Here is a 51,873-nt window from a genome sequence, read left to right on the forward strand (position 1 = left end):
GACGTGACCTGACCGGGAAACCCGACCCTTGCGTAAAAGACGAACCCTTCCCCAAAAACGATGAACTACTTACTGCTGCTGATTCCATGGGTGCTGCAACTCCCGATTAGTCGGGGGTGTTGCAACGTTCGCTAGAACTCGCCCAGATTGATTTTCTGCCCACTGTTCACGTTGACTGCTGGGCACAGTGGCCAGACGGATGGCAAAAACCCCGCCTTCGGAACCGAATGGTTCCCAAAGCGGGGTTTTCTCTGGTCGGGCTGACAGGATTTGAACCTGCGACCCCTTGACCCCCAGTCAAGTGCGCTACCAAGCTGCGCTACAGCCCGAAAATGCATCGCGACCCTTAAAGGGACCAGCGGAAGCACCTGAAAAAGCTTATCGTAAAAACCAGATGTTTATGACCAGTCCAGCGGCGCAGGGAGTCCACATCCGCCGACCGGACGTGTCCAGTTATGCTCGCGCTGCCGAACGACGACGGTGACCCTGCCTCCGCTTACGCTCCCGCTGACCAACGACGACGGTGACCCTGCAGCCGCTTATGCTCTTACTGCGGAACGAGGACGGCGTGATTCTACCGCCGCCGTCGGCCCCCGGCAGGACCTACCTCTTCTTGCCGCGCTTTTCCCGCACCCGCATGCTGACCTCGATGGGGGTGCCCTCAAAGCCGAAGGTTTCGCGCAGCCGGCGGGTGATGAAGCGGCGGTAGCCCGGATCCAGGAAGCCGGTGGTGAAGAGCACAAACTTCGGCGGCCGGCTGGAAGCTTGGGTGCCGAACAAGATGCGGGGCTGCTTGCCGCCGCGGACCGGGTGTGGATGGGCGGCGACCAGCTCGCCCAGGAAGGCGTTCAGGCGGCCGGTCGGAATGCGCCGGTCCCAGTTGTCCAAAGCCAGATCCAGCGCCGGCACCAAGCGGTCCTTGTGCCAGCCGGTCTTGGCCGAGATGTTAACCCGCGGTGCCCACTCGACATGTGCCAAGTCCTGCTCAATTTCGCGTTCCAAATAACGCCGGCGTTCGTCGTCGAGCAAGTCCCACTTATTGAAGGCCAGCACCAGCGCCCGGCCGGATTCGACGGCGAGCTGCAGAATGCGCACGTCCTGCTCGCTGAGCACCTCGTCCACGGCCAGCAGCACGACGGCTACCTCCGCCTTCTCGAGCGCGGACTGGGTGCGCAGGGAGGCGTAAAAGTCCGCGCCCTGGGCCATGTGCACCCGGCGGCGGATGCCGGCGGTGTCCACGAAGCGCCAGGTGCGCTCCCCCAGTTCAATAAACTCATCCACTGGGTCTCGGGTGGTGCCGGCCATCGGATCCACGACCACGCGCTCGCTGCCGGCCAGCTTGTTCAGCAGCGAGGACTTGCCGACATTAGGCCTGCCGATCAGGGCCACCCGCCGAGGTCCACCCGTGCGGTCAAGACCTTCGACCGCGGAGAACTCCGGCAGCGTTTCCATGACCTTGTCCAGCATGTCCGCGACGCCTCGACCATGCACGGCGGAAACCGGCCACGGCTCGCCCAGACCCAGGCCCCACAGTGCGGCGGCGTCGGATTCGAGCTGAATGTCGTCCACCTTGTTGCCAACCAGGATCACTGGCTTCTTGGCCCGGCGCAGCATCTTCACCACGGCCTCGTCGGTGGCGGTAATGCCCACCGTGGCGTCCACCACCAGCAGCACGGCGTCCGCCATGTCCACGGCAATTTCTGCCTGGTCCGCGACCCTGGCATGAATGCCCTTGGCATCAAACTCCCAGCCGCCGGTATCCACCACGGTGAAATTACGGCCGTTCCAGTGCGCGGCATAGGTCACCCGGTCACGCGTCACCCCCGGGGTGTCCTCCACTACGGCCTCGCGGCGGCCGAGGATTCGGTTCACCAGCGTGGACTTGCCCACGTTCGGGCGTCCCACAATGGCCAACACCGGATCCTGACGAAGCTGGCCGGCGCTGTCGCCGTCGTCGAACCTGCCCTCAAGCAGGGCAGCGTCCTCCTCGTCCAGCTCGTAGTCGGCCAGACCTGCCCGCAGCGAGGCGGCACGGACCTCGGCGTCGGCATCGTCCAAGGTTGCCAGGCGTTCGGCAATCTTATCCGTCCCCGTGGGAGTGTACTCGGCATCGTTGGAATCGAAGTCACCTTCGTTCAAACGGCCGGCGGACTGAGAGTCGCTCATGGTCACTTTCCTTCATGCTGTTCTGTGGGGTCCCCGTCAGCGGTGGATGGCTGATGTGCAGGATCGTCCCCACTAATTGTTCTTTCCCCGGATGCGGGGGATTCGTCTGCGGGCAACTGCTGCCCGGTCGTTGCAATGGCGGCCTGGACATGGGCGGCCAGCCGGAGCCGGATTTGTTCGGCTGCCCTGTCCATTGAAACACGCCCGCTCACCGCGGGTTCGCGGCCGATGGTCAGCGGTGTCCCGAAGACCACCTGGAGCCGACGTCCCGGAGCCGGGATTTTGTTGCGGTGGTCCCCGGTGATCCGGGTTCCCAAGATGGCGACAGGAACGACGGCGGCACCGGAGTTAAGCGCAAGCCATGCCACCCCACTGTTGACGCTTTCGGCGTTTCCGGAGCCGCGCTTTCCTTCCGGAAGGATCCCCACGCAGCCGCCGCGCTTCAGCACGGCCATGGCGCGCAGGAGCGCGCGCCGGTCGCCGCTGCGGTCCACCGGGATTTGCCCTGAGGCACGCAGCACGCGGCCCAGGAATCCGACAAACATTTCCCGTTTGACCAGCACATGCATATAGCGCGGCGCCGCCCCAACCATCACCGGACCATCCAGATAACTGAGGTGGTTGGCGGCAAAAATCAATGGCCCGTAGGCGGGGACATTCCGCCGGCCCCCCACGGTCGTCCGGTAAACAATGTGATCGAGCACTCTGCCCACCGGCCGGCTCCACCAGGTCCGCCAGCGAGCGGGAGCCAGTTCCACCTCAGCCATTCTTACGATGACCTCCCACCGCGTCCAGAACGGCATGGACAACGGCCATTACGGTCTGCTCGAAATCCATATGTGAGGAGTCCACCGTGAGCACACCGTCGGCCGCCCGCTGGAACTCCACGACAGTTGAATCCTTCGCATCGCGGTGCAGCACCTGCACCGCGAGCTGTTCCTGACTCTGGCTGCCTCCGAGCTGGATTCCGCGCCGGGCCATGCGCGCCTCTTCGCTGGCGGTCAGCAACAGCCGCACCTCCGCGGCAGGCGCGACGACGGTGGTGATGTCCCGCCCCTCCACCACAATGCGCCGACCGGCGCGGACAATCGTTTCCTGCTGCCGGCGGACCAATTGGGTGCGGGCACCCAGCGTGGTGGCTACCGCACTGACGGCGGAGGAGATTGCCGGTTCCCGGATGTCGTCGGTGACGTCCTGGCCGGCTACCCGGACATATTCCTGGTCCGGGCTCAAACTCAGCTCCAAATCCAGCGCCCGCGACGCCGCTTCCACGGCAACCGCGTCGTCCAAAGCGATCCGGTGCGATACGCAGTGCCAGGTCAAGGCGCGATACATGGCGCCGGTATCAAGGTAGGCAAGGCCCAGCCTGCGGGCAACCTCACGGCTGACGCTGGACTTCCCCGACCCGGAGGGCCCATCGATTGCCACCACCAGGGGTTTACCCAGGTGCAGCATTTTCAAGTTCGTTTCCGTCACAAGATGACCTTCCAGCCGCGGTCCGTCAGTTCCTCCACCAGCCCCACCCGCCTGTTGGGCATCACGGAAAGCTCCACCCGGCCCATTTCCTTCCCTGCCGAGTGGTCCAGCCGCAGATCTTCAATATTGACACCTATCTGACCGATTTCGGTCAACAGCCGTGCAATCTGACCGGGCTTGTCATCCACCAGCACTGTCAGCCAGGCGTACTGCTGGGCCGGTCCCCCGTGCTTGCCCGGAATTCGTCCTTGCCCGGCATTGCCCTCACTGATCAGCTGCGCCAGGTCCAGCCTGGCGCCGGGCGCTGCGGGTGCGTGAAGCGTGTTGATCAACCGATCCAAGTCATGGCGAACCTGCTCCAGGATCGCCACCAGGGGCGCGGCGTTGGCGCCCAGTATCTGCACCCACAGAGAAGGATCACTGGCCGCGATTCGGGTCACATCGCGCAGTCCGTTTCCGGCCAGCGACAGGGCATGGGCCGGGGCGTCCTGCAGTCGACCGGCCACCAGCGAGGACATGATCTGCGGCAGGTGCGACACCAGCGCCACCGCCGCATCGTGCTCCGCGGGGGCGAAACGGAAAACCACAGCGCCCAGATCGATGGCCAGCGACTGCGCGGTTTTGATGGCAGCCGCGCTGCTGTCCCCGGAAGGACACAATACCCAGGGCATGGAGGTGAAAAGCTCACCGCGGGCAGCGACCGGGCCGGAACGCTCCCGGCCCGCCATCGGGTGTGTTCCCACGTAACGCGTCAATTCCACGCCGGGCGGAACCGGAATTGACGCGGCAGGCAGCTCCGGTTCCGCGGTTCCGGACAGCAGCAAGGCCTGCAATTCAGCCAGCACGGAGGCCTTGACGCTGGCAACATCGACGACGACGGCGGCCGGGTAGTTTCGCAGCGCAGCCGCCACCACGGCCGCTGTGACGTCCGGCGGCACGGCGACCACAACCAGCTCCGGCTCCAAGTCGGTTCCCGGCTGCAGTGGCCTGCCCGCGCCGATATCGACGGCGACGGCCTGGGCGGACGGCGAACTGTCGGCCAGCACCACGTCAATGCCGCGGCTGCGCAGGCCAAGTCCGATGCTTGCCCCAAGGAGACCGGTGCCCAGAATCAGTACGGGACCGTTCAGATGCGAGGGATTCATCACCCTTACATTCCGACGCTTGCGAGCAAGTGGCCCACTTCCTGCCGGCCCAGGACGCGGATGCTGCCCTGGCGCTGGTCGTTCATCCGGATCGGGCCAATCTGGGTGCGGACAAGGCGCTCCACCGGGTAACCGACGGCCTCAAACATGCGCCGCACAATGCGGTTCTTACCCGAATGCAGCACAACCTCGGCCAGGATGTGACCCGGTGTGGAGTCAACCAATTTAAAGGAGTCCACGCGTGCCATGCCGTCTTCAAGCTCGATGCCTTCACGCATCTGTGCTCCCACGCCGGCGGCCATCGGTCCGCGAACCTGGGCCAAATACGTTTTGGGCACCTCGTATTTGGGGTGGGTCAGGCGGTTAGCCAGTTCGCCGTCGTTGGTCAGCAGCAGCAAACCTTCGGTCGCTGTGTCCAGCCGTCCGACATGGAAAAGCCGCTCATTGCCCTGCCGATTCTTCAGGTAGTCCCCGACGCAGCGACGCCCCTCCGGATCATCCATCGTGGACACGACTCCCTTGGGCTTGTTGAACACCATGTACAACAGCGATTCATCCAGCTGAAGCCGCATGCCGTCCACTGAAATCGTGACCTGCTTGGGATCCACGCGCAGACCCAATTCCTGCACAACGTGCCCGTCGACTTCGACCCGGCCCTCGGCGATCATGTCCTCGCAAACCCGGCGGGAGGCTACCCCGGCCGAAGCCATCACTTTCTGCAGGCGAACACCGGCTGGATCGTGGAGATCCTCGCCGCGGCCTTGATTGACCGGCCTGCGGTTCTGCTCGGTGGGACGGTTCTTGACCGGTCCAAGACTGCGTCCGAACCGCTCACCATTGAAAGCGCGGGGGCCTTTTGGCGCGCCGGCTCTGGTGCCGCCCGCCGGCGTGGCGGACTTGTTGTGGCCGGCGGCAAATTTCGGTGCGCCCGACTGAGCTGAACCTGATCGGGGCGAACCGGATCGGGCGGAACCGGCCTGCGCTGAGCCCGACCTTGCTGACCCAGTCTCTGGTGAGCCGGATCTGGCGCGCCAGGCTTTAGCCGCAGCATCCTGCTGCGCTCCCTCGCGCGGCGCACTGCCACTCCTCGGAGCAGCGTTACCTCGCGGCGCACCGCCACTCCTGCGGTCGTTACCCGCAGCACCATCGCGCGGGGCATCAGTGAACCCCGCACGGCCACGAGGGGCTCCGTCGCGCGGGGCACCGGCATTCCTGGGCGCACCGCTGCGCGGCGCAGCACCGCGCGGTGCCCCGCCCCGCGGCTGGTTCCGATCCTGGCCGAATTGGCTTCGCCCCGAGTTTTCTGGGCGGCGGGACGGTGTCATGGTGAGTCCTTATAAGTAGTACGTTCAGTAGGGCGAATCTTCAAAGTCATGGAGGTTTTCCAGTCCCGGCAAGTGGGGTGCCAGCCGCGGAAGTTCATCCACGCTGCCAACACCTATCCGTTCAAGAAAAAATTGCGTGGTCCGATACAGAAAGGCGCCCGATTCCGGATCTGTCCCCGCTTCTTCGATCAAACCACGTTGAATAAGCGTGCGCACCACCGAGTCGACGTTGACGCCACGGATCGCCGAAACCCTGGCCCGCGAAACCGGCTGGCGATAAGCGATGACCGCCATAGTTTCCAGTGCCGCCTGCGTCAGCCGGGCCGATTGGCCGTCCATTATGAAGCGGGAAACCAAGGCAGAAAACTCCGGCCTTGAGTAAATCCGCCACCCACCTGCAACGTTCCGCAGTTCATAACCGCGGGGGGCAGTGACAAAGTCGGCGGAATCATCCTGATTTCCGGCGGGCACGCCATCGTGACCTATACGAGTATAGCCGTCATATTCGCGCTGCAGCCCCGCCAGCAACTGGCGGACGTCATCCAATGGGCGTCCGAGGGCCGCGGCAAGCGCGCTTTCCTCAACGGGCTCGTCCACCACCATCAGCACGGCTTCCAACGCGGCCCGGGCACCACCGGGCAGGTGATCCATATTCAGCGGGTCGCCAAAGGAGCCGTCCAAAGAACTGGCCAAGGGCTCATCCACAGATTCGCCCAAAGCCGCGGCCTCGTCGTCGTCCGCCGGCCGGGACCGTGCCCCCGATTCCTTATCCATCACCGTCTGCCTCCATCTTCGCCACTGGTAAGGGGGCGGCGCTGGGCGTGCCGCGGCCGCCGCCGGCGTATTCCTCGCTTAGATCTCCGCTGCTCCAGCCACGATTGGACCCGGTCCATCGGACTGTCAGTTCGCCCAGCGGGCCCGCCTGCTCGAAGGCGATTACGGCATCGCGGAACATCTCCAGCAGGGCAAGAAACCGCGCCACGACCACCAGCGTGGTTCCGGCATCGGATGTCAGCATGCGGAAGGACAAAGATCCCGCCGCCTTCAACCGGGTGCCAATTATCTCCGCCTGTTCCCTGATGCTGACGGCGGGGGCGTGTAAGTGGGCCAAACCGACCTCGGTGGGGGCGGCCGCTTTGGGCTTCATCGCTTGCTCGGCCAGCGCTGCAAATTGTTCCGGAGTGTGCCGCCAGACCAATTCCGGAAGCAGCGCGGCAAAATGCGCTTCCAGCGGGGCCATGCGGGGAAAGCGGCTCGATTCCTGAGCCAACCGGGCAGCAAGGATCGCCGCCATTTCCTTGAAGGCTTTGTACTGAAGCAGTCGGGCGAAGAGCAGGTCCCGGGCCTCCAGCAGTGCGATGTCTTCGTCGTCCTCCACCGACCCGGAGGGCAGCAGCCGGGCCGCTTTCAAATCCAGCAAGGTAGCGGCAACCACCAGGAATTCGCTGGCCTCATCCAGCGCCCACTCCTGGCCAAGCTGCTGGAGCCGCCGGATGTGGGAGATAAATTCATCCGTGACCCGGGACAGCGAAACCTCGGTGATATCCATCTCGTGCTTGGAAATCAGGCCCAGCAGCAGATCGAAGGGACCGGTGAAGTTGTCGAGCCGGACCTCGAATGTCTTACCGGCCTGCTTCGCTCCGGAAGGAGGCGGCCCGGCCTCAGCGTGGACTGAGTTAGGGCGCTCCACCGCGGGCCACAAGCTCTTTGGCGAGACGCCGGTAAGCATCCGCCCCCTGATGGTTCCCGGCGAAAGTAGTTATCGGCTCCGCTGCCACCGTCGCATCGGCAAATTTAATGGCCCGCTTAATCACGGTCTCGAAGACTTTGTCACCGAACGCCTCCACCAGGCGGGAAATGACTTCCCGGCTGTGCAGCGTGCGGGCGTCATACATCGTCGCAAGGACTCCATCGACCTGCAGGCGCGGATTGAGCCGGTCCTGGACTTTCTCGATCGTTTCCACCAGCAGTGCGACGGCGCGCAGGGCGAAGAATTCGCAGATCAGCGGAATGATGACGCCATGGGCCGCGGTCAGTGCGTTGACGGTCAGCAGGCCGAGGGACGGTTGACAGTCGATCAGCACCACATCGTAATCGTCCTCGACCTTTTTCAGCGCCCGGTCCAGCACCTGCTCGCGGGCCACCTCGTTGACCAACTGCACCTCCGCGGCCGAAAGGTCGATGTTCGCCGGCAGGAGATCGATATTCTCGATTTCGGTGTGCCGGATCACGTCGCGGATATCCACCTTGCGGTCCATCAGCACGTTGTACACGGTCAGATCAAGTTCATGCGGGTTCGTCCCGAGGCCCGCCGACAAGGCACCCTGTGGGTCGAAGTCCACCAGCAGCACCTTGCGGCCCGCCTCGGCCAGCGCAGCGCCGAGGTTGATCGTGGAGGTGGTCTTGCCCACGCCGCCCTTCTGGTTCACCATCGCTATGACGCGGGCCGGACCGTGCGAGGAGAGCACAGGAGGCTCCGGGAACTCGGTCAGCGGCCGTCCGGTGGGACCCATGACGACGTCGTCAAAGTCCAGGTCTGCGCCTTCCAGAGTTATTGAACCCTGCTCGTTGCTCACGTATCAGTCCACACTTTCGCTTCTATCGGGTTTCACCGGTCCTCCCCCAAGGTTACCGCCCCGTGGGTGCGTTCCCGGAAACATTCGGACGCACCGGGTCTTGAGCCTTGACTTTCAACTGGAACCTGAGTGTTCGCCGGATGCGGACCACGATCAGGGAGCGCGCCTATACTTTCAGGTGATGAGCAAGTCGCGAAAGCCCCAGAAACCGGCCACCAGCGGCTCCCCCGAACGGATTCCAGCCGATCCCGCGCGGCCGGAGCTAATCCGTGCGGAGCGCCTTCAGGTCGGCTACGGCAACAAGGCGGTCTGCGGCGAAATCGCCTTCAGCCTGCGCCAGGGTGAAGCCCTGGCGCTCGTCGGTCCCAACGGGGCCGGGAAATCCACCGTGCTCAAAACGGTGGTGGGCCAGCAGGAGGCCATCAGCGGACAGACCCGGGTCAACGGCGAGGAAGCCGACGACCGCAGCCTCGCCTTCCGCCGCGAGGTGGCGATGGTGTTCGACGACGACGCATTCTTTCCCGCTCTGACGGTTCAGGAACATCTGGCCATTGTCGCTGCCGGGCACGGAGCCACGGATGTGGAAGCGATGATCGACGCCGAGCTCGATTTTTTCGGACTCTCCGCCCAGCGCCCTTCGCTACCGCATAACCTGTCCTCCGGCCAACGCCGCCGGATGCTGTTGGCGGCCGCCTTTGTGCGGCCCCGGTCCCTGCTGGTGCTGGACGAACCGGAGCAACGCCTTGATACCGCCATGCGTGCCAAGCTGGCCACCCGCCTGCGGGCAGAGGTCGACGGCGGTCTGGGGTTGCTGCTGGTCACCCACGATCCGGCGTTCCTGAGCACGGTGGCTACCCGAGCCATCTTCGTGGCCGACGAGGTGCGCCGGATGACCCCAACCCAGGCAGCGCTGGCCATCGCCAGCGAGAACCCGCACGCGGGCTGAACGGCAGCCATGACCTCACACCCCGCTGAATCCGAACGGACGCTGCTCAGCGCCCGGGAAATCCGCCGCTATACCTTCAAGGTGGGACTCGCCCGATCTGAAGGCGGCATCGGCGAACTCATCTCCGAGGCTTACACCTATGTCTTTGCCGCCATCGTTCTGGTGGTCATGTCGGGCGCCATCGTTTTGGGGTTGCGCCATTCGCTCGGATTGGGCTCCACCCCCGTGTGGAGCGCGTCAGCGCTTTCCCCCGGATTCCAGAGTCTCGCCCCGCTGCAGGCCAGCGCCACCTTGATGCTGACGCTGGCCGCGGCGTTGCTCAATGTTCAGTTGAACCTCGGCCCCATTGCCATGACCGTTCCACAGACTTTTTGGTGGCTGGGGCTGCCGGTACGCCGGCGCGGCTTTATTTCCCCCGGCTTCCTGCGCTCCATGATCTGGCCCGTCGCCGGTGGCATTGCCGTCGTGGTGCCGCTGTCCTTGGGCATCGGGTCTCAGTCCTCCCCCGGACTGGTGGCGCTGGCCACCCTCTGCGGGGCGGCCCTGGCCCTGTTCCTGTACGGAACGGCCGGTTGGGTCCAAATCACCGGACGGGGCCGCTGGCTGGGGACCTTGGCGGCGGCCGTGACCCTGGTGGCCCCGCTCTCACTTGTCGGTACGGCCCTGTACAACAATGTCTCCGGCACCCGGGTAGACATGTCCTGGCTGCTGTATCTGCCCACCAGTTGGCCACTGCTCGTGGCCAATGGCGCGCTCTGGCCGCTGCTGCTGGTCGCCGTCGCCCTGGCCGTGCTGGTCCTCGTCTATGCAAATCTGGAGCGCGTCAGCTCCGCCAGCCTGAGGGCCAGTGCCGTCGCCAGCGCCTACGTCGCGGGGTCGGTCCTGTCGATGGACGCCAGCGAGCTGTCCAAGTCGCTCAGCAGCGGCACCCGCAGCGGTACCTCATGGATTCGGCTGCCCCTGGTCTTCCGCAGCGGGAGCCAGACGCGCCGCAGCGTGCTGACGATGCTCAGCGCCCATCTGACCATGCAGTTGCGCCAGCCCACGCGGCTGATACGGGTGCTGGTGCTGGCGGCCATTCCCGCCAGTCTGGCATCGGTCCAGTTCTTGGGGAACGCGACGCTGATCGCGGTGGTGCTGTATTTCTGTGCGCATTTTGCTGTCACAGGTCTGGGCGCGGTGGCGCGATTCGCGGCTGGAAACCCCAGCGTCGATGCGTTGATGCCGCTCCCCGCGAAGCTCGTGCGCCAGGTCCATTATGTGCTGCCCGCGGCGGGCATGACGCTGTGGATGATCCTGTGCTTCGTGCTCCTGCACGTGCTGGGCGTCGGTTCTTGGACGCTGATCATTCTGGCACTGCTGGCGGGGCCCGGGTTGGGCGGTGCCACGCTCCGGGCCGCCTTCCGGCCCACCCCGGACTGGAATATGCCGGCCGTCTCCACCGCGATGGGGCCCGTCCCCACTGGTGCCATCCGCAGCTTCCTGGTGGGCCCTGACCTGACCCTGATTGCACTTCTTCCCACCCTCATCTGCCTTATCTCCGGCGGAGTCCCGCTGCTGGCTTATCCGGTGCAGCTGGGCCTAAGCCTGATTGGCTTTGGCTGGGGCTGTCGGCTGCGCAAACCAAAGCGCAGCAAGGGCGCAGGCGGTGGCATCCAGCTGGCGGCCGGTGGTCGCTGATATGTGGTCAGCTGATGGCTGGATGCGGGCGGCCGCTGGAAGCTGCAGACGTCCAGGATGATCTTGCCGCGCACATGGCCTTGCATGCTCGGCCTGCAGGCGTCGCAGCTTCCCGACCTGGGCTAAGGGCTCTGTACCGTTGCGCAGCCCGGGCATAGACTGTCGCTACTTCCCGACCATCACCATTCGTTTCCATACTGACGGACACCTTGGGGACAACGTGCAAAGATTCAGGACCGGCTCATGAATGAGGCGGAACGCGTCGTCACCTCTCGAATGGGCAGAATCCGGAACACGCTGACGCTGCGCGAGTGGCTCTCCCTTTCGGGGATGGCTGCGTTCGTAGCCTTTTTGCATGTGCTCGGTTGGGGTGTCCTGCTGGCAATTGTTGCGCCCAGGAATTACCAGGTTGGCTCCACGGCGGTGTTCGGGGTGGGACTTGGTGTCACCGCCTACACGCTGGGACTGCGCCATGCCTTCGATGCCGATCACATTGCCGCCATTGACAGTACAACCCGAAAACTGATGAACGATGGAAAGCGGCCGCTCTCCGTGGGTTTCTGGTTTTCTCTGGGCCACTCCAGCATTGTGTTCGCCCTTTGTGCGTTGCTGGCGCTGGGGGTGCGGGCCTTTGCGGCCGAGGTCGACTCGGACTCCTCCGCCCTGCACGCCCTGCTGGGGCTGATCGGAACCGGAGTCTCCGGCGTGTTCCTCTACATTCTGGGCATTCTCAATCTGGTTATTCTGCTTGGCATCGTCAAGGTCTTCCGCCGGATGCGGCAGGGCGAGTTCGACGAATCGGCACTGGAGCGGCAGCTCAACAGGCGGGGCCTGATGAACCGCATCTTTGGCGGCGCCACCCGAATCGTCAGCCGGCCGTGGCAGATGTACATCGTGGGCCTGATGTTCGGTTTCGGCTTTGACACCGCCACGGAAGTCAGCCTGCTCGTGCTGGCCGGTGGTGCAGCAGCCTTTTCGCTCCCCTGGTATGCCATTTTGACCCTGCCCGTGCTCTTCGCCGCTGGAATGAGTCTGCTCGATGCCATCGACGGCTGCTTCATGAACTTCGCCTACGGCTGGGCATTCTCCAAACCGGTCCGCAAAATTTACTACAACCTGGTCATTACTGGTCTCTCCGTTGCCGTGGCGCTGGTCATCGGATCCATCGAGCTCACCTCCATCCTGGTGGACAAGGCGGGCATTCACTCCGGACCGCTGGCCGCGATCGGCCGAATGGACCTGAACAGCGTCGGCTACGCCATTCTTGCCATCTTTATCCTGGCTTGGGTCATCGCCGCCGGAGTTTGGAAATTCGGGCACATCGAGGACAAGTGGACCCTCGCTTTAAAGCGGCCCAGCACCGTGGACAGTCCTGACCTCTGAAGCTATTGCGGTTTGCGGTGGAGAAGCCTACATTAAGGGCACGAGGTGGCAAAGCCAATGCATGAACTCTCCATCACACAGAGCCTGGTCGATACGGTTCTGGGACGAACAGGCAAGCGCGCAGTCAAGGGTGTCAATCTGCGAATTGGGCGCTTGAGTGGAGTTTTGCCGGATGCCGTACGCTTTTGTTTTGAACTGGTATCTGTAGATACTCCGCTGGCCGGTGCCGTCCTGCGGATAGACGAGCCGCAGGGACGCATCCGCTGCCGCAGCTGCCATCGCGATGTAGTGCTGCCGGACACGCTCCTCTTATGCACCTGCGGCAGCGCTGACGTCGAAGTTACCAGCGGCCGCGAGCTGATGGTCATGTCCGTGGAGGTGGGTTCGTAGATGTGTTCCACGTGCGGATGCAGCGATGACGCAGGTGTAAGAATTTCCAGCTTCGATGTGGCCGGGGAGCCGGGCCACTCCCACCCGCACGACGACGGGCACAGCCACCCGCACGACGACGGGCACAGCCACCCGCACGATGGAGCCACTTCGCAGGCCGCCGGCGCAGCCCAGACACTGCTGCTGGAGGCGAACCTGCTCGCCAAGAACGACCTGCTGGCTGCGCGCAACCGTGGCTGGCTTGAGGGCCGTGGCATCCGGGCCTTCAACGTGATGAGTTCACCAGGCGCCGGAAAGACCACGCTGCTGGTCCGCACCATCCGCGAGCTCGGCGGCGAACTGAACATCGCCGTCGTCGAAGGCGACCAGGAGACCTCCCTCGATGCCGAGCGGATCCGCACCACCGGAAGTCCGGTGGTGCAGATCAACACCGGAGCCGGTTGTCACTTGGACGCGGACATGCTGCATCGCGGTCTTGACGCGCTGAATCCGGAGCCGAACTCGACGGTCTTCATCGAAAATGTTGGAAATCTGGTGTGTCCGGCCCTGTTCGACCTGGGTGAGGCAGCCAAAGTCGTTGTTATTTCTGTTACGGAAGGCGATGGTAAACCGCAAAAGTATCCGCATATGTTCCTGGCAGCCGATTTGGTGATCATTAACAAGTCGGATCTGCTTCCCTATGTCGATTTCGACGTCGATAAGTGCATTCTTCAGGCACGGCAGTTGAACCCGCACGTCGACACGCTCGTCGTTTCAGCCACCACCGGACAAGGTCTGGAGGGCTGGTACGACTGGCTCAGGAAAAATCAGGATGCGCTGGAAACCCGGCCCGCGGCAGCGACCCTGCCGCTTGGAGCACCGGCCTGAGTTTCCGCACGCAAGCCAACGGAGCCCGTTCCGAACGGACGGCTCGCAAAGGAGGCAACGATGCCTACCGCCACTTCAGCAAAGGCCGAAGAGACGCTCATCCACGTGCTGTGGATTAATGCCGGGCTCAGTTGCGACGGCGACTCCGTAGCCCTGACCGCCGCCACACAGCCGAGTGTGGAGGAGATTGCCCTTGGTGCACTCCCCGGGCTGCCCAAGGTCGCTATGCACTGGCCACTGATTGACTTTGAATGCGGCCCGCAGGAGGGTGCCGACGATTTCCTCGAGTGGTTCCGCAAAGCCGACCGGGGCGAATTGGAACCGTTCGTGCTGGTGGTGGAGGGCTCCATACCGAACGAAAAGCTGCACGCGGAGGGCGGCTATTGGTCCGGCTTCGGCAACAACCTTGAAACCGGGCAGCCAATCACCACCAGCGAGTGGCTGGACCGGCTCGCGCCCAAGGCAACTGCGATCATTGCCGCCGGAACATGTGCCACCTACGGCGGAATTCACGCGATGGCAGGCAACCCCACCGGTGCCATGGGAGTTCCCGACTATTTGGGCTACGACTGGAAATCCAAGGCCGGCATTCCGATTGTCTGTGTGCCCGGCTGCCCCATCCAACCGGACAACCTCTCCGAGACCATCACCTACCTGCTGTATCAGGCGACAGGCCAATCGCCGATGATTCCCCTCGACGAGGCGTTGCGGCCCACCTGGCTTTTCGGCAACACCGTCCATGAGGGCTGCGATCGCGCCGGTTACTACGAGCAGGGGGATTTTGCCACCGAGTACGGTTCGCCCAAGTGCATAGTCAAGCTTGGCTGCTGGGGGCCGGTGGTTAAATGCAATGTGCCCAAACGCGGCTGGATGAACGGAATCGGCGGCTGCCCCAATGTCGGCGGAATCTGCATCGGCTGCACCATGCCGGGCTTCCCCGACAAATTTATGCCCTTCATGGATGAACCTCCCGGTGGCAAACTTTCCACCACCGCCGTCATGCCCTACGGGTCCACGATCCGCAATCTGCGCCGGATCACCACCAAAACGCTGGACAAAGAACCGCGCTGGCGCAAGCCCGGACGCGAGCTGCTGACCGGCGCGAAGCGAACCTGGTAGTACACCAAGTGAGAGAGGCAATGAAATGACTTCGACGATTCCGATGCCTGCCAAGGGCGGGACCACCGACGATGGCCTTGTGGAGATGGCGTGGGATCCGATCACGAGAATCGTCGGCAGCCTGGGCATCTACACAAAGATCGACTTCAAAAACAAGGAAGTGGTGGAGTGCAAGAGCACCTCCTCGATCTTCCGCGGCTACTCCATTTTCATGAAGGGCAAGGACCCGCGGGATGCCCACTTCATCACCAGCCGGATCTGCGGGATCTGTGGCGATAACCACGCCACCTGCTCGTGCTATGCGCAGAACATGGCCTATGGGGTTAAGCCTCCGCACCTGGGCGAATGGATCGTGAACCTGGGTGAGGCCGCCGAGTACATGTTCGACCACAACATCTTCCAGGAAAATCTGGTGGGCGTGGACTACTGCGAAAAGATGGTCTCCGAAACGAATCCGGCGGTCCTGGCCAAGGCTGAAAACACCCGTGCCCCGCACGAGGGCGAGCACGGCTACCGCACCATCGCTGACATCATGCGCTCACTGAATCCCTTCACCGGTGAGTTCTACCGCGAGGCCCTGCAGGTGAGCCGGTTGACGCGGGAGATGTTCTGCCTGATGGAGGGCCGGCATGTGCACCCGTCCACCTTGTATCCCGGCGGCGTTGGCACCGTCGCCACCATCCAGCTGATGACGGATTACATCACCCGGCTGATGCGGTACGTGGAGTTCATGAAGAAGGTCGTGCCAATGCATGATGACCTCTTCGACTTCTTCTACGACGCCCTGCCGGGGTACGAACAGGTGGGGCTGCGCCGGACACTGCTGGGCTGCTGGGGGTCCTTCCAGGATCCCGAATTCTGCAATTTCGCCTACAAGGACATGACGGAGTGGGGCCGGAAGATGTTCGTGACCCCCGGCGTCGTGGTCGATGGAAAGCTGGTGACCACGGATCTGGTTCGGATCAATCTGGGCATCCGGATCATGCTCGGCTCCTCGTACTACGAGGACTGGAATGACCAGGAGATGTTCGTAACCAATGATCCGCTAGGCAATCCGGTGGACCGTCGCCATCCTTGGAACCAGCACACCAACCCGAAGCCGCAGCGCCGTGATCTGGAGGATAAATACAGTTGGGTGATGTCGCCGCGCTGGTTTGACGGCACCGACAACCTGGCACTGGATACCGGCGGCGGACCACTGGCCCGGCTCTGGTCGACGGCGCTGGCCGGGCTGGTCGACATCGGCTACATCAAGTCCACCGGCCAGAGCGTGCAGATCAACCTGCCCAAGACCGCTCTAAAGGGGCCGGTGGAACTGGAGTGGAAAATCCCGCAGTGGAGCAACACGCTGGAGCGCAACCGGGCGCGTACCTACTTCCAGGCCTACGCCGCCGCCGCCGCCCTGCACTTCGCGGAAAAGGCGCTGGAGGAAATCCGGGCCGGGCGAACCAAAACCTGGGAGTCTTTTGAAGTCCCGGACGAGGCCGTCAGCTGCGGCTTCACCGAGGCCGTCCGCGGGGTGCTTTCCCACCACATGGTGATCCGGGACGGCAAAATCGCCAATTACCATCCCTACCCGCCGACGCCGTGGAACGCCAGTCCCCGCGATGCATCGGGAACTCCCGGGCCATACGAGGACGCGGTGCAGGGCCAGCCCATATTCGAGGAAAACGACCGGGAGCACTTCAAGGGGATTGACATTATGCGCACGGTCCGCAGCTTCGATCCCTGCCTGCCGTGCGGGGTTCACATGTACATGGGCGACGGCAAGTCCCTGGACCTGCTGCACTCACCCACGCAGTCACTCACCGGAGAATAGCGGTGGCCGGCCAAGGCGCGGTGGTTGCTGCCGGGGAAGCGCAGTTCCGGGCCGCCGGGGAGCGGATCAGCACCCTGCTGGATGGGCTGTCGGCCGGTGGCGCCGTAGCCCACGAACGAGCCGAAGAGCTGGTGCGGCAGGTAACGGACCTGTACGGCGCGGGGCTGGAACGCATCTTGGGCGTGCTCAGTGAGCGGGGAGCCCTCGACGACGACACGCTGGAAGCCCTCTGCGCCGATGAGCTGATCTGCGGTCTTCTGCTGGTCCACGGCCTGCACCCGCAGGACGTTCCGGCCCGGGTGTCGGCCGCGCTGGAGAGCGTGCGCCCGTATCTGGGATCACACGGCGGGGACGTCGAACTGCTGGGCATCGACGACGACGGCGTGGTGCGCCTGCGTCTGCTCGGCAGCTGCCACGGCTGCCCGTCGTCGTCAGTCACACTGAAGCTGGCCGTCGAGGACGCCATCCTCTCCGCCGCGCCGGAGGTGACATCCATCCAAGTCCAGGCGGAGGAGCAACCGGCCGCGTCCCCGGCCCTGATCCCCCTCGAAGCGCTGCGGCTCCGCCTGGACCAGCCTGGGAGCGGGCACGGCACCGGCTCGCCGGCCGGTGCTTGGGAGTCCGCTCCGGAACTGGCCGGGCTGGAACCCGGTGAAGTGGCAGGCTTCCTGATCGGCTCCGTGCCGGTGCTCGCCTGCCGGTCCGGCCAAGATATCTATGCGTACCGGGACTATTGCCCGCGCTGCACGGGTTCGCTGGCGGGAGCCGTGCTGCAGCGCGCCCTGGCCGCCGCCGCCGGCGGTGGTTTGCTGCGCTGTCCCACCTGCCGCAGCCACTTCGACGTCCGCAAGGCGGGGATCTGTCTGGAGGAGACGGACCTGCACCTTGACCCACTGCCGCTGTTGGTGCGCAGCGGCGTTCTGTCCGTGGCCGTGCCCGTTTCGGTGCCCGTGGCCGGGGGCACGGCGTAATGAGCCTGGACACTTCGCCGGACGCCGGCAGTGGTGTCCGGCCCAGGGGCGGTGCACTGTCCCAACCCACGCTGTCCGTGCTGCGCCGGATTGCCAGTTCCCGGCCGCAGCCTACCGTCGGCGAGCGCTGTGACATGTGCGCGGAGCCGATCCCGGCAACCCATCAGCATGTCGTGGACGTGGACAGCCGCGCGATGATGTGCACCTGCCGGCCGTGCTACCTCCTGTTCACCGACAGCACCGCCCATCTGCGCTACCGCTCTGTCCCCGACCGTTACCTGTCCTTTCCCTCCTTTGAGCTGGGCCAGGGGCAATGGGACGAACTGGAGATACCCGTGGGACTGGCGTTCTTCTTCGCCAACTCCCAGCTGGGGCGCGTGGTGGCGTTCTATCCCGGCCCCGCCGGGGCCACCGAATCCGAATTGCCGCTTGGCGCCTGGGACGGCGTTCGGGCCGCGAACCCGGAGCTGGAAACCGCCCGCCCGGACACCGAGGCGCTGCTGATCCGCGCACCGGGACCGGAACGGCAGGTAGCGGACTGCCATCTGGTGCCCATCGACGCCTGCTATGAGCTGGTGGGTCAACTGCGCCGGGTCTGGCGGGGGTTCGACGGCGGCCAGCAGGCCCGCGCCCAGCTGGCGGAGTTCTTCGACAAAGTCTGCAGCCGCAGCAAGGACGCACCCGCCTGCCTGCCCGACGTCACTTCCGGGGGGCGGCGGCCATGACTGATCTGGAGTTCGCGGTTCGGGACATCGTGCCAGAGCCCTACGCCGCCGCGCCCCAGCTCACCGCGCGGCTGCACATTACCGAATCGAGCGGTGCCGCCGTCCATGCCATCGCGCTGCGCTGCCAGGTCCGCATCCAACCCCAACGCCGCGCTTACGATGCGGAGGAGGAGGCTGGTTTGACGGATCTCTTCGGCCCGCGCGTCCGCTGGCCGTCCACCCTGAAGCCGTTCCTGTGGATGCAGTGCGGCACCATGGTGCAGGGTTTCAGCTCAGGCACCGAAGTGGATCTTCCGCTCCCCTGCACGTACGACTTCGACGTCGCAGCTGCCAAATACCTTCATGCACTGCGGGACAGGAATATTGCTTTGGACTTCCTTTTTTCCGGCACGGTCTTCACCAAGGGCAGCAACGGCTTTGGTGTGGAGCAGGTGCCGTGGGACCGGGAAGCGTCCTACCAACTGCCGGTTTCCGTCTGGCGGGAGCTGATGGACAGTTTCTTCCCCAACTCCGGCTGGATCCGGCTGGACCGCGACATGCTCTCTGCGCTGGCGCAGTACAAATCCGCCCGCGGGCTGATCTCCTGGGACGCCGCCGTGGAGAGCCTGCTGGCCAAGGCGGGTGAGCCCGTCCAATGAGTACCAGCCTAAGTCTGGCCCGCGTCATCGCCGACGCGGTGCTCTATGAGGGATATCTGCTCTACCCCTACCGCGCCTCCTCCCAAAAGAATCAGTCACGCTGGCAGTTCGGCATCCTTGGGCCACCGGGGGCCTCGGCGGCCGGCGTGGGCGAAGAGTCATCAATGTTTGCGGATTGTCTGCTGCAGGCCGGTCCCGCGGCCGGCATCGAAGTGCGGATCCGCTTCCTTGCGCTGCAGACCCGCACGGCGGAAAAGGCCAACGACGACGACGGCTTCACCGAGGTGCCGGAACTGCGGATTGGCGCCCTGCGTTGGTTGAGCTGGGACGAAGCGACCGAGCACGAGGTGGCGTTGGGCCCTTTCAACACGGCCGAACTGATGGCCGGGTGCAGCATTCCTGTGCAGATCCCCGCCAGCCGCGAAATCGAGCCGCTGATCGATGCCAGCGGAAACGTCGCCGGCAGACTGGTGCGAAGCCGCCGCGCGCTGCAGGGAACGGTAACGCTGCAGGCGGCCGAAGTTCGCGGCAGCTTCGCGGGTACCGGCCGGCTGCTGCGGGTTCGCGTGACGGCCGAGAATACAGCCGCAGGGGTGGCGTCGGACAAGCAGGTTGCGATCGCCACGTCGTTTATCGGCACGCACCTGCTCCTGAGCGTCGAGGACTCGGACTTCCTCTCCCTGCTCGATCCGCCGGAGGCCGCCCGGGAGGCTGCCGCTTCCTGCTCCCAGCACCGATGCTGGCCAGTGCTGGCCGGCCCCGAAGGCCAGACCGATGTCCTGCTGCTCTCCCCCATCATTTTGTATGACCACCCGGCAGTGGCCCCGGAAAGCTCCGTGGCCCTGTTCGATGCAACCGAAATCGACGAGATCCTCACGCTGCGGATACTGACGCTCACGGAGGAGGAAAAGTCCGAAGCGCGGGCCACGGACCCGCGGGCCGGCGCAATCATCGATAAGTGTGAGGCGATGAGTGCAGACGAACTCGCACAGTTGCACGGCGCACTGCGGAACCCGCATGCCCTCGATGATACCGCCGGCACGGCCGCAGTGCCCACGGCTGGAGGACCCCCCATGGGGGCGGATGTCTTCCCCGGACTTTCCGGGTTGTCCTCAACGGAGGCTCCCTGGTGGGATCCGGCCGAAGATGCCAGCGTTCGCCCGGAAACCGACGCGGTGATGATCGATGGAATTCCGGTGGCCCGGGGCAGCCGGGTGACAATCACCCCGCGGCGCCGGGCGGACGCGCAGGATCTCTTCTCCGCCGGGCAGATCGCCCGCGTGACGGGTGTCCACTTCGACGTCGACGGCAGCACCCATGTCGCCGTCGTCATCGAAGCAGACCCGGCGGCGGAACTACAGGAATGGTATGGCCGGTACCTTTATTTTGCGCCGGACGAGCTGGAGCCGCTGGTGCCCGAGCCGCGGAACAACCGATGAAAGGAAAGCCATCATGAAAATTATTGGAATGGCCGCCACGGCCATGGCACTGGCGGCCGCCGGGCTGGCGGTCGTGGTCGGGCTGCGTTCTGTTCCCGACGTCCAGCGATATTTGAAAATACGTCAGATGTGAACTATTTCCTGCAGCATCCCGAAGCACCGGCGCTACAGACGCCGGGGACTCAGACGCGGGTCCTGGTGGCAGGCATCGGCAACATATTCCGGGGCGACGACGGTTTTGGACCCGAGGTGATTACGCGCCTCATCGACACTGCCGGCGGCGTCGGGAATCCGGGAGTGCGGCTGGTGGACTATGGCATCCGCGGACTGCATCTGGCTCTGGACCTGCTGGACGGCGTGGACGCCCTGATACTCGTGGATGCGCTGCCCGCGCCGGAGGCCACCGGCGCCGGCCGCGATGAGAAGGTAACGGGCGCCATGGTGCCCGGCAGCATCCGCATCCTGGCGATTGGGCCCGAAGACATCCGCAGTGCTGGGCTGCCCTTCGGTCCAGCCCTGGATCCGCACGGTATGGACCCGTTCACCGTGCTGAAACGCCTGAGTGCCATGGGCGGTTTCCTGCCGTTGACCTATCTGGTGGGCTGCACCGTGGCCTCAATCGAGGACGGCATTGGCCTGTCCCGGGAAGTATCCCGTTCCGTGCCCGCAGCTGTGGCCGCGGTCAGGAACCTTATCGCGACCACCATCCCGGCCCGGCTGCCGGCGGTGGCGGCACCCGCAGCGAATGTTCAAGGCCGCCAGCAACTGTAACTGAACCACAGACCGTAAGGAGAACGCCGATGTGCTTAGGAATTCCCGGCCGGGTGCTGGAACGCCTTCCCGGCTACGGTGATCAGCTGGCTCTGGTGGATGTGGCTGGCGTCCAGCGGAAAATCAACATTGGACTGTTGGATGAGGGTCCTCTGGAGCCGGGAACCTGGGTCATTATCCACATGGGATTTGCGCTGGAGCGGGTGGACCAGGCGGGCGCCGATCATGCCATGGACTCACTGGAGCTGATGGGCAGCGGCCCGCTCGGGGAGGACGAAACGCCCTGATCAGCCTTCGAGCGCCACGGCCGTTCCCCGGTGCTCCACCGAGCCGTTGGCAATTTTCAGGTGCCGGGCGGTGAAGTACCGCAACCGCTGGAGCTGACCCACGCTCAGCCTGTCGCAGATCCAATCCCAATGCAGCGAGACCGCGTCGCCTGCCGCAAGGCCAGCGACGAAGCCGCTCCCGTTGATCGCAAACCTCGCCGTCTCCACCTTGGCCTCGCCCAGCGAAAGCATCCGTCCGTCCCAAGCCAGCGGCCTGGAGCGAACCACTGCTTCATCACCCGTGATCGCCAACACCTCGCCCCAGCGGATACGGCACTGGTCCAGCACGTTTAAGGCGGTGGCAAAGCGCCGGTCATCGCGGAGCAGGCCCAGCCAGGGATAAATCTCCAAAACATGGAAACTATGGTGTGGAACGCCGCCGGCCAGGACTCCCTCCACCAGATGCGAAAACTGGGTCCCGGTGCGGGCACGGAAACGGTCCTCCATGGAGTTGCCAATGTTTCGCACACCGACCCGCTCCAGCAGCGGATTGCCGACCCAATATGCCTCGACCACCCGGTAATCGAGCGGATCCGCGATGCCGGTGGCGCCGGCGATCAGCTCGAGATAGGGCCAGGCTCCGGCAAACCCCTTGGCTAGTTCGCGCAACCCGGAATCGGTGACGCCGGCCTGGCCATAATGCAGCAGCGCGTCGCTGTCCGCGGGTCCACAGCTGCCACGGGAATTGGGCGGATAGGCATAACGGACAAACAATTGGGCGCCGTTGACAACACTGCTGATTCCGCCGTCGACCACCGTGCCGGAATTTATCACGTCTGGGCCTCGTTCCGCAAGGGTAAAGCTTTCACACAAGCTAGTCGGAACGCTAGCACCACGGCCCCACCGCCACAAGGAGCCGGATCATACCATTGACACCCCCGCTGTTCAGGCGGATGCTCTAAGCAACAGAGCCCGAGCAGCTCCGACTGCTCTTTCGCCGCTAGGAGGCCAGCCTGTGGAGCGTTCCGCGCTGAATCGCCGGTCGGTTCTGACCATGGGATTGCTCGGCGGCGGCGCGGCCCTGCTGTCCTCCTGCGGCTCGGCAGGGGCGGGAGCGCCCGTGTCCGCACCCGCAGCAGGAAAGAGCATCCAGCTGACCGATCAGCGTGGAAAGGTCCTGACCTTTGATCGGCCCCTTACCCGCGTGGTGACCATCCCAATGCCCACGGCATCACTGCTGATCGCCGTGGATCGGCGGGCGGATCACCTGGTCGGCATGCATAACGCCTCCTGGCAGGCCATCCGGTCCGGAACCATGGGCAGGATGTTTCCCGACGCACTCAAGATTCCGCACGGCATCGCCACAGCGGACTTCACTCCCAATGTGGAGAGCATCCGCGCACTGAACCCTGAGGCTGTGGTTCAATGGAGTGATTCCCAATTGACCGACCCACTGGAAAACGCCGGTCTGAAGGTAATCGGGCTGGCCAACACCGGTCAACAGTCAGATGTTGACGCGTGGATAAGCCTCTTCGCGGCCATGCTGGGCAAGCCTGACCGGGCCATGGAAATGAAGGCACGCAGCGACGACGAGCTGCACACCATCCTGGCCCTGGCCTCCGGCCGGTCCGGCCCAGGTCCGGGCGTGCTGTACTTCAACCGCTTCAGCGGTGGCCTCAAGGTGGCCGGCAACGGCAGCTACAACGATTTCTACATTAAGGCCGTTGGCGCCCGCAATCCCGCCACCGGCGATGCCGGCGTCAAGGGCTCGGGCATGGTCGGGGTGGACATCGAACAGGTGTTGGCCTGGAACCCGGACATCATGCTGCTGGGCAATTTCGATGACGCCCTTCCCCCGGATCTTTATTCCGATTCCGTCTGGCAGAACGTGGCGGCCGTCCGCAACCGCCGAGTCTACAAAGTACCGCTGGGCGGTTATCGTTGGGATCCCCCGGGGCAGGAATCGCCACTGATGTGGCGATGGCTCACGGATATCTGTTTTCCGCGCTCGGGTGCCTCGACGCTGCGCGGCGTCATTCCGGGCTACTTTGATTTCCTGTACGGCCGCAAGCCGGATCAGGAGGAGATTGACACCATGTTGTGGATGAACGCGAACAGCCGGTCGGCCAATTACCAGCAATTCCATGGCAAGTGAGCTCCGCGGGCACCAATCGGGACGCCTCCGCGCGCACCAATCGGCACGTCTCCTCCAGCGCCAACCGCCACGCCTGCTCCAGCACCAGTCGGGAGGCCCGCGGCAGGACCAACCGGGGCTCCTCCGGAGGTCCGCGGCTGGCCCCGGGCCCAGGATTAGAGGTCCCATCGCAGGCACCGCGCTCCTGTTGCTGGTCATCTCTTTGCTGGCGCTGGCGTTGGGACGCTTTGACGTTTCTTTCTGGCATGTGCCCCAGATCCTGATTTCCCGCGTTCTGCCGCTGCAGGTGCCGGTGGATGCGTCCGAGGAAACCGTGGTGCTGCTGGTGCGGCTGCCCCGCGTTCTGCTGGCCCTGCTGGTGGGCGGCGGACTGGCCATCGGCGGCGCCGCTCTGCAGGCCATCTTCCGCAACCCCCTGGTCAGCCCGGAGATCATCGGCGTTTCGGCCGGAGCGTCCTTTGGCGGTGCGCTGGCGCTGCTGTTCGGCCTGGGATCCCTGGTGTTGGTGGGTGGTTCCTTCACCTTCGGACTCGCTGCGTTGTGCCTGCTCTTCCTCATCACCGCCGGCAGGGGCGGCACTCCACTGCTGATGATCGTGCTGGGCGGAGTGGTGGTGGGTTCGTTTTTCTCCGCCCTCGTGGCGCTCATCACCTACCTTGCCGATCCGTTCACCACTCTGCCGGCGATTGTCTTCTGGCTGTTGGGCAGCGTCGCGAGCGCCAATTACGCAAAAGTGCTTACCGCCGTCGTGCCGATCCTGGTCGGGACCGGTACCCTGCTTGCCCTGCGCTGGCGGATCAACGTCCTCTCGCTCGGCGATGAAGATGCCGCGGCGCTGGGGCTGCGGCCACGCATCCTGCGCTGGGTGGTGCTGATCGCCGTGGCGCTGATCGTGGCGGGCGCGGTGGCCGTCAGTGGCGTGATCAGCTGGGTGGGACTGGTCATTCCCCATCTGGCGCGAATGTGGGTTGGCCCGGATCACCGGGTGTTGCTGCCCGTCAGCTTTTTCCTGGGTGGAGCCTACATCGTTGCCGTGGACACCGTGGCGCGCACGCTTACAGCCGGGGAAATTCCACTGGGTGTGCTGACCGCCCTGATTGGTGCTCCCGTGTTTTTCCTGCTGCTGCGCCGCCATCGCGACAGGATCTGGGACAGTGCTTGAGTTCGACGACGTCGGCTATGGCTATGGCGCAAAGGCGTGGGTCTTCCGCCACGTGGGTTTCCGGCTGCCGGCAGCTACCGTGACGGCCGTGCTGGGCCCCAACGGCAGCGGCAAAACCACGCTGATCCGCTGCGCAGCCGGTCTGCTGGCGCCGGCGGAGGGCACCGTAAAAAGGCTGGACAGCGTGGGATACGTCCAGCAGGCCCACGGCAACGCCTTTGCGTACCGATCGCTGGAGATGGTGCTGATGGGACGCGCCCGGCAGATACGCCTCTTCCACTCACCCGGGGAGGCCGATCGGCGGGCCGCCCATGCGGCGATGGAGCGGGTCGGAATCGCGGAACTGGCGGACCGGCTGTTTCCAACGCTCAGCGGCGGGGAGCAGCAGCTGGTCCTGATTGCCCGCGCCATCGCCACCGAGTGCCCCCTCCTGGTGCTGGATGAACCATCCACAGGATTGGATCTGAAGAACCAAGGCAGGGTGCTGACGCTGCTGCGGGATCTGGTGGCGGACGGCATGACCCTGCTGCTGAGCACGCATGATCCGGCCCATGCCCTGTACCTGGCCGATGCCGTTGTCCTGATGTACCCGGATGGCGTCCGGGTAGGCCCGGCCATAGAGCTGCTGACCGCGGCCGAACTCAGCGCCCTGTACGGAGTTGGACTGAGCATGCCCGCGTACCGGGAAGGCAGCGGAGTGCTGCGGCGGGCCGTGGCCATACAGTATGACGCGCGGTCGGAGCTGCGATCGGAAACATCGCCGGGGCCTGTGCAGGGGCCTGTGCCGGATATGACGGCGGGGGCGCGGCCGGCCGCCGAACCGCCGTCCGCCGAACCGCCGTCCGCCGAACCGCCGTCCGCCGATCCGCCGTCCGCCGATCCGCCGTCGACCGGGTCCTCCGACCCACAACCCCAAGCCTGGGCCACCCCCGCCAAACACAGCTGAGGCCCATGTTTATCCCCAAACATGGGCCCTCAGCGCGGCGATGATGGTCCGGTTAGACTCCGACCTTCTCGCCCTGAGCCAACGGCCCAGCTACGACGGGTTCCTCCAACTCATCCTGGCTCCCGGTTGTCTCGCCGTGGGCCAGCATGGTGGACTCGTCGAACGGTTCCAGCCGGTCCAGCACGCGGTCAACACGGGCCCGGTCAATTTCCTTGACCCAGGTCCCCATCAGGACGGTGGCAACGGCGTTGCCGGTGAAGTTGGTCAGCGCCCGTGCCTCGGACATAAACCGGTCGATGCCGACAATGAAGGACACGCCGCCCACCAGGTCCGGGCGGTGGGAGGCAAGGCCGCCCGCAAGGGTCGCCAGACCCGCGCCGCTGACCCCGGCAGCTCCCTTGGAGGCCAGGATCATGAAGACCAGCAGGCCAATCTGCGATCCGAGATCCAACGGCTTGCCGAGCGCGGAGGCCACAAAGAGCGCTGCCATGGTCAGGTAAATGGCCGTGCCGTCCAGGTTGAACGAGTACCCGGTGGGAACGGTTATGCCCACCACCGGCTTGGACACGCCGAGGTGTTCCATCTTGGCGATCAGGCGGGGCAGCGCCACCTCGGAGGATGAGGTGGAGACGATCAGCAAATATTCGCGGCCCAGGTAGCGCATCAGTTTGAAGATATTAACCCCGGTGACCAGCTTCAGCAGGCTGCCCAGAATCACCACGATGAAGATGACGCAGGTGAGGTAGAAGGCTCCCATCAGGGACAGCAGGCTCAGCACGGCCTGCCAGCCGGTCAGGCCGACGACGGCGGCGATCGCACCAAACGCTCCCACCGGAGCCAGCCACATGACCATGATCAGGATGCGGAACACCAGCGCCTGGATGTAGCTGATGCCGGTCAACACCGCCTTGCCGGTTTTGCCCATCCGCTGCAGCGCAAAGCCTGTCAGCAGCGCCACCAGCAGGGTCTGCAGGATGTTGCCGGCCGTGAGCGAGGAAACCAGGGACGTTGGAATGATGCCAAGCACGAACTCCGTGGCCGAGGAACTCTCCGCCGGGGCCTTGTAGACCGCGTCCTTGAGGTGCAGGCCCGCACCGGGATGGATGATGTTACCCACCACCAGTCCGATGGCCAGGGCAAAAGTGGACATCACCATGAAGTACGCCAGCGCCATCCCGCCCACCTTGCCCACCGTGGCAGCCTTGGTGATGGAACCGATGCCCAGCACGATGGTGCAGAAAATGATGGGCGCGATCATCATTTTGATTAGACCGATGAAACCGTCGCCAAGCGGCTTCAACTGTGCGGCGAAGCCGTCCTTGCCCGGGAAGGACAACCCGACGATGACGCCAAGAATTACCGCCACAACGACGGCGATGTATAACCAATGAGACTTATCCAGCTGCTTACGGCGGACCGGTGCGGTTGACTCTCTTCGCTGAGAGGTCATGGGGGGGCACTCCTTGAATGTTGGATGGAATTGAAACGAAGGGAATGGAGCAGGAATCGAAGACGGGTGGAATTGTGAACGGAAGGAATTGAGTACGGAGGGAATTGAACGTACGGCTTGGTGGTCAAGTGGCTAGGCTGGAAAGAGCGGAACTCTCTTGGGCACTTGAACCAGCATGGCGCCAACTGTGACTATGCTCACCCTTGCGGTCATATTGTTCACAGCCAGGAGAGCCGGCGCCCGCTGTCCCTCTTTTATCCCGATTGTTCACGAAAGGAGCCGGAGATGATTTTCCAGAACTGGAGTATTGCCCGCCGGCTTTTCGTTGGACAGTTGGTGTTCCTGCTGGCCTTGACGGCGGTCGTGGGAACGGCGGCCGTGCTCGACTCCCGCGACAGGCTATACGGCCAGGCGGAGGAACGGATGGCCGCAATTGCAACCACCATTGCGGACAGTCCGCTGGTCCTGCAGGCCGCCGGATCGTCCGATCCGAGTGCCCTGCTGCAGCCCTACGCCCGAGCGGTGATGGCCGGTGCCCGGGTGGACTTCATCACCATTATGGCGACGGACCGGACCCGGTGGACGCACCCAACACCATCGGAGATCGGCAAAAAATACATCGGCTCCATCGACCAGGCACTTGCCGGTCGGACGTACACCGAAATTACCGCCGGCACGCTGGGTCCGTCCGTACGTGCGATAGTTCCCGTGCGGGACGCCGCCGGCAAGGTCCAGGCCCTCGTTGCGGTGGGCATGGCCGTAACAAATCTCCAAGTGGCTCTCAATGGCAGGCTGCCGGCCATTCTCGAGCTGGCCCTCGCACTGCTGTTGGGTGGTTCGCTGGCTTCGTGGCTGCTGGGCAGGTATTTGGCCCGGGTAACTCTGGGGTGGGGACCGGAACGCTTGGGCCAGCTGTTTGTCTATTACGAATCTGTGCTGCACTCGGTCCGCGACGGGCTGGTCCTGGTGGACCGCAATGGGGAGCTGGTGATGTACAACGACCAGGCTGCCGAGCTGCTCGGAATAGCCGCACCCGTGGAAAACCAGTCTTCCCCCCGGCTGGAAGCGCTGAATCTACCCGACAGCCTGGATGCGCTGCTGCGCAGCGGCCGCACCGCCCGGGATGAAATTCACCTGACCGACACGCGGCTGCTGGTGGTCAGCCAGGAACCGGCGCGCTCCCCCGAAGCCATGCCCGCGGGCTCCCGTGCCGCCTTCAGCCCGGCGGACGAGGCGTCCACACCGCCGGAGGGGAAGTTCCGCAAGGCCCGCCGGCCCAGGATCGGCACGGTGACTATGCTGCAGGATCACACCGCGCTGATGGAACTGGCTGACGAGCTGCGCTCGACCAGAACCCTGACGGACGCGCTTAGGGCCCAAACACACGAACATGCCAACCGGATCCATACACTGGTGTCGCTGCTGGAGCTGGGCCGCACCGCCCAGGCCCTGGAATTTGCAACGGCGGATCTGCAGCTGAGCCAACAATTGGCCGACGAGGTGGTGAGCTCGGTCGATGAGCCTGTGGTTGGCGCACTGCTGATGGGCAAAATGTCGCAGGCCAGCGAACGCGGAATTGAGCTGCGGGTCAACACGGAAGCGGTTCCCTCACCGGCGGTGCTGAGCGCCCATGACGCCGTAACCATCCTGGGAAACCTGATTGACAACGCAATGGACGCCGCAGCCGAAGGCCAGGAGCCGCGGTGGGTGGAGGTAGCCATCCGCAGCACGGCGGATTCGCTGGTCCTGGAGGTTTCCGACAGCGGCTCCGGTATTGACCTTGACGAGGCGCAGAAAGTACTCGCACACGGTTACAGCACGAAGAAAGGCGAACGCCACGGGCGCGGAATCGGCCTGGCTTTGGTCAGGCAGTCCGTTCAGAGGCTTGGCGGAGAACTGCGGATCAGCCAGCGGCAGGGCGCGGTTTTCACCATCACCCTTCCGCGGGAGCGTGCCGCCAGCCCGACCGGCAGCGGCACCCCTAACGGCGACCCTGCCGGCGGCCCGGCCGAAAAGAAGACTCTGGATGGGAGCCGAAGATGGTGAGGGATGCTGCGAAGAGTCCTTCACCGCAGCCCGCCGACCACCCCATCCGGGTGCTCGTGGTCGATGATGAACCGATCTCCGCCGATGCCCACGCGGTCTACGTGCAGCGGTTGGAAGGCTTCGCTCTTGCGGGCGTGGCGCACGATGGACAAGGCGCGCTGCGCAGCCTGCAGGATGCGGCTGCTGCCGGGACACCTGTTGATCTGATCCTGCTCGACATGAACCTCCCGGATCTCCATGGCCTGGACGTCAGCCGGCGCATTCGTTCCGCCGGGAACGCGGTGGACATTATTGCCATCACGGCGGTCCGGGAACTGACGATAGTGCGCGGAGCCATTTCCGCGGGGATCGTCCAATACCTGATCAAACCCTTTACGTACGCCACCTTCGCGGAGAAACTGGCCAATTATCGGGCGTTCCGGCGCCAATTGGAGACACAGTCCGCGTCCGCTTCACAAACCGGTGTCGATCAGGCTTTCGCCAGTCTCCGCAGCCCCGTGGACGTGCCCTTGCCCAAGGGGCTCTCGGACGGAACGCTGGCCGCCGTCGTCGTGCTGCTCAAATCCCGCCAAGGACCCGTCTCCGCGGCCGAGGTGATGGAGCAGTTGGGCATGTCCCGGGTGACGGCACGGCGTTATCTGGAGTATTTGGCCGAGCAAGGGTCGGTTCGCCGTGATGCCCGCTACGGGACCCCCGGGCGGCCGGAAAATGAATATCGCTGGCTTCGTTAGCCCGGTCGGGCGGTTGATGAAGCCACGTCCGTGGAAGGCACGACGTTCAGCGAGGTCATCATTCGTTTCAGGAACAGGTACTCCTCGGAGTGCATGAAGACGCGCGCCCCATCGAGGGAATCAAAAACGTGGACGGCTCCGTTGTGCCGGCCGGACCCGACGCTGTCCGGATATTTTTCGCTCTGCTCCGCGAACGAAACCGTCACCGGGACGGCACCAACGGGCCGCACCGCGACATTGGGATGTGTGCAGGGATCGGGCACATCGATTTCACCGCTGATGGCAATGGACGAGATGGTCACCGGCCCAGCGGCCAGCCCGCTCACGCGGTAGACAAACTGCACCGCGCTGTTCCCCCCTGCGCCAACGCCGGGAACGGGGGCGCGGTCCAAGGTCGAGACCATTTTGGAGCCGACACAGGGAGGTCCGATCGGAAAGCCAGCCACCGCGTAGCTCAGTGCGGCCACGATGGCGCCGTGCCCATTGAAGACCAGGGCGGAAAAGTTCGGTTCCGGTCCCAGCGCGCTGCCGACTGTATCAATCAGCCAGCCGGGCGGCAGGTCAAAAGAGAGGGCCTTACCGGCGGAGCCGAACACGGTCCAGCCCTTGAAGGGCCCGACGACCGTGTGTGCTGCGGTGCCGGGACCCGCCGTGTCCGAGGGTAGCCCAAAGGCCGTTACGGCACCGCCCTCGCCAACCGGACCAGCCGGTTTCAGCAGAAAAAGCCCCGTGGCTATCAGCACCACGATCACGGCCACGCTCACGGCGGCGGCCGTGGCCGGAAGCCGCCGTTTCCGCGGCTCCCGCAACGGCACTTGGGCCACTGCGTGCAGATTATCGCCGCCGGCATCGCTGCCCCGGACTCGATCCAGGATTTCCGCGGCCAGCAGGTCATCGTGCAAGATGCCGCACGCCGGATCCAGGGCCGCGAACTCCTCGGTCACGACGACGGTGCTCCAGCTCCGGGCGCCCTTCCGTTCCGGCTCCAGCACTTCCGCCGCGGCCGCGAGCGCAGCAAGCGCGCCCCGCCGGTCCCGCCGCACCGTCCGTTCGCTTTCCTCCAGGACGGCTGCGGTCCAATTCGGCGCCAAGGCGTCCCAACAGCTCAAGATGAGGTGCTCCCGGTGTCGCTGCGCCAGCCCCGACCAGGCCATCGAGAGCACGGAGTCGTTGTCCGGGTCCAGCGGTGAGGCGGTGCCCGATACGGCGCGCCATATTCCTTCGGCTTGAAACAGGAGCCAGGGCAGGGCCGCGGTGTCCGCCGTCGCCTGCCGTTGCCAGGCGAGCTCATAAACGCGCTGCGCCGCGGCCACGGCCTCGGCCTCGATAAGCCGGCGGCGGAAGAATGCCAGCACGCGGGGAAAATTGTCCGTTTGAGCGGCCGTGAAGTCGAAATCCACTTCCCTGAGCATCGGCACCCCTCAGTCGGGCCGTTCCGGTCCTTTGACTTCAGCATAGCAATGGGGGCCAGCGGCAACGCTGTGTTTTTCCTGTTCCCCCGGTTAGGAGCGGCTGCACCAGGCCGAATCGAGAGCGCGTCGGTGCCGAGCTGACTGTATACATGGATACAGTCGATTCCCGGATCTCCCGCATCCGTTTCTGCTGAAGGAGTCTTAGTTGTATACACTGGAAGTCTCCAGCTGATCGAGCCCGGAAGGAGAAAGCATGCGGGCCAGCGACCGCGCTTACGCGACCCTGCGCAACGACATTGTGCAATGGCGGCTGCCGCCCGGCTCCGTCCTGGCGGAAGTGGACCAGGCGCTGCGGCTGGGCGTTTCGCGCACGCCCCTTCGGGAAGCGCTGGCACGGCTGGCCGCCGACGGATTGGCGGCACCGCACTCCGGACGTTCCATGGTGGTGACGGATATTTCGCTGGACCATGTATCGGAGCTTTTTGAGCTCCGCGGCGCGTTGGAGTGCCGAGCCGCGGAACTTGCCGCTGAACGAGGAGACCGGCACGTCTTCGCCACGCTGGCACAGGAATTTTCCGCGGCTGCCACGGCCTTGGAAGGACCCGCAGCGGCACCCGGTAGTGCCGCCGTGGCTGCCGGGCCGGAAGGTTCCGGGGATCCGGAGGATCCGGGCCGGAGCGAGTACTACGCGCTGGTCGACCGGCTGGATTCAGCCATTGACGCAGCGGCCGGAAATGCCTACCTGGCACAGGCACTGCGCAATCTTCGGGTCCACTTGGTCCGGGTCCGCCGCCTGTCCCGCGATAACCCTCCCCGCCTCATCGAAGCGGCCCGCGAACATGCCACCATCGCCGAGGCCATCGCAGCCGGACAGCGCTCCCTCGCGGCCGCAGCCACCACCGTCCATCTATCCAAAAGCCTGAAACATCTACTCTGCACGCACTGAAAGGAATCCCATGGTTGTCCAACACCACGTCCGTGTCCATAAGAGCGGGGAAAACCTGGCCCGCACCGATCAGCTGGCCTACAAAATTGCCCGGGTTGCGACCGATCCGGTGGCGGTGCTGCCGGAGATCACCGAGATGGTGATCAACCGCATCATCGACAATGCCTCCGTAGCCATCGCCTCACTGAACCGGGCACCGATCACCGCGGCGCGGGCCCAGGCCCTCGCACATGCTCCCAGTTCCGGCGGCCGAGGCGCCGGAATCTTCGGCATCTCAGAGCGGGTTTCCCCCGAATGGGCAGCCTGGGCCAATGGTGTGGCGGTCCGCGAACTGGACTACCACGACACCTTCCTGGCAGCCGAGTATTCGCACCCAGGAGATAACATTCCACCCATCCTGGCCGTCGGCCAGCACGTTGGCAGCACCGGCGCCGACCTGATCCGCGGCATCGCCACGGGCTACGAGATCCAGGTGGACCTGGTGAAAGCCATCTCACTGCACAAGCACAAGATCGATCATGTGGCCCACCTGGGCCCGTCTGCCGCCGCAGGGATCGGCACCCTGCTGGGCTTGGATGCGGACACCATCTTCCAGGCCGTTGGCCAGGCTCTGCATACGACGACGGCGACGCGGCAGTCACGCAAGGGCGAAATCTCCACTTGGAAGGCCCATGCACCGGCCTTTGCCGGGAAAATGGCGGTGGAAGCGGTGGATCGGGCAATGCGCGGCCAGACCTCTCCAACGCCGATTTATGAGGGCGAGGACGGCGTCATTGCCTGGCTGCTGGACGGACCCGACGCTTCCTACCAAGTGCCGCTGCCGGCCGAGGGTGAAGCGAAGCGCGCCATCCTGGATACCTACACCAAGGAACACTCCGCCGAATACCAGGCGCAGGCGTGGATCGACCTGGCCCGTAAGCTGCACCGCGAACATCCCGAACTGGCGGACTCTGCCAAGGTGGCGGGCATCGTCATTTCCACCAGTCACCACACGCACTTCGTGATCGGCTCCGGGGCCAACGATCCGCAGAAGTACGACCCCACCGCCTCGCGCGAGACGCTGGACCACTCCATCCCGTACATCTTCACTGTGGCTCTGCAGGACGGCGCCTGGCACCATGTCGCCTCCTACGCCCCGGAGCGCGCCGCGCGGCCGGACACCGTTGACCTGTGGCACAAGGTGAGCACGCAGGAGGACCCGGAATGGACCCGGCGCTATCATTCGCTGGATCCCCAGGAGAAGGCGTTTGGTGGCAGTGTGGAAATCACGCTGACGGACGGGAGCATCATCACCGACGAGATCGCCGTGGCGGACGCCCATCCGCTCGGCGCCCACCCGTTTGCCCGCGCGCAATACATCAACAAGCTGCGAACCCTGGCGACGGGCGAGGGCGGGAAGCCGCTGGTCGAGGAGGCCGAAATCAATCGATTCCTGGCCCTGGTGCAGCGCCTGCCGGAACTGGGTCCGGGGGAACTGGACGGGCTGAATATTTCCGCTGCCGCCGGAGTTCTCAACCTTTCTGACGCACCGAAGGGACTGTTCTGATGCTGTACTCCGCCACCACACCCGCGCAGAAACGGGAAGCGTTCCGCACCGGTCTGGCCTCGGCCGAACTTCAGCAGTTCCCGGGGGCGTTCAATCCACTCTCCGCCCGGCTGATCCAGGAGAAGGGTTTTGACGGGGTCGATATTTCCGGTGCTGTGCTGGCCAACGATCTGGGTTTGCCTGACATTGGGCTGACCACGCTGACCGAGGTGGCCACCCGGGCTGGCCAGATTGCGCGGATGACGGATCTGCCCTGCATCGTTGATGCCGACACCGGCTTCGGCGAACCGATGAACGTGGCCCGGAGCATCCAGGAACTGGAGGACGCCGGACTGGCCGGCTGCCATATCGAGGACCAGTTCAACCCGAAACGGTGCGGCCATCTGGACGGCAAGAACGTCGTCGACCTGGAAACGGCCACCAAACGCATCCGCGCCGCGGCGGACGCCCGGCGGGATCCCAACTTCCTGATTATGGCCCGCACGGACATCCGCGCCGTGGAGGGGCTGCAGGCCGCCCAGGACCGGGCACGGGCCCTGGTGGACGCCGGAGCGGACGCCATTTTTCCCGAAGCGATGAAGAGCCTGGCCGAGTTCCAGGCCATTCGGGACGCCGTGGAAGTCCCGATTCTGGCGAATATGACGGAGTTCGGTCAGAGCGGACTGTTCACCACCGCACAGCTGTCCTCGGTGGGAGTGAATATGGTCATCTATCCGGTGACACTGCTGCGCAGCGCGATGGGAGCCGCCGAGCGGACTCTGGACGCCATCCGGGCGGAGGGAACGCAGGAATCCGCGGTCCCGCAGATGCTGACCCGTGCACGTTTATATGAATTGGTGGATTATGAGGCGTACAACCATTTTGATACATCCGTTTTCAATTTTCCGGTCCCCGGCAAGCACTGAAGGAGCGTCATGACACCAACATCCGAAGCCACAGGAACCGAAATCCACAAGGGGCTCGACGGCGTTGTCGTTGACAGCACCGCGGTTTCAAAGGTGAATCCGGAGACAAATTCACTGCTGTACCGGGGCTATCCGGTGCAGCAGCTGGCGGCCAAGTGCAGCTTTGAGGAGGTCGCCTATCTGCTCTGGCACGGCGAACTGCCGACGACGGAGCAGCTGGCCGGGTTCGAAAAGGCCGAGCGTGACGGCCGTGGGCTCGAGCGCGCCGTCAAGGCAACGATCGACCTGCTGCCCATCACCACCCACCCGATGGATGTCTGCCGGACGGCGGCCTCGGTGCTCGGCGCCACCCACCCCCAGGCGGAGGAGAACTCCCGCGAAGCCAACCTGAAAAAGTCCATTGACCTGCTGGCCGCGATGCCCGCCGTCGTCGCTTACGACCAGCGCCGGCGCCGCGGCGAAGAGGAGGTCCCGGCCCGCGATGACCTGGGCTACAGCGCGAATTTCCTTTACATGACCTTCGGCCAGGAGGCGGCACCGGAGGTGGTGGAGGCATTCAACGTCTCGATGATCCTCTATGCCGAGCACTCCTTCAACGCCTCCACCTTCACCGCCCGGGTGATCACCTCGACCCTGGCGGATCTGCACTCGGCCGTCACAGGCGCGATCGGCGCCCTGAAGGGTGCCCTGCACGGCGGCGCCAACGAGGCCGTGATGCACACCTTCGAACAGATCACCAGGGACGCCAAGGGTGCGGATCCGGCCGAATCGGCCAAGTCCTGGCTGGATGCAGCGCTCGCCGCGAAGAAGAAGATCATGGGCTTTGGCCACCGGGTTTACAAGAACGGTGACTCCCGCGTTCCGACCATGAAGGCGTCGCTGGACAAGATGGTGGAACACTACAACCGACCCGATCTGGGCCATTTGTATGACGCGCTGGAATCCGCAATGGGCGAAGCCAAGAACATCAAGCCCAACCTGGACTATCCCACCGGGCCGCTGTATCACCTGATGGGTTTCGACACCCAGATGTTCACTCCGCTCTTTGTGGCGAGCCGGATCACCGGCTGGACGGCGCACATCATGGAGCAGTTGGAAGCCAATTCGCTGATCCGGCCACTGAGCGTGTATAACGGTGCTCCCGAGCGGGACGTGCCGTAACAGACGCCGGAGCTGAATGCGGCCCGGCCTGTCCGCCGGACCGCATTCAGCTCCTAAGTCAGTGCAGCGGGTGACCACACCGCCGCAATGGAGTCCGCCACGGTTTCGTTGTCATCATTGAGCACCACCCGTACGGCCAATCGTTCCCCGGTCAGCATGGCCGGGAGCCAGTGCTGAGCATCGGCCCACATCCGCTGGTGCGGCAGGACCGCCACCGGGTGCCATTCGGGCGCAATCTCGTCGCTCTCGGTGGCTTCCCCGTTGAAGGTCCGGGCTAGGAAGATCGTGGCGAACATGTTCCATTCGGTCTTCGCCGGAAAAACGAACTCCACCGTCCCCGCGGGAATTAGATCCGCCGGGAGTACCAGCACGCCCACTTCTTCGGCCACCTCGCGGCAAACCGCCTGCTCCGGGCTCTCCCCCAGCTCCAGGTGGCCACCAATGCCCACGATCTTTCCGGTGCCAAATCCCGCTTTCTTCAGGCCCAGCAGGACCTCCGGACCCTGAGTGGAATCCCGGACCAGGAAGCACAGTGTCACAGCGGCTGCTCTCATTCCCCCAGCCTACGGTCCCTGGCCGATCAGCAGCCCGCGCAGCAACTAAAAGTGCCATGGCCGCATTGGCTGACCGGGCTTCCCCAAAAGCTCGGTTTCCATCGTGCAAACGCTCTCGACTGCACAGCCGCTGGTCGGTATCCCATCGCTGATGGGGCGTGCGCCACCGTGCGCGGCTATGGCTCCACTGCGCAGGGTCCCCGGTGGGGGCATCCGCAGGGTCAGGGGCGTGGGCATCCGCAGGGTCAGGGGCGCGGAGGAAAAACCCTCGGCGTCCCGGGAAAATTGTTCCTGGCCATCCAGGGGCCAGACGCTCTTCAGGTCCGAGGCTCCCAAAACCAGCAGGGCGGCAGTTTCGGCCATGGCAAGCACCGGCCATGCGCTCCGGTGCGCGCTGGCGGGAGGGACTCCTCCTCCCGCTCCAGAGGCGTGCTCGTCGGTAAAGATAGTGGCATTGTCCGCAATTTTTTTCAAGATCCGGCGTCCGAGCAGGACGTCCTCGGCCGCCGCAGCGGCGCCGCAACCGTGCGCCGGGTCGATGGCCTGCAGTTCAGAGACTGTCGGAAAGCCGCAACCAACCGCAGAGTCCGCCGCTGTGCTGCCACCCGCACGGGCCACCGCGTAGGCCCGCCGGGCCAGCCGAAGCCGCCACTGGACGCGCCACCGGTTCTGATCGAGAAGGCCGGATATTTCGGGGATGCGCAGCCCGTCCCAAAGTGCCAGCATCAATATCTCGCGGTCGCTGCCCCGCAACGAGGCAAAAGCCACGGCGGCCGCAGAACCACCAAATGCTGTCCGCTCCGGTCCCGCAGCCCCGCTGAGCAGCAGCGACCGGGCCCATTTGAGCTGCGGCACTAACCGATAGGAGTCCGGCTGCCAGCCAATTTGCTGAGCGAGCCGGCAAATGGTCTCGGCTGCCCGCCGCGACTGCGATTCCGTGGCCAAACGCCGCCGGAAAAAACCGAGCACAGGCAGGAAGTTCGCCAGTTCCCTGACGGAAAAATCATTCTCCAGTTCTGCCAGCATGATTCCTGCTTCCGAGCCGACACCCTACCTATAGGGTAGCGCCGTCAGGGACCGTTGCCCACAAGCTTTTCGCGCAGTGCCACCGGTATCCCGGCGGCTTCGAAGTTGCGGTCCATCCATTGGCCGGAAGTCTGGCCGGCGGCCGCGGTACGGTCCATCAGCTCAGCCCAGCCCAGTACCTGCGCGGACGGTAACTCCGGGTCGTACATGTAGCCGACGCCATCTTGTTTCGCGAAATAAATCAGCTTGGGCCGTGCTGGGGCGGATTGATACGTGGCCCGGAAGGCCATCCATTCATCGGCGCACCCCAACACCACAAAATAATCCGGATGGTCCTCGTAGGTTGTGTCATTGTTCGGCCCGCGCACATTGGAAATCTCGCAGGCTGGTTTACCCGTTGAAGGATTCATAACGATGGTGCGCACTGGCGTTGGTACGGATTTGATCCGCAGGGAGGTCATCATGCGTTTGGTGTTGGCGTAGTCCGTGGTGGCCTGATAAGCGCGAGCCTGCGCCATATTGTGGAAAAAGAGTCCGGCGGGCGACCCCCCGCCACTGCTGGCCCGTCCCGGATAGGGCAGCTCCTCCTGCCCACCGAAGGCAACGTAGAGCAGGCCTCCCGCGCCCTGCTGCTGGACAATGTCCGGCTCGGTGCAGCCGGCAGAGTGTAGGGCAAACGATCCGTCGCTTATTCCGAGTGTGGAGCGTACTGGAGTTCCGTCCAGCACCTGGTAACGGAAGGTGGGAACGTTGCCGGGCCGCGCCGGGTTCAGTCCAGGGACGGGGATCGAGTCCAGACTGACCGACCGCCCCTGTTCCTTGGGATCCAGGGAACAGGTACTCGGGACGTCAGCCCGGCTGCCAAGATTCAGAACACCCTTGACGGCGCCATTCCGGTCCATTACCTGCGCATACAACGTGGATCGGTTTCCCCGCGTGGTCGACACCGAGTTGACCGTCCACGTGGGCGCCAGCTCAAAGGACACCGATGTGTTTAGTGCCTCAAACCGGGACCAGTGCTCAAACGGGCCGTAGGTCCTGGAGGTTGTCGGTTCCGTAAATGACGGCGGGCTGCCGCCGGACAACCGCACCGTGGGTTGCGGCGGCGTGGTCGGTGGCGGGGAATTGAGGCTGACGCCGGCCACCAGCGCGGTCGCGGCGGCGGCGACAAGCACCAACCCGGCCACCGCAGGCCGGGAACTGCGGCGGCGCCGGGAACCGGGCCTGCCGGTGCGTGTGCTGGGCTTCCGGAAGCGGGCTTGAACGCCGGCACCGCCGCTGACGCTGACACTGTCGCCGTCACTGACACTGCCACCGTCGCTGTCGCTTTCGCTGTCGCTGATAAGCAAGCCTTCGTCGCTGATCCGGCGCAGGACTCGAAGGCACAGTGCCTCCTCCGCTCGGTGCTCCCGGTGCAGCGGGTCCAACCTGGACATTGCGGCGGGGTCCAGCCCCAGCGCTGCCGCCAGTGTGGTGGTGGCAGCGCGCAGCCGCCGGTTTATCCGGCGGGAGGCACTTCCTGTTACCTCTGCAATCTCCTGGCAGCTGAGCCCATCCCAGTAGGCCAGCACAAGCAGTTCGCGATCACCAGGACTGAGACCACGCCAGCGGCGGTCCTGGTCCGTGCCGCCGGGAAAAGGAAGGATATCGGCGTGATGGGCACCCGGTTCCAGCTCCTCCTTCCAGAGCAGGTGGCTGTGGCGCAGAAGCAACAGGTCATTGACTTCTGCAGTTCCATCCTGGAACCAGTCGGCGAATGCCGCCCGGAAGACGGTCTTTGTGGCGTCCTCCGGCGGGGCGCCCGGAGCCAATCGCCGGCTGAAATAGCCGTTGACCTTATGAAAACTGGCTTGGTGCAGGCCTGCGAAGTCCACCGGAGTTGCCATCTCGCCAACTGGCTCCGCGCGCATGCTCAACCCCGATCGTCGTCGAACCTTTCTCCATCATTGTCACGCACCCGGCTGCGGTTTGGTTCCCACCAACGCCTGGGACCGCGCAGGGGATACACCGAAAGCATGAACTCAGCGATGGCCGGTTCCGGCGGCTAACCCCGCGGAGCCGGTGGACTGTGGAACGAGCTTCAGCGACACCAGCATCCGTTTAAAGTCCTGGTATTCAGCGCTTTGCATATACCACTCGGCCTGGTCCACGGTGTCGAACGTGTGCAGCGACGGACCAAGTCCCTGGGCCGCAGCCGCGGCGGGGACAGGTTGCAGGATCTGCTGGTCGGCGAACGAGAAATAGGAAGCCCGGTCCCCTCCCGCGGGCAAGGCCGCCAAGTTTAACTGAATGCAGGATCCGGCTCCGGAAGGGAAGCTGTTGGTCACGATTCCCAGCGAGGCGGTGACCGCACCGCTGTGCTTGTCCTGCACAATTCGGTAGACGAACCCGGCCGGATTTCCCAGCTCGCTGGAGGGAACACCGGGCACCGGCGCAGAGTCGAGGGTGGAGAGTTCGTATCCGCCCTTTTTGCAATCCACCGGCGGCCCGAAAGCGCTGTAGCCGGAATCCAAAACGGCCACCTGGACGCTGCTGGAATTGGAGACGGCGGCGCGGATCCTGCCGGAATCCCCGAAGGTTGAGCCGCTGCTCAGGGCGTCCACCGTCCAGCCGGGCGGCAGATCAAAGGACACGGTCTTGTTCAGCGCCGTGAACGTGCTCCACCGCTTGAACGGACCGTACGAGGTCTTGGCCACAAGTTGGCGCAGGTATTGGGTATCGGCGGGCGTGCCCACGGCGGTGGAAGTCCCCGAAGACGGATCCGGCAGGATCAGCAGCGCGCCGGCTCCTAACGTAATCGCCGCAGCGGACGCAACGAGGACGACGGCGATCAGTGGCTTTTGGTTGCGGCGCTCCTTTGACGTCCGCTGGGACCGGGAGGACATCGCGCGAGTCTTCGACCCCGGCGCAATAACGTTCTGCAAGACGGAGCGCGCCAGAGAAATATCTTCCGTTCCTCCGGCCAGAGGGTCCAGCTCCAACAGCTCCTGGGCCAACGGTCCACTGCCATGCCGCAGATACTCGCCGGGAGCATCCGAATCCGGCGTTCCCGGTTGTCCCGCCGCCCCGGGCGGATCAGACTTCTCCTCCAGTTCTCTGTGGGGGAGCTGCTCCAGCTGCTCCACCAGCCGGGTTCTGGCCCCGCCGGCGGCCTTAACCGCCTGCCGGTTGGTGCTGGCCAGGACCTGGGCCAGTTCGGCACCGCTGAGACCATCCCAATGGATGAGGATGAGCAGTTCCCTGTCCGTCTCCGGCAACCTTCTCAAGGCCTGCGCCAGCGCTGAATCCTGTGCCGGCAGCGGGAGTGTTGGTCGAATTGTTGCGTTGGCGCGATTTCCGGCCCGGCGCAGCAGCCAGCCCAGCTGGGCCGATTCGCGGCCGCCGTCCAGCCAGAACTCAAAGGCCAGCCGAAACAGCTCTTCGGTGCTGCCCAAAGCGCCTTCGGAATTAGCCCCCCGACGGCCGAAGTACTGCAGAACTCTGGGGAAATTTGCCTCCTGCGCGGCCACAAAATCCTTGATCTGCTTCGTCACTGCAATCCCCCTTGCGCTCCAGCCACCGAGCTTACAGCCTCCCCGCGGAGCGCCTAGCCCAGAGCCCTGGGATGCGCAGCGGCGTAAACCTCCCGGAGGGTATCCGCCGTGACCAGGGTCTAGACCTGGGTCGTGGTGACGGAGGCGTGGCCGAGCAGCTCCTGGACCACGCGCACATCGGCGCCGCCCTCCAGCAGGTGGGTGGCAAACGAGTGCCGCAGGGTGTGCGGAGAAACGTCTTTCTTGATGTTGGCACGCTCAGCCGCGGCTTTGAGGATGGTCCAAGCACTCTGCCGGCTGATCCTGCCGCCGCGGGCATTGAGGAACAACGCCGGCGTGCCGGTCCCCTTGGCCACCAGCAGCGGGCGGCCGCGAACCAGATAGGCCTCGATGGCTCGTGCGCCGTAGGACCCCAGCGGCACCAGGCGCTCCTTGGAACCCTTGCCGAAGAGCCGGACGACGGCAGGGCCCACTCCTGCGGGTTGGGCGGCGACATCGTCCACTTCCAGGCCGACGGCTTCGCTGATGCGGGCTCCGGTGGAGTACAGGAATTCCAGTAGTGCCCGATCCCGCAGTCCGGTCGCGGTGTCGGTACCCGCTGCCTCAAGGATTCGGGTAACTTCTTCCACGCTGATCGCCTTGGGCAATCTTCGGCCAGGCATCGGCGGATGGACGTCGGCGGCTGGATCGGTGGTGGTGACACCCTCCAAGGCCCAGAACTTGTGCAGCCCCCGCACAGCCACGACGGTCCGCGCGGACGAGCGCACGGCAAGGCTGGCCGATCCATCCGAGCCTTCTGCCAGCGCCTTAGCGAAGCCCGTGACATGGTGGCGGGTGATATTTTCCGGCGAGGTCACCCCGGCCTGGAGCAGGAATCGCTGATAGCGGTTGAGGTCCCGCCGGTAGGCCGCCAGTGTGTTGACGGCCAATCCGCGCTCCACACCCACGTGCTGCAGATAGTCCAGCACGGCACGGGCCAGGGCGGACGTACCGGTTCCCGAACCCGTGGTCACCGCTGGCTGGGGTGTGCGGGCCATGGCGCGTCGGCGCCGCGCAAGGACGCGAAGCCGTTGCCACGGGCGGCGGCGGCCGCCAGAATCCCGACGACGGCGGAGGGGTTATGCAGCGAACCGTTCAGCACCGCCGTCACCGCGTCGTCCAGCTCCATCCAGTGGAATTCGATTTCGGCTTCTTCCTCGGTCCGGGTATGCCGCTGGTCTTGGGGGACGTCGTTGAGTCCGCGCGCCAGGTAGATCCGGATCGCCTCAGAGGAGGACCCGGGCGAATTGAAGACGTCCGCCAGGACCTTCCATTCCGAGGCCACCAAATCCGCTTCCTCGGCCAGTTCCCGTTGGGCACCGGCCACGAAGCCCTCACCGTCCACGTCGAGCAGCCCCGCAGGGATTTCCCAGAGCGTCATTTTCACCGGGTGCCGGTACTGGCGCAGCAGCAGCACTTTTCCGTCGTCGTCCAGCACCAGCACGGCCACTGCCCCGGGATGCGAGATATAGTCCCGGGTCAGCTCCCCGCCACCGTCCTGCAGCGTGAAGGTATCGCTGAGGACGTTCCAGATCCGGCCCCGGTACAGAATTTCGGAGGAGACCAACGGGCGTTCGCTCTCTTGGTCCGCGAGCCGTTCGGCCGGATGTACCGCGGCGGCGATTCCGGAGTCGTTGGTCATCGGCTAGACCTCAAGGAGCCGAGTGGAGCGCTGGCGTGCCAGCGCGGCGGTGACCAGTCCAGCGAACAGCGGATGCGGACGGGTCGGCCGGGAACTCAGTTCAGGATGCGCCTGCGTGGAGACGTAGTACGGATGCACGTCCCGGGGCAGCTCGACATATTCCACCAGTTTGCCGTCCGGGGAGGTTCCGGAGAACACCAGGCCCTCGGCGGCGATCTGGTCCCGGAACTTGTTGTTTACCTCGTAACGGTGCCTGTGACGTTCGCTCACCGTCGTCGTGCCATAGGTCTCCGCCACCACTGAGCCTTCGTCCAGCTTCGCTTCATACAGACCCAGCCGCATGGTGCCGCCCAGGTCGCCGTTGCCCTGGACGATTTCGAGTTGCTCTTCCATCGTGGCGATCACCGGGTACGGCGAACCGGGCTCGAATTCGCTGGAGGAGGCCCCCTCCAGTCCCACCACGTTGCGGGCGTACTCGATCACCATGCACTGAAGTCCAAGGCACAGCCCCAGGGTGGGCAACTGCGCCTCGCGGGCGAACTTGAGCGCACCCAATTTGCCCTCCAGCCCGCGGATGCCAAAGCCGCCGGGGACGCAGATGGCGTCGACGCCGTCGAGCGATTTAGCCGCTCCGGCCTCAGTGGCACAGTCGTCGGAGGGAACCCAGCGGATCTGCACCCGGGCGTTATTGGCAAAACCGCCGGCGCGCAGGGCCTCGGTGACGGAAAGGTAGGCGTCGGGCAGGTCGATGTACTTCCCGACCAGCGCCACTTCCACGTTGTGGGCGGGGTTATGCACCGCCTCCAGGAGCTGGTCCCACTTCGTCCAGTCGACGTCCTTGAAAGGCAGGTCCAGGGCGCGGACGATGTAGGAATCCAGACCTTGGGCGTGCAGCGTTTTGGGGATGTCATAAATGCTGGGCGCATCGGCGGCGTTGACGACGGCGTCAATGTCCACGTCGCAGGCGCGGCCGATCTTCTCCCGCATGGAGTCCGGAACCTCGCGGTCCGAGCGCAGGATGATGGCGTCCGGCTGGATGCCGAGGGAACGCAGCGCGGCTACCGAATGCTGCGTGGGCTTGGTTTTCAGTTCCTGGGACGGTCCAATGTAGGGCACCAAGGACACGTGCAGAAAGAACACGTTGTTCCGGCCGATGTCCTGCCGGACCTGGCGGGCCGATTCGAGGAACGGCTGGGACTCGATGTCGCCCACTGTTCCACCAATCTCGGTGATGATGACGTCCGGCGTCTTCTTGTTCTCCACCGGAAGCCGCATCCGGCGCTTGATTTCATCGGTGATGTGCGGAATGACCTGGACCGTGTCGCCGAGGTATTCGCCGCGCCGCTCACGGGCAATGACCGTGGAGTACACCTGCCCCGTCGTCACATTGGCCGAGCCTTCGAGATTCTCATCCAGGAAGCGCTCGTAGTGCCCGATGTCCAGGTCCGTCTCGGCACCGTCATCGGTGACGAAGACCTCGCCGTGCTGGAACGGATTCATGGTGCCGGGATCAACGTTGAGGTACGGATCCAGTTTCTGCATGGTTACCGCGAGGCCACGTGCGCGCAGCAGATGGCCAAGGCTGGACGCCGACAGCCCTTTCCCGAGAGACGACGCGACGCCGCCGGTGACGAAGATGTGTTTGGTCGTCTTGGACTGACCACTGAACCGGGAATTTGATCGTTGCACCACGGAGTTCGAGCCTATCACCTTTGCAGCTTGCCTTCTGTCAGATAAGGCACAATTCTCTCACGCCGGGAGCGGCGCCGATGCGCCCGGGTATGCGCGCCTGTCGCTATGCACCCCGGAGGCTGCGGGTCGTCCGCGCGTCTTCAAGGAGTTCCCGGGCATGGGCTTGTGCCGTGGCGGAGTCCTCCTGGCCCGCCAGCATCCGCGCAAGTTCGCGCACCCGGCCGTCCTCATCCAGCAGCGTCACGTCGCTGGAGGTGAAACCGGCGCCGGAGGTCTTGATCACCCGGATGTGCTGGTCCGCGAAGGCAGCAACCTGGGGCAGGTGAGTGACCACCAACACCTGCACGTGCCGGGCCAGCATCGCCAGCCGCCGGCCGATTTCCACCGCGGCCTTGCCGCCCACCCCGGCATCGACCTCGTCAAAGACGAAGGTGGGTACGGGATCCACGGCAGCCAGGACAACCTCAATGGCCAGCATGACCCGGGAGAGTTCGCCGCCGGAGGCGCCCTTGCCCAGCGGCCGGGGTGCCGCTCCGGCGTGTGGCTGGAGCAGGAACGCGACGTCGTCCGCTCCGTGAAGCCCGGGCTGGGACGCCGGCGCAACGTCGATGACCAGATTGGCATCAGGCATGGCGAGGGCTTTGAGCTCGGTACTGACCCGATTCGACAGCTCGGCCGCGGCAGCCGTCCGGGCGGCGCTGAGGCCGGCGGCACGTTTAGCCAGCTCGCCGGCCGCGTCCTGGACCTCACGCTCGAGGGCCTCGATCCGGCCTGAGTCATCCTGCAGTTCCGTCAGGCGCAGCCGCGCGGTATCTGCCCAGCCGATCACCTCGTCAACCGAGTTGCCATACTTTCGAAGCAGCACCGCGAGGGCTCCCCTGCGGTCCTCGACCTCGGCTAAACGGCCCGGTCCCTCCGAATCCAGCGAGGCCGAGTAACTGGCCAGCCCGGTGGCAATATCCGCCAGCAGGTAGCCCACCTCTGCCAGCTGCGCGGCGGCCGACTTGAGCTCCTCGTCATGCTCGGCGACGTTGTCCAGCTGCCGTTTCGCCGTATCCACCAAAGTGGTTGCATCACTGGTCCCGCCGAAATCCTCGGCGATGAGCGCCTCGTGGGATTGCTGGGCCGCCAGCCGAAGCTGTTCCAGGTTGGACAGCCTGATCGATACGACCTTGAGCGCGTCATCCTCGCCGGGCTGAGGATCGACCGCATCAATCTCGGCCACGGCCAGACGCAGGGATTGAGCCTCCCGGACCCTTTCCCGGCCGGTGTTTTTAAGTTCCTCCAGCTCGAGCCGGGCATCCTGCCAGCGTCGGAACAGCTGTCGGTACTGCTCCAGCTCACTGGGAAACTCCGGTTGGGAATCCGCGGCGAACCTGTCCAAGGCGTCACGCTGGGCGCCGGCGCTCTTGAGCCTGATCTGGTCCGACTGGCCATGCACCACCACCAATTGCTCCCCCAGTTCGGCAAGTACCCCCACCGGAGCCTGCCGACCGCCCACATGCGCCCGGCTGCGCCCGTCGGCACCCACGGTGCGGGCCAGCAGCAGTTCCGCTCCGCCGTCGTACTCCTCAACGTCCGCGCCTGCGTCAGCGGCACGCTCCAGGGACCGGTGACCGGGTGGAAGACGCAAAGTCGCCTCAGCCGCGGCGCTTTTGGCCCCGGTCCGAACGGCACCGGCATCGGAGCGGGCGCCGAGGAGCAAGCCGACGGCGGTGACCACCATGGTCTTTCCGGCCCCAGTTTCGCCGCTGACAACGCTCAGCCCAGGCCCGAGGGTCAGCGTTGCCTCCGCTATGACGCCCAAGTCCCGGATCCGGATTTCTTCAATCATGGCGCCTCCTCGGCGCCCCTGCCGGAAACCGGCGCGACGACGGGCGCCTTGGGTTTGGGGCTGCTCAGCATGGGAATGGGTGCGGTGCGGGTGGTTTCCCCCTGGCTTTCAGGACCGCGCCAGCCCTGGATGGGAAGCTCAAACTTGCGCACCAGCCGGGCCGAGAATGGTGTCTGATGAGTGCGTGCAAGACGGACCGGCCGGTCCGAGCGGGTAACTTCGATGCGGGAGCCCGGCGGCAGGTCCACCATCCGGCGGCCATCGCACCACATCACCCCGTGCGCACCGGTGCGGGTCAGGACCTCCACCGCCAGTTTGGACGTCGGCGAGACCACCAACGGTTTGGCGAACAGCGCATGCGCACTGATCGGGACCATCAGCAAGGCCTCGACATCAGGCCAGACAACGGGCCCGCCGGCGGAAAAGGCGTAGGCGGTGGAGCCGGTGGGCGTGGCCATCACGACACCGTCGCAGCCAAAGGAGCTCAGTGGACGTCCATCCACCTCGGTGACGACCTCGAGCATCCGCTCCCGGTTGCCCTTTTCCACCGCGACCTCATTGAGTGCCCAAGTGTGTTCCACCTTCCGCCCCTGCACCCACACCGAGACGTCTATGGTCATCCGCTCCTCGACGGTGTAGTCGCGGCGGACCACCCAGTCGACCGTCTGCGCCAGGTCCGCCCGCTCGCTCTCGGCCAGGAAGCCCACATGGCCCAAGTTCACTCCCAGCAGCGGCACGTCGGAACCTCGCACCTGCTCGGCCGCCCGCAGGATGGTGCCGTCACCGCCAAGCACCACCACCAATTCCACCTCGGCCAGCACAACGTCCACGTCCAAAATTTCGGTCGGAACGTCGATCACACCCAAGAACTGGCACATGTCCGCCAGTTCATCACGGGTCATCACCGGAACCAGGCCGGACGCGTGCAGTTGGGTGCAGACCTGGAGGGCAGCGGTCATGGACTCCTCACGCCCGGTGTGGGTCAGGATCAACACTCGCCTGCTCATCTGGTTCTGCTTTCTGCCGCTATGACGGCCAAAGGGCCGAGACCAGCTTTTGCACGCCGGCCTCCTGCTCCTCGATTTTAGGTGCGGACGGGGACAAAGTCCGGACGCACCAGAGGAAGTATTCCACGTTCCCATCCTGCCCGGGCAAGGGGCTGACGGCCAAGCCGGACAGTTTCAGGGCGGCCGCCGCGGCGGCCCGAGCCACCTGAGTGACGGCCCGCCGTCGTTCCTGCTCCGATCCGACCACGCCGGTTCGGCTGAGCCGCTCGCGCCCTACTTCGAACTGCGGCTTAACCATCAGGAGCAGATCCCCGCCGGCTTCGGTGGCCGCAGACAATGGCCCCATCACCAGGGACAGTGAGATGAAGGACAGGTCGCAGACGGTCAGCGCCACGGGTCCACCAATGGCTGACACATCCAGGTAACGGATGTTGAGCCCCTCGTGGACCTGCACGCGCGGATCACCGCGCAGCACCGGGACCAGTTGTCCATGCCCAACATCGACGGCAACCACCTCCCGGGCTCCGTTGCGCAGCAGCACGTCGGTGAATCCTCCGGTGGAGGCGCCCGCGTCCAGACAGCGCTTACCCGCCACCGAAACGTCGGGAAAGGCCGCCAGCGCGCCAGCGAGCTTGTGCCCGGCACGGGACGCGTAACCGGGTTCGCCGTCGTCGCTGACCACAAGATCGGCATCGTCGGGAATCTGCTGCGCTGCCTTGACCAGCTGCACCCCCGCCGAGCTGACCAGTCCATGGCTGATCAGTGCCGCCGCATGAGTACGGGAGCGTGCCAGCTCCCGACGAACCAGTTCCCGATCCAAGCGGGTCATTCGCTGCGACCGGACCGCGGACCTGCGGCGGGCTGGTGACCGGTTCCGGCTTCGGCCCCGGACAGCGGGTCAGCGTCCAGTTCCGCCCGAAGCGCGTCGTGCAGTGCCAGATACCGGGCCGGATGTTCCGCGGTGGGAACGGCCGACAGTTCGTGCGCGCTGCCCAGAATCGCGTCTACGGCCGGGTCCTGGGTCGCCGACGGGGACGGCGGCCACACTTCGGCCCCGGCACCGGGTGCCTGCGGATTCTGCTGCGGATCGACCATGGTCCAAGTCTAGTTGCCGGTCCCATCGCCGGCCTTGCTTTCCCCGGCGAAGTGAATGGCCGGCATCGCAGCCTCCGCAGCGTCCGGCTCGGCTTCCCACCACGCGGCGCAGGCAGCACGCCAGCCGTTGAGGTCGCTGCGCAAACCCGTGACCCGCAGTTCGTTGTCCATCACGGCAGCATGGGCTCCGCCGCAGCTGAAGCCACCGTCGCGCATGGTCACCTCTGGATAGGGTTCATAGAGCTCTGCCAGCGTGCCCAGCAGATAGCCCGGACGCTCCGGTGCCCGGGCTGCGAGCACGCTTTCCCGCGTGTCCACACCCGTCAGCACCACCGCAGTGGCCATCCCTGCGTTGTTGCCGCCGAGAATGTCGGTGTCGAGCCTGTCGCCCACCACCAGAGGACGGGACGAGTTGAGCCGCTCCGCCGCAAGCTTGAAGAGGGCTGCTTCGGGTTTTCCAGCCACCACCGGCTGCTTGCCGGTCGCTGCGGTGACCGCAGCGACAAACGTGCCATTGCCCGGGGCGATTCCCCGCTCCCGTGGAATCGTCATGTCGGTGTTGGTGGCCACCCACTCGGCGCCGGCTGCGACAGCGTAGCTGGCCTCGGCCAGATCCTTCCACGTCAGCGACGGTTCAAAACCCTGAATGACGACGGCGACGCCATCTTCGGCGGAGTGCACCGGCACCATTCCGACCAATTGGACTTCCTCAGCCAACGCTGGGCTGCCAGTAATAAGCACCTTCGAACCGGCGGGGAACCGTTGTGCCAGAAGTTGGGCACCGGCCTGCGCGGAGCTGACCACCTGCTCCGGCGTGGCCGGCGCACCAAGGTCGCGCAGGTGCTGGGCAACCTGGGCAGGCGACCGGGAGGCGTTGTTGGTCACGTAGCCCAGGCCCACATCAATGGTGGACAGCCTCTTCAGGGCATCTACAGCCCCCGGAATGGCATCCGCTCCGGCGTAGACCACTCCGTCCAGATCAGCCAGAACTGCGTCGAAGGTGGAGATCAGCGACGGCTCACTCATTCAGCCCGGTCTCCCGGGAGTTGGAAGCGGATCCATGCGCAGCATCATCATCTGCCACCGGGTCCTGGTCCATTACGGACTCGCCATCCGATGCTGGCTTTTCCTCCTCCGCGCCGGCGCGATCGTGAGCTTTGTGCTGCGCAACTGCTTCGAGCTCCGCCCGGTTCTCCTCGTCGATGCTGAACTCGTCGGAATCGGCATCGTCGGAGCTGAAGTAATCTGACTCGGCGTCGTCGACTTCGGTCTCCACCGCCGCTGCACTGGAAGCCGCAGTACTGCGCCTGGCTGCTGGGACCGCAGCCGCAGACTGGACCACTGCTTCGCCGTCGTCGTTATAGACCGTGGTGTCCCGCTTTTTGCGCTCCGGCTCCTCCTCGCCGTCGTCAGCGAGGTCCACGATGAATGGATCCGCGTCCTCACCCTCACCGAGTGCTGACTCTGCCACCGCCGCCTGACGCAGCCAAGTTGCCGCTTCGGTGCCGCGTCCCGCCGCCTGCAGCGCGTCAGCATAGGCGCGGAACAGCCGAGGGCTGAAGGAAAAGGCTCGATTCATATCCAGCTGCTGAATTTCCAGTGCAGCGATGGCCGCGTCCAGCTGGCCCAAATCCGCCCGGGCTCCAGACGCGACTATGGCGAGCTCCACCTTTCCGGCCGTGTCCAGTGTCTGCGCATCCTCGGAGCGGACCATATCCAGGGCCCGGTCCGGGCGCCCCAAGCCCCGCTCACAATCAGCCATCACGGGCAGGTGCTCGTTGGATCCGCTGATCCGCCGGTAAGTTCGGAACTCGCGCAACGCCTCGCCGTAGTGCCCGGCCGCATACGCCGTCAGTCCCACCGCTTCGCGGACGGCGGCCAGCCGACCGCCACGGCGGCTGGCTGCCAGTGCGTGCTGGAACGCCAATTCCGCGTCGTCGTCCATCAGCCGGCCTGCCATCACGAGGTGCTTGGAAACCCACTCTGCATTCTTGGCTTCAAGCGTGCGCAGCTGAGCCCGGGTCACCTTGTCCAGTTCGCTGCCCGTCACGTCGTCGTCGATGATCGGCGACCTCTCGCGATCCGAACGGTTGGAACTGCGAAGGTCCGCCGCGTTATGCGACGGGGCAGGCCGCTCTTCGCGCGGAGCCCATCCGGAGCGGGGGGCACCGTCGCGGTTACCCGCACCGGAGAAGGGCTTACGCTCACCCTCCCGGGCCGGACGATCACCATAAGGCCTGTCAGCACGCGGGGCACGATCACGCTCACCAAACGGTTTACGCTCACCACCGGAGAAGGGCTTACGCTCACCCTCCCGGGCCGGACGATCACCATAAGGCCTGTCAGCACCGGAGCCACGGAAGGGTCTTCTTTCAGCGCCGGCTGACCTGTTCCCGTCGCGCTGGGCGCCCGCGCCTCGTTCGGAGTGGCGGTTGTGGTCATCTGGACGATCGTTCCGCGGACGATCCCCACGGTTATCTCCATTGTGATCAGCCATGCCGGACTCCTATCCATGTGAGCTGACTAACTGTCGCAGTCGCAGCCGCTCGTCACTATTAACGTAGAAAGCAAAAAAACGTACGGGCACTTCGGCCCTACTAATTATTCTAGTCGAGGTCGGCAGAGCCGCCCATGAATCGGGCGTACCGAGCAAGAATGCTGTCCCAGGGCACGCAGTTTTCCGGGACCTTCCCATCCTCGTTCGCCGACGGCCGTCTGTCTTGTGTCAGGCGAACTTCCGTGGCCGCCTTCGTGACGGCGTTGAAACTGACCCGCACCCGGGTAGGGCTGAGCGGGTTTCCACCGTGCCAGCTCAATTCCAGCGATGACGGTGGTGACCAATGCCGCACGGTAGCCCAGAGATCTTTGTCACCGCTATAAGACTCTTCAATGAGCAGTCCATCCTCAAAACCGATGTACGCGTCCGGACCCAAACTGCTGTGGTCAGCCAAAGGCCACCACAAATGAATGTTGTCCGTGAAGCCGTCGAAGGCCGCGCGCTGGTCCGCGCTAACGGTCACGACTGCCGAAACTGGTGCGAGTGAGCTACCTCCGGTTTCAGTTGCAGGTGCGGCGTGCGAAAAGAGCTCAAACATGCAACCAGCCTACCTGCCGGCCATTAGGCCAGGGCGCACCGAATCTGGTGCGGTGAGCGGCCATGCGGCTGGTGGACCCCCGGGGCCGCCGGTGCCGGGACCGCCGGTGTGGCCCGTCGTGCCCGGTGCCGGTGCCGGGGGCCGGGGGCCGGTGGTTAACGAGGCAGGAGCCCCGCACATGGTGCGGGGCTCCT

General features: G+C 64.8%; 47 protein-coding genes, 1 tRNA gene and 2 pseudogenes. 24 read left to right on the forward strand and 26 right to left on the reverse strand.

The genetic code is table 11. The features are described 5' to 3' along the window. Nucleotides 1-252: 252 nt before the first annotated feature. The 9 genes and pseudogenes from IV498_RS09990 to IV498_RS10030 form a co-directional block, all read right to left on the reverse strand. Nucleotides 253-329 (reverse strand) — tRNA-Pro (locus IV498_RS09990). Between the two features lie 274 nt (nt 330-603). After that, nucleotides 604-2,166: a ribosome biogenesis GTPase Der gene (gene der / locus IV498_RS09995; protein WP_269046412.1), complete on the reverse strand. Its 1,563-nt coding sequence runs from the start codon at nt 2,164-2,166 to the stop codon at nt 604-606. A 2-nt stretch (nt 2,167-2,168) separates the two neighbouring features. Beyond that, nucleotides 2,169-2,933 (reverse strand): lysophospholipid acyltransferase family protein, encoded by a 765-nt coding sequence (locus tag IV498_RS10000; protein ID WP_269046413.1) that lies wholly within the window; start codon nt 2,931-2,933, stop codon nt 2,169-2,171. Then, nucleotides 2,926-3,621: a (d)CMP kinase gene (cmk, locus tag IV498_RS10005; RefSeq protein WP_269046455.1), complete on the reverse strand. Its 696-nt coding sequence runs from the start codon at nt 3,619-3,621 to the stop codon at nt 2,926-2,928. The genes IV498_RS10000 and cmk overlap by 8 nt, the downstream gene beginning before the upstream one ends. A gap of 17 nt (nt 3,622-3,638) precedes the next feature. Next, a complete protein-coding gene (locus IV498_RS10010) occupies nt 3,639-4,787 on the reverse strand; it encodes a prephenate dehydrogenase (protein WP_269046414.1) in 1,149 nt (382 codons plus the stop codon). Nucleotides 4,788-4,792: 5 nt separating this feature from the next. After that, nucleotides 4,793-6,022 (reverse strand): annotated as a pseudogene (locus tag IV498_RS10015) (pseudouridine synthase); the annotation flags it as partial. Nucleotides 6,023-6,136: 114 nt separating this feature from the next. Beyond that, nucleotides 6,137-6,763, reverse strand: coding sequence for an SMC-Scp complex subunit ScpB (gene scpB, locus IV498_RS10020; RefSeq protein ID WP_269046456.1), 627 nt, complete (start codon nt 6,761-6,763; stop codon nt 6,137-6,139). Nucleotides 6,764-6,878: 115 nt separating this feature from the next. Beyond that, a complete protein-coding gene (locus IV498_RS10025) occupies nt 6,879-7,841 on the reverse strand; it encodes a segregation and condensation protein A (protein ID WP_442951336.1) in 963 nt (320 codons plus the stop codon). Next, a complete protein-coding gene (locus IV498_RS10030; protein ID WP_269046415.1) occupies nt 7,789-8,688 on the reverse strand; it encodes a ParA family protein in 900 nt (299 codons plus the stop codon). Before IV498_RS10030 ends, IV498_RS10025 begins: the two co-directional genes overlap by 53 nt. Before the next feature lie 181 nt (nt 8,689-8,869). Here IV498_RS10030 and IV498_RS10035 point away from each other — a divergent pair, with 181 nt between their 5' ends. The 14 genes from IV498_RS10035 to IV498_RS10095 all read left to right on the forward strand — a co-directional run bounded on the left by IV498_RS10035 (nt 8,870) and on the right by IV498_RS10095 (nt 21,723). Then, nucleotides 8,870-9,634: an ABC transporter ATP-binding protein gene (locus IV498_RS10035; RefSeq protein ID WP_269046416.1), complete on the forward strand. Its 765-nt coding sequence runs from the start codon at nt 8,870-8,872 to the stop codon at nt 9,632-9,634. A 9-nt stretch (nt 9,635-9,643) separates the two neighbouring features. Next, nucleotides 9,644-11,314: a DUF6297 family protein gene (locus IV498_RS10040; RefSeq protein WP_269046417.1), complete on the forward strand. Its 1,671-nt coding sequence runs from the start codon at nt 9,644-9,646 to the stop codon at nt 11,312-11,314. A 243-nt stretch (nt 11,315-11,557) separates the two neighbouring features. After that, nucleotides 11,558-12,697 (forward strand): HoxN/HupN/NixA family nickel/cobalt transporter, encoded by a 1,140-nt coding sequence (locus IV498_RS10045; RefSeq protein WP_269046418.1) that lies wholly within the window; start codon nt 11,558-11,560, stop codon nt 12,695-12,697. 57 nt (nt 12,698-12,754) lie between these two features. Beyond that, nucleotides 12,755-13,087 carry a hydrogenase maturation nickel metallochaperone HypA/HybF gene (locus IV498_RS10050; RefSeq protein WP_269046419.1) on the forward strand — a complete coding sequence of 111 codons (333 nt, stop codon included), beginning with the start codon at nt 12,755-12,757 and terminating at the stop codon, nt 13,085-13,087. Continuing rightward, a complete protein-coding gene (gene hypB / locus IV498_RS10055) occupies nt 13,088-13,954 on the forward strand; it encodes a hydrogenase nickel incorporation protein HypB (protein WP_269046420.1) in 867 nt (288 codons plus the stop codon). It begins immediately after the preceding gene. A 60-nt stretch (nt 13,955-14,014) separates the two neighbouring features. Beyond that, the gene (locus IV498_RS10060; protein WP_269046421.1) at nt 14,015-15,073 is read left to right on the forward strand and encodes a hydrogenase expression protein HypE; all 1,059 of its coding nucleotides are present in this window, start codon (nt 14,015-14,017) and stop codon (nt 15,071-15,073) included. A gap of 25 nt (nt 15,074-15,098) precedes the next feature. After that, nucleotides 15,099-16,892, forward strand: coding sequence for a nickel-dependent hydrogenase large subunit (locus tag IV498_RS10065; RefSeq protein ID WP_269046422.1), 1,794 nt, complete (start codon nt 15,099-15,101; stop codon nt 16,890-16,892). A gap of 2 nt (nt 16,893-16,894) precedes the next feature. Then, on the forward strand, nt 16,895-17,863 hold the full coding sequence (locus tag IV498_RS19075; RefSeq protein ID WP_269046423.1) for a NifU family protein: 969 nt from the start codon (nt 16,895-16,897) through the stop codon (nt 17,861-17,863). Further along, nucleotides 17,863-18,588 carry a DUF5947 family protein gene (locus IV498_RS10075; protein WP_269046424.1) on the forward strand — a complete coding sequence of 242 codons (726 nt, stop codon included), beginning with the start codon at nt 17,863-17,865 and terminating at the stop codon, nt 18,586-18,588. The genes IV498_RS19075 and IV498_RS10075 overlap by 1 nt, the downstream gene beginning before the upstream one ends. Beyond that, a complete protein-coding gene (locus IV498_RS10080) occupies nt 18,585-19,226 on the forward strand; it encodes a DUF6084 family protein (RefSeq protein WP_269046425.1) in 642 nt (213 codons plus the stop codon). The genes IV498_RS10075 and IV498_RS10080 overlap by 4 nt, the downstream gene beginning before the upstream one ends. Beyond that, nucleotides 19,223-20,665 carry a hypothetical protein gene (locus IV498_RS10085; protein ID WP_269046426.1) on the forward strand — a complete coding sequence of 481 codons (1,443 nt, stop codon included), beginning with the start codon at nt 19,223-19,225 and terminating at the stop codon, nt 20,663-20,665. The genes IV498_RS10080 and IV498_RS10085 overlap by 4 nt, the downstream gene beginning before the upstream one ends. A gap of 13 nt (nt 20,666-20,678) precedes the next feature. Beyond that, nucleotides 20,679-20,798, forward strand: coding sequence for a DUF6893 family small protein (locus tag IV498_RS19080; RefSeq protein ID WP_442951337.1), 120 nt, complete (start codon nt 20,679-20,681; stop codon nt 20,796-20,798). After that, complete coding sequence (locus tag IV498_RS10090) at nt 20,795-21,436, forward strand: hydrogenase maturation protease (protein ID WP_269046427.1); 642 nt, start codon at nt 20,795-20,797, stop codon at nt 21,434-21,436. The genes IV498_RS19080 and IV498_RS10090 overlap by 4 nt, the downstream gene beginning before the upstream one ends. Before the next feature lie 29 nt (nt 21,437-21,465). Continuing rightward, on the forward strand, nt 21,466-21,723 hold the full coding sequence (locus tag IV498_RS10095) for a HypC/HybG/HupF family hydrogenase formation chaperone (protein ID WP_269046428.1): 258 nt from the start codon (nt 21,466-21,468) through the stop codon (nt 21,721-21,723). On the opposite strand, the gene IV498_RS10100 is transcribed toward IV498_RS10095, so the two are convergent. Beyond that, nucleotides 21,724-22,536 carry a DUF6390 family protein gene (locus IV498_RS10100; protein ID WP_269046429.1) on the reverse strand — a complete coding sequence of 271 codons (813 nt, stop codon included), beginning with the start codon at nt 22,534-22,536 and terminating at the stop codon, nt 21,724-21,726. A 181-nt stretch (nt 22,537-22,717) separates the two neighbouring features. On the opposite strand from IV498_RS10100, the gene IV498_RS10105 reads away from it, so the two are divergent. The 3 genes from IV498_RS10105 (at nt 22,718) to IV498_RS10115 (ending at nt 25,965) form a co-directional block, all read left to right on the forward strand. Then, a complete protein-coding gene (locus IV498_RS10105) occupies nt 22,718-23,857 on the forward strand; it encodes an ABC transporter substrate-binding protein (protein WP_269046430.1) in 1,140 nt (379 codons plus the stop codon). Between the two features lie 187 nt (nt 23,858-24,044). Then, entirely contained in the window at nt 24,045-25,019 is a 975-nt protein-coding gene (locus IV498_RS10110) for a FecCD family ABC transporter permease (protein ID WP_269046431.1), read from the forward strand. Next, a complete protein-coding gene (locus IV498_RS10115; protein WP_269046432.1) occupies nt 25,012-25,965 on the forward strand; it encodes an ABC transporter ATP-binding protein in 954 nt (317 codons plus the stop codon). Before IV498_RS10110 ends, IV498_RS10115 begins: the two co-directional genes overlap by 8 nt. Nucleotides 25,966-26,017: 52 nt before the next feature. On the opposite strand, the gene IV498_RS10120 is transcribed toward IV498_RS10115, so the two are convergent. Next, nucleotides 26,018-27,415 (reverse strand): cation:dicarboxylate symporter family transporter, encoded by a 1,398-nt coding sequence (locus tag IV498_RS10120; RefSeq protein ID WP_269046433.1) that lies wholly within the window; start codon nt 27,413-27,415, stop codon nt 26,018-26,020. A 288-nt stretch (nt 27,416-27,703) separates the two neighbouring features. On the opposite strand from IV498_RS10120, the gene IV498_RS10125 reads away from it, so the two are divergent. Next, nucleotides 27,704-29,461: a sensor histidine kinase gene (locus IV498_RS10125; RefSeq protein ID WP_269046458.1), complete on the forward strand. Its 1,758-nt coding sequence runs from the start codon at nt 27,704-27,706 to the stop codon at nt 29,459-29,461. Continuing rightward, a complete protein-coding gene (locus IV498_RS10130) occupies nt 29,455-30,192 on the forward strand; it encodes a response regulator (RefSeq protein WP_269046434.1) in 738 nt (245 codons plus the stop codon). Before IV498_RS10125 ends, IV498_RS10130 begins: the two co-directional genes overlap by 7 nt. Here IV498_RS10130 and IV498_RS10135 read toward each other — a convergent pair. After that, nucleotides 30,189-31,604 (reverse strand): hypothetical protein, encoded by a 1,416-nt coding sequence (locus tag IV498_RS10135; RefSeq protein ID WP_269046435.1) that lies wholly within the window; start codon nt 31,602-31,604, stop codon nt 30,189-30,191. The two genes, IV498_RS10130 and IV498_RS10135, sit on opposite strands and share 4 nt — an antisense overlap. Before the next feature lie 253 nt (nt 31,605-31,857). On the opposite strand from IV498_RS10135, the gene IV498_RS10140 reads away from it, so the two are divergent. Genes IV498_RS10140 through IV498_RS10155 form a run of 4 tightly spaced genes read left to right on the forward strand, consistent with a single transcriptional unit; the run spans nt 31,858 to nt 36,162 of the window. Then, a complete protein-coding gene (locus IV498_RS10140; protein WP_269046436.1) occupies nt 31,858-32,550 on the forward strand; it encodes a GntR family transcriptional regulator in 693 nt (230 codons plus the stop codon). 10 nt (nt 32,551-32,560) lie between these two features. Next, on the forward strand, nt 32,561-34,096 hold the full coding sequence (locus IV498_RS10145) for an MmgE/PrpD family protein (protein WP_269046437.1): 1,536 nt from the start codon (nt 32,561-32,563) through the stop codon (nt 34,094-34,096). After that, nucleotides 34,096-35,001 (forward strand): methylisocitrate lyase, encoded by a 906-nt coding sequence (gene prpB, locus IV498_RS10150; RefSeq protein ID WP_269046438.1) that lies wholly within the window; start codon nt 34,096-34,098, stop codon nt 34,999-35,001. The genes IV498_RS10145 and prpB overlap by 1 nt, the downstream gene beginning before the upstream one ends. Nucleotides 35,002-35,010: 9 nt before the next feature. Then, a complete protein-coding gene (locus IV498_RS10155; protein ID WP_269046439.1) occupies nt 35,011-36,162 on the forward strand; it encodes a bifunctional 2-methylcitrate synthase/citrate synthase in 1,152 nt (383 codons plus the stop codon). 53 nt (nt 36,163-36,215) lie between these two features. Here the strand turns inward: IV498_RS10155 and IV498_RS10160 are convergent, their stop codons facing one another. From IV498_RS10160 to IV498_RS10225, 14 genes and pseudogenes are all read right to left on the reverse strand, one after another. Continuing rightward, nucleotides 36,216-36,716 (reverse strand): 8-oxo-dGTP diphosphatase, encoded by a 501-nt coding sequence (locus tag IV498_RS10160; protein WP_269046440.1) that lies wholly within the window; start codon nt 36,714-36,716, stop codon nt 36,216-36,218. A gap of 45 nt (nt 36,717-36,761) precedes the next feature. Beyond that, nucleotides 36,762-37,742 (reverse strand): hypothetical protein, encoded by a 981-nt coding sequence (locus IV498_RS10165; protein WP_269046441.1) that lies wholly within the window; start codon nt 37,740-37,742, stop codon nt 36,762-36,764. A 44-nt stretch (nt 37,743-37,786) separates the two neighbouring features. Continuing rightward, on the reverse strand, nt 37,787-39,652 hold the full coding sequence (locus tag IV498_RS10170) for an RNA polymerase sigma factor (RefSeq protein WP_269046442.1): 1,866 nt from the start codon (nt 39,650-39,652) through the stop codon (nt 37,787-37,789). A gap of 111 nt (nt 39,653-39,763) precedes the next feature. Next, nucleotides 39,764-41,275, reverse strand: coding sequence for an RNA polymerase sigma factor (locus tag IV498_RS10175; RefSeq protein WP_269046443.1), 1,512 nt, complete (start codon nt 41,273-41,275; stop codon nt 39,764-39,766). Between the two features lie 53 nt (nt 41,276-41,328). Continuing rightward, a pseudogene (gene xerD / locus IV498_RS10180) lies at nt 41,329-42,312 on the reverse strand (site-specific tyrosine recombinase XerD). Continuing rightward, nucleotides 42,285-42,956, reverse strand: a complete 672-nt coding sequence (locus IV498_RS10185; protein ID WP_269046445.1) for an NUDIX domain-containing protein — start codon at nt 42,954-42,956, stop codon at nt 42,285-42,287. Before IV498_RS10185 ends, xerD begins: the two are co-directional and overlap by 28 nt. Nucleotides 42,957-42,959: 3 nt before the next feature. Further along, a complete protein-coding gene (locus IV498_RS10190) occupies nt 42,960-44,666 on the reverse strand; it encodes a CTP synthase (RefSeq protein WP_330059424.1) in 1,707 nt (568 codons plus the stop codon). 85 nt (nt 44,667-44,751) lie between these two features. Further along, the gene (recN, locus tag IV498_RS10195; protein ID WP_269046447.1) at nt 44,752-46,482 is read right to left on the reverse strand and encodes a DNA repair protein RecN; all 1,731 of its coding nucleotides are present in this window, start codon (nt 46,480-46,482) and stop codon (nt 44,752-44,754) included. Beyond that, nucleotides 46,479-47,489, reverse strand: coding sequence for an NAD kinase (locus tag IV498_RS10200; RefSeq protein ID WP_269046448.1), 1,011 nt, complete (start codon nt 47,487-47,489; stop codon nt 46,479-46,481). The genes recN and IV498_RS10200 overlap by 4 nt, the downstream gene beginning before the upstream one ends. Before the next feature lie 19 nt (nt 47,490-47,508). Further along, complete coding sequence (locus IV498_RS10205; RefSeq protein WP_269046449.1) at nt 47,509-48,318, reverse strand: TlyA family RNA methyltransferase; 810 nt, start codon at nt 48,316-48,318, stop codon at nt 47,509-47,511. Then, nucleotides 48,315-48,584 carry a hypothetical protein gene (locus IV498_RS10210; protein WP_269046450.1) on the reverse strand — a complete coding sequence of 90 codons (270 nt, stop codon included), beginning with the start codon at nt 48,582-48,584 and terminating at the stop codon, nt 48,315-48,317. Before IV498_RS10210 ends, IV498_RS10205 begins: the two co-directional genes overlap by 4 nt. A 9-nt stretch (nt 48,585-48,593) precedes the next feature. Further along, nucleotides 48,594-49,610 (reverse strand): HAD-IIA family hydrolase, encoded by a 1,017-nt coding sequence (locus IV498_RS10215; RefSeq protein ID WP_269046451.1) that lies wholly within the window; start codon nt 49,608-49,610, stop codon nt 48,594-48,596. Further along, nucleotides 49,603-51,081: a hypothetical protein gene (locus IV498_RS10220; RefSeq protein WP_269046452.1), complete on the reverse strand. Its 1,479-nt coding sequence runs from the start codon at nt 51,079-51,081 to the stop codon at nt 49,603-49,605. The genes IV498_RS10215 and IV498_RS10220 overlap by 8 nt, the downstream gene beginning before the upstream one ends. Nucleotides 51,082-51,190: 109 nt before the next feature. Then, complete coding sequence (locus IV498_RS10225) at nt 51,191-51,604, reverse strand: hypothetical protein (protein WP_269046453.1); 414 nt, start codon at nt 51,602-51,604, stop codon at nt 51,191-51,193. 73 nt (nt 51,605-51,677) lie between these two features. Between IV498_RS10225 and IV498_RS10230 the strand changes: the two genes are divergently transcribed. After that, a partial coding sequence (locus IV498_RS10230) for a hypothetical protein (protein WP_269046454.1) occupies nt 51,678-51,873 on the forward strand: 196 nt, incomplete at its 3' end.

It is taken from the genome of Paenarthrobacter sp. Z7-10 (genome assembly GCF_026932795.1).
GTDB lineage: Bacteria > Actinomycetota > Actinomycetes > Actinomycetales > Micrococcaceae > Arthrobacter_M.

Excerpts from the sequence above, each read along its gene's own strand:
- der (WP_269046412.1), bottom strand. The coding sequence starts at position 2,166 with ATGAGCGACTCTCAGTCCGCCGGCCGTTTGAACGAAGGTGACTTCGAT.
- IV498_RS10000 (WP_269046413.1), bottom strand. The coding sequence starts at position 2,933 with ATGGCTGAGGTGGAACTGGCTCCCGCTCGCTGGCGGACCTGGTGGAGC.
- cmk (WP_269046455.1), bottom strand. The coding sequence starts at position 3,621 with ATGCTGCACCTGGGTAAACCCCTGGTGGTGGCAATCGATGGGCCCTCC.
- IV498_RS10010 (WP_269046414.1), bottom strand. The coding sequence starts at position 4,787 with ATGAATCCCTCGCATCTGAACGGTCCCGTACTGATTCTGGGCACCGGT.
- scpB (WP_269046456.1), bottom strand. The coding sequence starts at position 6,763 with ATGGATCACCTGCCCGGTGGTGCCCGGGCCGCGTTGGAAGCCGTGCTG.
- IV498_RS10025 (WP_442951336.1), bottom strand. The coding sequence starts at position 7,841 with ATGCTTACCGGCGTCTCGCCAAAGAGCTTGTGGCCCGCGGTGGAGCGC.
- IV498_RS10035 (WP_269046416.1), top strand. The coding sequence starts at position 8,870 with ATGAGCAAGTCGCGAAAGCCCCAGAAACCGGCCACCAGCGGCTCCCCC.
- IV498_RS10040 (WP_269046417.1), top strand. The coding sequence starts at position 9,644 with ATGACCTCACACCCCGCTGAATCCGAACGGACGCTGCTCAGCGCCCGG.
- IV498_RS10045 (WP_269046418.1), top strand. The coding sequence starts at position 11,558 with ATGAATGAGGCGGAACGCGTCGTCACCTCTCGAATGGGCAGAATCCGG.
- IV498_RS10050 (WP_269046419.1), top strand. The coding sequence starts at position 12,755 with ATGCATGAACTCTCCATCACACAGAGCCTGGTCGATACGGTTCTGGGA.
- hypB (WP_269046420.1), top strand. The coding sequence starts at position 13,088 with ATGTGTTCCACGTGCGGATGCAGCGATGACGCAGGTGTAAGAATTTCC.
- IV498_RS10060 (WP_269046421.1), top strand. The coding sequence starts at position 14,015 with ATGCCTACCGCCACTTCAGCAAAGGCCGAAGAGACGCTCATCCACGTG.
- IV498_RS10065 (WP_269046422.1), top strand. The coding sequence starts at position 15,099 with ATGACTTCGACGATTCCGATGCCTGCCAAGGGCGGGACCACCGACGAT.
- IV498_RS10075 (WP_269046424.1), top strand. The coding sequence starts at position 17,863 with ATGAGCCTGGACACTTCGCCGGACGCCGGCAGTGGTGTCCGGCCCAGG.
- IV498_RS10080 (WP_269046425.1), top strand. The coding sequence starts at position 18,585 with ATGACTGATCTGGAGTTCGCGGTTCGGGACATCGTGCCAGAGCCCTAC.
- IV498_RS10085 (WP_269046426.1), top strand. The coding sequence starts at position 19,223 with ATGAGTACCAGCCTAAGTCTGGCCCGCGTCATCGCCGACGCGGTGCTC.
- IV498_RS19080 (WP_442951337.1), top strand. The coding sequence starts at position 20,679 with ATGAAAATTATTGGAATGGCCGCCACGGCCATGGCACTGGCGGCCGCC.
- IV498_RS10095 (WP_269046428.1), top strand. The coding sequence starts at position 21,466 with ATGTGCTTAGGAATTCCCGGCCGGGTGCTGGAACGCCTTCCCGGCTAC.
- IV498_RS10120 (WP_269046433.1), bottom strand. The coding sequence starts at position 27,415 with ATGACCTCTCAGCGAAGAGAGTCAACCGCACCGGTCCGCCGTAAGCAG.
- IV498_RS10130 (WP_269046434.1), top strand. The coding sequence starts at position 29,455 with ATGGTGAGGGATGCTGCGAAGAGTCCTTCACCGCAGCCCGCCGACCAC.
- IV498_RS10135 (WP_269046435.1), bottom strand. The coding sequence starts at position 31,604 with ATGCTCAGGGAAGTGGATTTCGACTTCACGGCCGCTCAAACGGACAAT.
- IV498_RS10140 (WP_269046436.1), top strand. The coding sequence starts at position 31,858 with ATGCGGGCCAGCGACCGCGCTTACGCGACCCTGCGCAACGACATTGTG.
- IV498_RS10145 (WP_269046437.1), top strand. The coding sequence starts at position 32,561 with ATGGTTGTCCAACACCACGTCCGTGTCCATAAGAGCGGGGAAAACCTG.
- prpB (WP_269046438.1), top strand. The coding sequence starts at position 34,096 with ATGCTGTACTCCGCCACCACACCCGCGCAGAAACGGGAAGCGTTCCGC.
- IV498_RS10155 (WP_269046439.1), top strand. The coding sequence starts at position 35,011 with ATGACACCAACATCCGAAGCCACAGGAACCGAAATCCACAAGGGGCTC.
- IV498_RS10160 (WP_269046440.1), bottom strand. The coding sequence starts at position 36,716 with ATGAGAGCAGCCGCTGTGACACTGTGCTTCCTGGTCCGGGATTCCACT.
- IV498_RS10165 (WP_269046441.1), bottom strand. The coding sequence starts at position 37,742 with ATGCTGGCAGAACTGGAGAATGATTTTTCCGTCAGGGAACTGGCGAAC.
- IV498_RS10170 (WP_269046442.1), bottom strand. The coding sequence starts at position 39,652 with ATGCGCGCGGAGCCAGTTGGCGAGATGGCAACTCCGGTGGACTTCGCA.
- IV498_RS10185 (WP_269046445.1), bottom strand. The coding sequence starts at position 42,956 with ATGACCAACGACTCCGGAATCGCCGCCGCGGTACATCCGGCCGAACGG.
- recN (WP_269046447.1), bottom strand. The coding sequence starts at position 46,482 with ATGATTGAAGAAATCCGGATCCGGGACTTGGGCGTCATAGCGGAGGCA.
- IV498_RS10200 (WP_269046448.1), bottom strand. The coding sequence starts at position 47,489 with ATGAGCAGGCGAGTGTTGATCCTGACCCACACCGGGCGTGAGGAGTCC.
- IV498_RS10205 (WP_269046449.1), bottom strand. The coding sequence starts at position 48,318 with ATGACCCGCTTGGATCGGGAACTGGTTCGTCGGGAGCTGGCACGCTCC.
- IV498_RS10210 (WP_269046450.1), bottom strand. The coding sequence starts at position 48,584 with ATGGTCGATCCGCAGCAGAATCCGCAGGCACCCGGTGCCGGGGCCGAA.
- IV498_RS10215 (WP_269046451.1), bottom strand. The coding sequence starts at position 49,610 with ATGAGTGAGCCGTCGCTGATCTCCACCTTCGACGCAGTTCTGGCTGAT.
- IV498_RS10220 (WP_269046452.1), bottom strand. The coding sequence starts at position 51,081 with ATGGCTGATCACAATGGAGATAACCGTGGGGATCGTCCGCGGAACGAT.